We start from the raw sequence: 46,171 nt of genomic DNA, 5'->3' as shown, positions 1-46,171 counted from the left end.
TGCTGCCGCCCACGATGCAGGCGCAGGCGCAATTGCGCGGCGCGGGCTTCGCCCTCGCGGCGACGCTGGTGGACGGCGGCGACGATCTGTTCGCCAGTGCCTTGCCGCAGCGCCTGGTCTACGTGATGGGCGCCGAGAGCGACGGGATGGACCGCGACTTCGCGCAGGCCTGCGATCTGCGCCTGTCCATCCCCGGCAGCGGCGCGGTGGAAAGCCTCAACGTCGCCGCCGCCACCGCGGTGTTGCTGGGCACCTGGCGCAGCCGGCATCCGCACGGGCGTGCGGCGCGCTGAGCACGGTGTCACGCGCTGAGATGCGGCTGCATTTGGCTACGCAATAGTGTGCGCGCCGGCCGGTTTCGGGTTTGCGAGGGGCCTGCCGGCGGCGTAGCGTGCAGGCGCGCCTCGCCGATGCGATCGCGCCACGCGCGCTGGCGTCGGCGAAACCGCGCAGTCCCCCGCCCGAAAGGGCCATCGTCACTCCTGCGGAGATGTCGCTCATGAAGCTGCTGTTCTCCATCAAGCACCTGCTGTCGTCGAAGAAGCCGCTGAAGTCGTACGCCTGGTACATCTGGTACTGAGCGCCGTGTGCGATGCCGCGCGGCATGCCGTGCGGCCGGTGCCCGGCGGACGCACTGCGCCGGGCGTCGTTCCTCCAGGAGACTGGCGATGTCCGCCACCATGGTCGACCGCGATGCGCGCGCCACGGTCTTCGCGCCGCGTCTGCAGGCGTTGCTGCGCGCGCATGTGGGGCAGGACGCGTTCCGCCTGGATGCCGACACGGTCGGTGTCGCCGGCGCCGCGCTGAGCGACCGCCTGCTCGCGGCCCGGCCCGCCACCGAACACGAACGGCCGACCTTCAAGCCGTTGCACGGCCGCTCGATCGCGCGCAGCGAAGCGGCGAAACTGATGCAGGCGATCGGCCGCGACGTGCGCGAGGCGCTGAAGCGTCCGCCGCCGCCCACGCTCGACCTGTCCGGCCCATGGCCGCACATCGGCCATGTCTATCTGCGCGACCTGCTGCTCGGCGGCGACCCGTGGCGGCTGCGCCTGCTGATGGACCGCACCCTGGAACTGACGCCGCGCCTGACCTGGGCGGTGATCGCCGCCGGCGCGCTCGCACCGCTGGCGCCGGACGCGGAGGCCTCGGCGTTGGCCACGCTGCTGTCCGCGGCCGATGGCTACCGCGCGCGCCGCGATGCGATGGGCCTGTACCGGCGCACCGCCGCGCCGGTGTGCTTCACCATTTCCACGCTGGTCGCCAACGCGCTGTGGCTGGGGTCGCCGTTCGACGCGCGCGTCTGCAACCGCAACATCCTCTACGAAACCCTGCGCCTGCTGCCGCTGTCCTGGAACATCCTGCGCAATGCCTCGCCCGAGTACGGTGCGCTGGATCCGCGTATCGGCGCCGCCGACGACGTGCTGGTGCTGCCCTTGCTCAGCCATCGCGATCCGGCGCTGTGGGAGGAGCCGGAGGCGTTCCGGCCAGAGCGCTGGGACGGCGTGGATCCCGATGCGTTGCCCGGCTACCTGCCGTTCGGCCATGCCTCCGAGCGCTGCTGGGGCCGGCACATGGTCATGCCGCTGGCGGAGCGGCTACTGGACCTGCTGCGCGGTCAGGACCTGGTCGCGGACCCGCAGCAGCGTCGCGCCACTGTGCCGTTGACCGGGCTGCTCGGTGTGGCCCAGGTCGACGTGATCCGGCACGCGCGCGCGGCGTTGCCTGCCGCACGCGGTGACGGCGCTCAGCGCGGGGCGGGCGGCGCGGTGGACCCGCGCGTGACCAGGGTGTAGTCCAGCACCTGATGGGTACCGCGGCTGGGCAGGCCGTCGCGGCGTTGGCGAATTTCGCCGAGCAGTAGCGTCACCGCGGCCCTGCCCATCGCCGCGACCGGCTGGTGGATGGTGGTCAGCTCCGGCCAGATCGTGGTGGCCACCGGCGTGTCGTCGAAACCGGCGATCGACAGATCCTCGGGCACGCGCAGGCGCAGTCCGTGCGCGATCGCCAGCGCTGCCGCGGCCATGTCGTCGTTGCTGCACAGGATCGCGCTGGGACGCGGGGCGACCTGCAGCAACGCAGTGGCCGCGAGCAGGCCGGAGCGGTAGGTGAACAGGCCTTCGGCCACGCGCTCCGGCGCCACCGTCAGCCCGGCCCCGGCCATGGTGTCGAAGAACGCGCGGCTGCGCAGCGCGCTGGGCGTGTGCCCGGGATCGCCGCTGACGAAGCCGATGTCGCGGTGGCCCAGGTCGAGCAGATGCCGGGTGAGCGCGCACGCCGCCTGGTAGTCGTCGATGCGCACCGAGCTGACCCCGGGCATCGGTGCGCCGGTGGCGACCGCGACCAGCGGAATGCCGCGCGCATCCAGTTCGGCGATGGTCTGCCGCGCATCGCACAGCGGCGGCGGCAGGATCAGGCCATCGGCACCGGCCTCAAGCAGGCGTTCGGTGGCGGCGCGCTGGCTGTCGCTGTCGTCGCTCTTTTCCACCAGCACCTGGCAGCCTTCCAGGCTGCTCTGCTCGAGCATGCCGAGCATGAACTGGTTGAGGTAGGCCGCGCTGGGATTGCTGTAGAGAACGCCGATGCGCGCCAGTCCTGCGGTGCGCAGCGAGCGGCCGGCGAGGTTGGGGCGGTAGCCGAGCGCCTTGATCGACGCTTCGACGCGCTCGCGCATGGTAGCGCTCACGCGCGGGTGGCGATTGATCACGCGCGAAGCAGTCATCGGCGACACGCCCGCATGGCGGGCTACATCCAGCAACGTCACCGCTGAGCCCGCGCGACGTTGCCGTATGCCCATCAAAGGTCCTGGCGCTGCTGCGGAGGGGAAGCCCCTGCGCGCGTCCTGCGCAGGTCCGGTTTACTTTACTCCCTGGGCGGTTCCACTGTCTTGGCCTGGCTGCCGAAACCGCCGTCGGCCTGCGCCGCCAGATATGCGAACACCGCATACGCGGCGACGTTCTGCGCCAGCGCCTTCGGGTCGATCTTGTCCAGGGTGTCGTTGGCGGTGTGATGCAGATCGAAGTAATCGCTGCCGTCCTGCGCCAGCCAGGCCCAGGCGCCGCCCTTGGCGGCGAGCGGCCCGACGTCCGGGCCGGGGCCGCCGGCGTCCGGCGCATAGGCGATGCCGAGCGGCGCCAGCGCCTCGGCGATCTGCCGGGTCGCCGCGCGCGAGCCGGCGGCATCGCCGGAGCCGGTGTTGAAGGCATAGATGCGGCCGGCGCCGAAATCGCTCTCGGCGGCGATCTGGTGCCGCGCCACGTCCTTGGCATGCGCCTGCGCATAGGCCTTGCCGCCGTACAGGCCCTGCTCCTCGTTGGCGAAGGCGACCACGCGGATGCTGCGCTTGGGTGCCTGCTTGAGCTGGCCGATCAGATGCCCGGCGGCCATGCTGATGGCGACGCCGGCGCCGTCGTCGATCGCGCCGGTGCCCAGGTCCCAGGAATCCAGGTGCCCGCCGATCAGCACCACCTCGTTGGGCAGCGTGCGCCCGGTGATCTGCCCGATCACGTTGTAGGACGTGGCGGTGCCGTCCCAGCCGCAGTCCAGCGCCAGGCGCAGGCGTACCGGGCCGCGCGCGAGCAGGCGCGCCAGCTGGTTGGCGTCGGGCACCGACAGCGCCGCCGCCGGCACCGGCGTCAGTCCTTCGTCGAAGCGGGTGATGCCGGTATGCGGCACGCGGTGCGAATCGGTGCCGGCCGAGCGCATCACGAAACCGATCGCGCCCTTGCGGATCGCTTCCGACGGCCCCTTGCTGCGCACCGCGCCGCCGTTGCCGTAGTCCTTGCCATCGCGGGTGCGCAGCATCTGGTAATCGACGAAGGCGATCTTGCCGCGCAGCGCATCGGCCGGCGCCGCCTGCAACGCGGCCAGGTCGGCGAAGCGCACCACCTCGGCCTCGACCGTGCCGCCTGGGCTGCCGCCCAGCGCGGTGACAGTGAGCGGTTGCGCATGCGCGCCGAGCACCTGCGCGTGTTCGCTGCGACGCTCCCATTTCGGGAACGTCACCGGCTCGGTCCACACCTTGTCGAAGCCCAGTGCCTTGAATTTCGCCGTGGCCCAGGCCACCGCGCGTGCATCGGCCTCGCTGCCGGCCATCCGGGGGCCGATGTCGGTGGTCAGCGACTCGACCACCTTCCAGCCGGTGTCGTCGGCCAGTGCCCGCTCGCGCAAGGCCGCCGCGTCGCGGAGTGCCGCCTCCGGGATGCGCGTGGCCTCGGCGGCAACCGCAGGAGAGGACAGACTCAGCACAGCAGCGATGACGACGGCAAGACGACGCATGGAAAACTCCGCGGACACAGGAACCGCGAGCTTAGCAGTGCCTCACCGCCGTGCACGACGCGGCCTCCATGGCGGAAGCTGCGTGTGCCGTCGCGCTTACTCCGGGCGCGGCTCGTGCTTGAGCGAATCGCGGATCTCGCGCAGCAGCAGCACTTCCTCGGTCGGGGCCTTCGGCGCCGGCGGTTCCTTGCGGGCGATGCGGTTGATCGCCTTGACCAGCATGAAGATGGCGAAGGCCACGATCACGAACTGGATGATGGTGTTGAGGAAATCGCCGATGCCGATCACCACCGCCGGTACCGGCTTGCCGGCGGCGTCCACCGTCGCCGCCTTCAGCGTCCATGCCCAGCGCGAAAAATCCACGCCGCCGACGAGCAGCCCGATCGGCGGCATGATGATCTTCTCGACCAGCGCGGTGACGATCTTGCCGAACGCGGCGCCGAGCACCACGCCGACCGCCAGGTCCAGCACGTTGCCGCGCATGGCGAATTCCTTGAATTCGCGGATCATGCTCATCGGGACTCCTCTCTTGTCAGTGCGGGCCTGTCGCCGCGGCGCTAGCCTAGCGCAGTCGCCGTGGTGGTCGAATCACAGGCGCGCGTATGTCGCGCGACAGGCGCGTCCTCAGCCGACGATGCGGCCGTGCCGCTCGGCCACGTTCTCCAGGCGCGCGCTGAAGCGATCGCCCGGGCGCAGCGCGGCCACGCCGGCCGGCGTGCCCATGAACACCAGATCGCCGGCGCGCAACGCGAACAGCTTGGACAGCTCGTGCAGGATCTCCGGCACGTTCCAGATCATCTGCTCCAGCAGCGACTGCTGGCGCACCTCGCCGTTGACTTCCAGCGAGAGGTTCAAGGCCTCCAGCGCCCCGACCTCGCCGGCCGGGATCAGCTCGCTGATCGGCGCGGAGGCGTCGAAGCCCTTGGCGATGTCCCACGGCAGGCCCTTGGCCTTGGCCGCGGCCTGCAGGTCGCGACGGGTCAGGTCCAGGCCCACGCCGTAGGCCAGGATCAGGGCCTCGGCGCCGTCCACCGGCAGCACGCCGGCGGGCGCGTCCTGGCCCAGTGCCACCACCAGTTCCACTTCGTGGTGCAGATCCTGGGTCGCGGACGGGTAGGGGATGGCGTCGTCGCCGATCACCAGCGCATCGGCCGGTTTCATGAAGAAGGTCGGCTGGCCGCGCTCGGCCTTCGACGCCGGCGCACTGGCGCCCATCTCCCGCGCATGGTCGGCGAAGTTGCGGCCCACGCAGTAGATGCGATGCACCGGAAACAGGCCTTGCCCACGCACGGGAACGCGCGGAGCCTCGGCAGCGGCGAACAGATCTTTCATGAGCATGCATCCAACGAGAGGGGATGCCGCAGTTTAGCGGGTTGGGTTCAACCCGATTCCAACAGGGAAGCGGATGTCGCTCTCACGATTCCCCAATCCCGATTCCCCATTCCCAGCTCTAAAGCGGCAAGGCCGGCTTGCGCACCACCCGATACTCGCCATCGACCACATGCCGGCGCGCGGTGGCCGGGCGCTTGCCGCGCTGGCTCAGCAGCTTCATCGCGATGCCACCCAGGATCATCGCCGCGCCCACGAACACGCTGACGAACACCAGCCCGGCCAGGATCGCCAGACCGAGCAGGCCCACGGCCAGCTTGACCAGCGGATGGCGCGGCTTGCGCGGCGCGAAGACGTGCCGGAATTGGTCGAAATTGAAGAGGCGAGCGCGCATGGCAGAACTCTGTTTCAGTTTGAACCGAAGGCGCGCAGTATCGGCGCTGTTTTATGTGACGGAGTGAAAACTTCGTTAAGCGAAAAATTAACACTTTGCGGTCAGGGGCTTGCATGTGCTCGCCGGGTGAAGGGCGTGCGGCGTCACGGCTGCCGATCGCCCATGCCAGAATGACCACCCCTTGCTGCCCGCGCTGCGTTCCATGACCGAATCATCTGCCGTGCTGGCGTCGCTGCACGCCCTGGTTTCCGGCGAACTGGCCGAGGCCGAGGCGCTGATCGGCGGCGAATCCGAGTCGCTGCTGCTGTACCGGGAGGGCGACACCGTGCGCGCGTGGTTGAACGTGTGCCCGCATGCTGGACGCCGCCTGGACTGGGCGCCGGGCCAGTTCCTGAAGAGCCGCGAGGGCCACGTGGTGTGCGCCGCGCATGGCGCCGCGTTCGAACTGCAGGGCGGCGAGTGCGTGTCCGGCCCCTGCCGCGGCCAGAGCCTGCATGCGGTGCAGGTGGACGTGCGCGACGGGCAGGTGGTGCTGGTTTAGCGCGCAGCGCAGGTGCTTGCGACGAGCCGCGCTACAGCGCGTGCCACCAGCCCATCGACATCAGGTTGACCATCAGCACCACCACCAGGGTGTAGACCAGCGACAGCGGGCCGCCGACGCGCCACAGTTCGCGCGGCTGGTAGTTGGCCGGGCCGGTGATCATCGAGATCACCGGATTGGACGCGGTCATCAGGTTGTTGGACGCCGACAGCGCCACGATCAGCGCGAACGCGGTGGGATTGCCGCCGGCCGCCAGCGCCAGGTTGACCGCGATCGGCACCATCACGATGGTCGCGCCGACATGGCTGATCACCAGCGAGAACGCGGTGGTCAGCAGGCCCAGGGCGATCTCCAGCGCCCACACCGGCATGCCCTCCGGTAGCCGCGCAATGGTATGCCCGGCGACCCAGGCCGCCGCGCCGCTGCTGTCCATCGCCCAGCCCAGCGGGATCAGCCCGGCCATCAGGAATACGGTCTTCCAGTTGATCGCCGCGTAGGCCTCGTCCATGCGCAGCACGCCGGTCAGCAGCATGCCGGCCACACCGGTCATCAGGGTCAGCGCCACCGGCAGCCTGGAGGTCAGCGCGATCAGGATGGTCAGGGCGAAGATCGTCATCGCGATCTTGAACTTGTGCGGGCGGTGCTCGCCCTTGGGGTAGTCGGTGACCACCACGAAGTCGCGGCTTTCCGAGGCCTGCGCCAGATCCTGCCAGATGCTGTGGAACACCAGCATGTCGCCGGCGCGCAGCGGCACCTTGCGCACGTCCTCGCGGATCACCTGCTTGTCGCGGTTGATCGCCAGCAAGCTGATCCCGGCCTGCTTGCGCAGGCGCAGTTCTGCCGCGCTCTTGCCGATGAAGCGCGAGGTCGGCGGGATCACCGCCTCGGAGATGCCGGCGCGGCTGGGGTTGAACAGGTCGCCGAGGTTGCGCAGGCGCGAGGACAGGCGCAGGAACTGGTTCTGCGCGAAATCGGCGACCTGCTGGCGCGCGCCCATCACCCCGAGCACGCTGCCGACCCAGATGCGCATGTCCGCCGGCGGCGCCAGGCGGGTGTCGTTGCCGGTCTTCAGGGCGAGCAGCAGCGGTGCGTTGTGCACGGTTTCGGCCTCGCCCAGGGTCATGCCGACCAGCGGGCTGTCGGCGCTGACGATCAGCTCGAACACGTCGCCTTCGATGCCGTAGGTGCGGGCGAAATAGCTCTCGGTGCGCGCCGGGGTGACGCCGTCGTTGATCAGCCGCTCTTCTTCGGCCAGCGCCTTGTCGCCGCGCACGCGGAAATAGATCAGCGACGCCGCCAGCAGCGCCACGCCGATCGGCAGCGGCGCGAACATGCGCAGCGGCTCGATGGTGGCCATGCCCGAGGGCAGGTTGTTGTTGGCCGACTGCAGCAGGTCGTTGAGCAGGATCAGCGGCGAGTTGCCGACCATGGTCAGCGCGCCGCCCATCACGATGGCCGCGGCGATCGGCAGCAGCAGCCGCTGCAGGGTCAGCCCGGTGCGCCCGGCCAGGCGCGAGGCCACCGGCAGGTACAGCGCCATCACCGAGGGGTTCTGCATGAACGAGGAATTGAGCCCGGCGATGGCGGTGGTCAGCAGCATCAGCCGCTCCTCCACCCCGCGTGCGCGGCGCAGTAGCCACGACGCCAGCCGGTTCAGCGCGCCGGTGCGCTCCAGCCCGGCGCCGAGGATGGTGGTGGCGATGATGCTCATCACCGCGTTACCGGAGAAGCCGCTGAACAGCTCCTCCGGCGCGATCAGGCCGGTCACCCCGAGCACCACCAGCACCACCAGCGCCACCACGTCGGCACGGATCCGCTCGAACACGAACATCGCCATGGTGAAGCCGACCAGCCCGAGCACGAGCTTCATATCGGTGGTCAGCGTCAGCGCGGTATCCATGCGAGGCCGGGAATGGGGAATCGGGAATGGAGAATGGCAGAAGCGGCCGGTCGTCGCAGGTCGTCGCTATCGGGGAGCGGCAGGCGAACCCGCTTCCGATTTCCGATTCCCCGTTCCCGATTCCCGGTCATACAGCAAATCCCACACCCCATGCCCCAGGTTCTGGCCGCGGGTCTCGAAGTGGGTCTGCGGGCGCCAGTCCGGGCGCGGGACGTGGCCGCGCGGGCCGGCGCGGTTGACTAGGCCGGGGGTGGCGTCGAGTACGTCCCACATCTGTTCGGCGTAGTCGGCCCAGTCGGTGGCGCAGTGCAGGCGGCCGCCGGCGCGCAGCTTGCGCACCAGCAGCGCGGCGAAGGCCGGCTGCAGCAGGCGCCGCTTGTTGTGGCGCTTCTTGTGCCAGGGGTCGGGGAAGTAGATGCGCACTTCGTCCAGGCTGCCGTCGGCGATCTCGTGCTGCAGCACCTCCACCGCATCGTGGTGGTACAGGCGCACGTGATCGGCGCCGTCCTCGGCCAGGGCGTTGAGCAGGCGGCCGACGCCGGGCGCATGCACCTCGATGCCGATGTAGTCGCGGCTGCGGTCGTGCTGTGCGGCATGGCGCAGCGCGGCGCCGTTGCCGAAGCCGATCTCCAGCACCTTGGGCGCGCTGCGGCCGAAGGTGGCGTCCAGATCGCGCGGCTGGCCGCTGTAGTCCAGGCCGAAGCGCGGCCACAGCGCATCGAACGCGCGCTGCTGCGCCGGCGTGAAGCGCCCCTGGCGCAGCACGAAGCTGCGCACCTGGCGATGGCCTTCCTCGACGGTGAAGGGTTTCGGCGGGGTCTTGGCGCCGGCGCTGGAGAACGGATCGGTCATGCCTGCGGCCTCACCCGATCAATCCGTCGACCGGCGAGGAGGCGCTGGCGTAGCGCTTGCGCGGGATGCGCCCGGCCAGGAACGCCTCGCGGCCGGCTTCCACCGCCTTGCGCATGGCGCTGGCCATCAGCACGGGGTTGCGCGCGCCAGCGATGGCGGTGTTCATCAGCACGCCGTCGCAGCCGAGCTCCATCGCGATCGCCGCGTCCGAGGCGGTGCCGACGCCGGCGTCGACGATGATCGGCACCTTGGCGTTGTCGATGATCTCCAGCAGGTTGTAGCGGTTCTGGATGCCCAGGCCGGAGCCGATCGGCGCGGCCAGCGGCATCACCGCCACGCAGCCGATCTCTTCCAGGCGCTTGGCCAGGATCGGGTCGTCGCTGGTATAGACCATCACCTCGAAGCCGTCGGCGACCAGGATTTCCGCGGCCTTGAGGGTCTGCACCACGTCCGGGAACAGGGTGCGCTGGTCGCCCAGCACTTCCAGCTTGGTCAGGTTGTGGCCGTCGAGCAGTTCGCGCGCCAGCCGGCAGGTGCGCACCGCGTCCTCGGCGGTGTAGCAGCCGGCGGTGTTGGGCAGGATGGTGTACTGCTCCGGCGGCAGCACGTCGAGCAGGTTGGGCTCGCCCGGATTCTGGCCGATGTTGCTGCGGCGGATCGCCACGGTGACGATCTGCGCAGCGGCGGCCTCGGTGGCCAGGCGGGTCTGTTCGAGATCGGCGAACTTGCCGGTGCCGGTGAGCAGGCGCGAACGGTAGGGTTTGCCGGCGATCACCAGCGCATCGTGGGGGGCGGGAGCGTTCATCGGCGGATTATCGCCCATCGCACCGGCCCTGCCGAGCCCGCGCACCTGCGCGCGGCGGTGAGATTCAGCCGCCGCCCAGCGCGTGCACGATCTCGACCCGGTCGCCGGCGTGCAGTTCGTGCTCGGCATGCGCGCCGCGCGGCACGATCTCGCCGTTGACCTCGACCGCCACGCGCCGCTGGCCCAGCCCTTCGGCCTGCAGCAGCGCGGCCACGGTGGTGGCCGGCGCCAGCGCGCATTGTCTGCCGTTCAATTCGATGTTCATGCCATCATTGTGCAATGCGCGCCGTGGGCGTGCGAGTCGCAATCTTGCGGCAGTGCAACGTGAGCGTGTCCGGCAGAGGTGGAATGATGTCGGCCATGCGGCTACGTATGGTGCGGCCGCTCCCCCGTTTCGCTGCATTTCTCGTGTTCCATTTCTGCCCGGGAGGGCTTCCATGACTTCGTCCATCCGTCCGCTCCGCTCGCTGCTCGCCGCCGCGATCGTGCTCGCCGCCGCGCCTGCGTTCGCGCAGTCCACCTATAGCCGCACCGTGTTCTTCGGCGACAGCCTGACCGACGCGGGCTACTACCGTCCGCTGCTGCCGGCCTCGGTGCGTGCGGTGACCGGCCAGTTCACCACCAACCCCGACTTCGTCTGGGCGCAGTACGTGGCCGAGTACTACGGCACCAACGCCGCCGCCAACGGCAACGGCCAGATCGGCGACGACTATGCCGCCGGCAATGCCCGTGTCGGCGTGGCCAACCCGAGCGCGCTGGGCGTGGCGCCGTCGCTTGCGACCCAGGCCAGCAACTACCTGGCCGCCAACGGCGGCAAGGCCGACCCGAACGCGCTGTATTCGGTGTGGGGCGGTGCCAACGATCTGTTCGCCATCGCCGGCGGTGCGCCGGTGCAGGCCACCATCGGCAATGCCGTGACCGCCGAAGTGGGCATCGTCGCCAGCCTGCAGAACGCCGGTGCGCGCTACGTCATGGTCAACAACCTGCCCGACGTCGGCATCACCCCGCGCTTCCGCGCCGGCGGCGCCGCGGCGATGGCGCAGGGCACCGCGCTCGCCACCGCCTACAACACCGCGCTGTTCTCCGGCCTCAAGAGCGCCGGGCTGCGGGTGATTCCGGTCGATACCTTCCACCTGCTGCAGGAAGTAGTGGCCAACCCGGGCGCCTACGGCTTCACCAACGTCACCGGCACCGCCTGCCAGCCGCAGATCACCGCGCAGTCGCTGACCTGCAACCCGACCAGCTACGTCAGCGCCGATGCCGCCGACACCTACGTGTTCGCCGACGGCGTGCACCCGACCGGCCGCACCCACGAACTGCTGGCGCAGTACGCGCTGTCGATCCTGGAAGGCCCGCGCACCCAGCAGATCCTGACGCACTCGGCGCAGATGGTCGGCCGCTCGCGCGCCGACCAGGTCGCCTGGCACGTCGACGGTCGCCCGGAAGCGGATGGCGTGCGCTGGTGGGGCAACCTGCGCGGCGACATGCAGCGCTACCAGCACGGCGACCTGTACGACGGCATGGCCCCGGCCGGTCTGTTCGGCGTGGACTGGTCGCGTGGCGAGTGGGTGTTCGGCGGCTTCGGCGGCTTCGGTCGCACCGATGCTGACTTCGGCAACCGCGGCGGCGACTACACCCAGGACGACAGCACCCTCGGCGGCTTCGCCGGCTGGTACGGCGAGCATGCCTGGGTCAACGCCCAGGTCAGCTACACCTGGCTGAGCTACGACGTCACCCGCAAGGTCAACCTCGGCCCGGCCACCATCGAGCACAAGGGCTCGCCGGACGGCAGCAACCTGACCGCGGCGCTGCAGGGCGGCTACGAGTTCGGCGAAGGCAGCTTCAAGCACGGCCCGGTGGCCGCGGCGATCTGGCAGAAAGTCAAGCTCGACGGCTACACCGAGAGCAACCCGAACTCCAGCGCGCTGGGCTACAGCGACCGCGACGTTGAGTCGATGGTCGGCCGCATCGGCTGGAAGGCCAGCATCGATGCCGGCACGGTGAAGCCGTACCTGCAGGCCACCTACGACCACGAGTTCAAGAAGAACCAGGAAGCCACCGCGTGGCTGCAGACCATGTCCGACCTGGGCGAGTACGCGGTGCCGGGCATCAACTTCGACCGCAACTACGCGTCGGTGGTGCTGGGCGCGCGGACCAAGCTGTGGGGCTTCGAGAGCAACGTAGGCCTCGCCACCACCACCGGCCAGTCGCGCGCGCACGACACCTCGCTGTTCGTGAACTTCGGCGGCAGCTTCTAAGCACTGCCCGACGTTGCCTGCCTTGCCCGGCTGTGTGCCGGGCAGGGTGGGGCAGATGGGGTGACGTAAACCAACGGCATTGGATGCCAGTTGTGGGAGGGGCTTCAGCCCCGACGCCTCTGATCTCGAGCCGTCGGGACTGAAGCCCTTCTGCATTTCCAGGGCACGCTGCTGGGAGTGCCGGGATCGCCCGCGCGCTGCAGCCGCATTGCGCCGATTTCTTGCGCAACCCCCGGCCCAGCGCATAGACTGCACCGGCAACGCGGGCGTAGCTCAATGGTAGAGCTGTAGCTTCCCAAGCTACTGACGTGGGTTCGATTCCCATCGCCCGCTCCAGTCTCGCAAATGCTAGCGCTAAGTTGTTGACCGCGCTGACTATTCCTCCCGACTGAAGACCGCCTCGAACGACATCCCAAGGTATCGTTTCAGGTATCGTTTTTGCCAAAACCCCTCTTGCTGCATTGGCCGTCAGGTCGCTATGTGCGCTTCTTGGTTCCCGTTGATTTGCGGGCATGGAGGTGGTGGCGCTTGCCCAAGCCAATCAAGTTCCCGAGCCTGCCGCCTGGACGGTTGCCAAGCACCGTCAGCGCTTGTCTGTGTTCTTCGTGTAGTCCGTGTCGGCGGGGCTTCTCACGACCAGTCCCTTGGCGGGTATCCGGGCGATTGCCATGCCTGACGCCGACGACACGGGCGAGCCCTTCACCGACGACCAGTTGAGGGCGATCTTCGATCCGATAGCTTTCCCGGCGTGCGCATCTGACATTTGCTTTGCCTGAGCCCTCGTGCCGTTGACCAAGCTCGGTGACCTTGGCACTGATCTGTTCGGGCAGAGTGTGATCAAGGTGTTCGAGTTTTTCTAGTTGACGGGGCTTTTCAAGTTTACCCGCGTCCAGCACGAGATAGTGCGTGGTTTCTATGTCTGAGGCAGCAAGATTAAAATAAAGAGAGTAAGAAAAAATGCTCCTTTTTCCCGGAGCACTTTTTTGATCCGCGCAAACGGCGCTGAATGATTCAATGCACTCTGATGAGTGGCTTTTACTTTCTAAGCCGACTAAACGTTGTCGAAATCTTAAATGTAAAGCCCCGCGCATGGGGCAAGTGGGCATCACTGCTCACAACGTCAATCGGTGTTTTGTTGCCGATGCATTCAGCCTGAAGCGTAAAAGAGCTTTGTCAAGTGCTTTGGCATAAAAAAATTTGAGAAAATATGTGGGATCCGTTCGTGGCGATCTTTTGGTTTGGAGGCCGGATAAATATGGCTTGAAAGATGCGCCTCATTGCTTGAATATATTGGAGTGCTAACCTGGCTATCAGTCAGTAGCCATGACTGCACGATCAACTCATTAGTCTGAGCCGCGTTCTGCCGTTTTTTAATGATCTGCCACTGGATCTCTGGCAGGCAGAAGGAAGTGATCAATGAAGATTGCACTATTCCAATTGTGCGCATGGGAAGTTGAAAGTATGACACAAGCAAGGAAGGCTATTCCCGAAGAAGTGGGGAAGCTGTTAGGTGTCCTGGATCTTGCTGCCAAAGTCGATCTTGCTGTATTTCCAGAGCACTACCCCTTCGCAGGAAGGGCAGTCGATCTTACGATTGAAGAAGCAAAGGCTCTTCTTGAGCAGGTGAATTCCAGAGTCTCCTTTGTGGCCGGTGGCTATGTTAGCGAAGGCGAAATTCGCCGCAACAGCATTTTTCTGACTAAAGGCAGGCTCAGTCTCGATTTCTATTTCAAGCGCGTTCCTTGGCGGAAAGAAGGCATTGTTGGTGAGCGCGCGAAGATGTGGAGCTTGGGGCGCCGCCGCCTTTTCCCAATGATTTGCTCAGACGTCTGTGAGCCTTGGAATAAGGCCAAGGGTCAAACAGCCAAGATGATGGCTGAGGCACTGAACCTAGGGGTGAGTAAAGGCTGCCCGATCATCGTGCCTACCTTCGGCGCGGATTTGCGGGAGCCTTATTGGACTGAACCCCTATCAGCATGGGCCAAAGCCTTAGGCACGCCTATTGTCGTGGTGGCCGTTGCTGGGGTAAGTGAGGGTAGCTTCAAGGAGCTTGGTGAAGAACGGCGCTACGGGGGTGGGGGAAGCGGGGTGTATTGGCCAGATGGCACGGTTTGGCCTCCCAAAGCAGAGTCCGTGAAACGGGGGGTCTACCTCGTGGATCTTACAGATCCTCAGAGCGGACGATTCATCGAATTGCCGAAAAGAGCTAGATTCAGATCCGAACGCTCAGAGCGGTAAGTGTCTCGGTGGTCATTGTTCCGGTCGCGGAGAGGCCGTGATCTCGTTGAAACGAGCGCAAAGCGGCTTGTGTTTGACCGTTCATGACGCCGTCGATGGCACCTGGATCATAACTACGGGCAAACAATGCCGCTTGCACGCGCATGATCAAAAGTTTGAGATCGTTCTCGCTCCGTTTCGGCGTCTGTGTAAGCGTGGAGGGCAAAGGTCGGACAGTATTGAGAGAACCTGAACTGTTCGGCGTGGTGTCACGACTTGGCGAAAGTGTTGCAGGTGCGCTGTAAGTCGAGGGGGCGGTGTAAGTCGGCGCAGGCGTGTAAGAGCGATACGAGCTACCCGACCCGGAAGAGTGGGAGCTATGGGAGCTATGTGAACTGTGGGAACTATGAGATCGATGTCCCGCATACAGGTTGTGCCGCCCCTCATTCAGGGGCGAACTCAACACCGTTGCATATTTGCCGTCCATCTCCACCAGATCGTTCAGGCCCACGGGTGTTTGGGGCGGCTCTGTGCTGAAAGCACCAAGCGTTGAGCCTGCGAGGACTAATGCATTAGACATTGGACTTCCTTGATGGGATTAACGGCGCGACTGGTCCATTGGGGCGTCACCCAAGAGAAGAAGCCGCCACACTGATCTTTGACAAAGCAAGCGGAGCAACTTTCCAAGTAGTCATTCTTCCAGTTAGAGATGCTGCGCTTGGCAAACGGCCAAAGATCTTTTGGAATGGCGCAGAGTGGAAGGTTGTAAAGCGAAACGGCCATGCCTGCCTGACTCAGCGCTTGGGTGGACGCGGTGAGCGTATCAGCATAGTCAAACGGATCAGCCCACAGCGCTTCGTAATGAGCCTTGGCAAATCCGACGGGCTCAATACCCATCAAAGCGACATGCTCAACGAACGAGAGATTGCGCAAGATGAAGCGCGTGATTTGCCGCAAACGCTCAAAAGAAGGCTTGACTAAGACCACTCTGACTTCCACACGCTGCTTTGCTGCTTCCAAAGCGTAGAGACCTCGAACGGTCTGGGCGAACGCGCCCTCACTTTGAACCACATAGTCATGAAGCGCGTAGTGATCGCCATAGAGCGGTACGCCCCAGCTCAGACGCGGTGTCAGGCCTTCAAATGAGGAGGTCAAGGCCTGATTGCTCAGTAAGCGGCCATTTGAAAGAACATGGAGCTGGGTTTCAGGAAGAGAATCCTTGCATTTTTCAATCACTCGTCGAAGGCCTGCGCCAAGCAGCGTCGGCTCTCCACCACTGATGGCAAGCGATGACTCAGAACGGTCAATCAACTCAATGAGTTCGCAAAGATGTTCAACCCGCCAGTCATCTTGAACCTGTCGAGGAGGTTGAGAGCACATCAGACAAAAGCTGTTGCACCGCTCAGTCGTGAAAAGCACATTTCCTTTGGCACCTCGACGATAGCGAATAGCGACCTTTTGTCGTAAAGGATCAAGCTCGATGACATCACCTGGACGCACAATGGCCGGGTCCCCATGCATTGCAATCGAAACTCGCCCGGATACTATCGGCTTGCCCGCCTCAGTCACAAAGCCTGCCCAAGGCAGATCGATCAGGTTTGAAGATAGTGCATGCGGCGGGATCATGCGAAGATCCAGCGCCATCCTCTCGATGGGGTGGTTCGCATTGGCAATCTCTTCTAAGCCCGCTACTTTGAGCAGATGTGGTTGAGCGTGACCCGAGATGGTTGCCTTTGTGTCAAGCGGCAGCATGAAGCCCACCCTTGGCATCTTCCGAAGGCGTTGATTGGATTGCCCATTGTTCCAGCACCGCGCGTTCTTCCTGGCTTGCTTGCTCATATCGTTTCAAGAGCAGATCAAACAGGCCGATTTGACGCTGACAGAAGTCGCTTGTCGGGCGGTGGCCAATCGTATCGCCTTGGCGCGCGAAGTGATCGACAGGGTCGGCGCCGCAAAGCGGCACATAGGCACAGTCGCTACAAGTTGGAAGTGCTTCTGCAACGCCGCCTGCCATAAGTTGCATCATGGCAGGCGACTTCAACCAATCTGTAACGCTCTGGTCGACTCGGCCAAGCGAAAAGCGTGGGTTACCCATGGAAGCAAGCATTCGTGCTTCATCGGATGGGTAGGCTTGTCCATCGTAGTCGTAAATCACTGCTCCGAACCCCGCCCCGGTGGGTGAACGAAGATCCACATAGCCATGGGCAAATGAGCCTAGAAGCTGGGATAGCAGCAAGCTGGCATAGGTTTCCTCCATCTGAAAACCGCCGCAATTGATGTCGATCAGGTAGTCCAAGGCTTGAGCGTAGAAGTCTAAGAAAGCGCTCATCGAATAGCCGTTGCGATGGCGCGTTTTGACCGCAAAGCCGTATGGGCTCAATGGCCGGAGAGAGATCGAGTGAAAGCCAAGCTTGCGGTATTCATCGATGATTGCCCTTGGCACTTCGAGACTGCGCTTAGTCAGGGTCGTCAGTGCAGAAACCGCATCGTCACCTAGCGCAGCGCGCCCCCGCTCAATCCCGTCGACCGTTCGGCGATAGCTATCGCGCTCCGGGCGAGGACGATTGGCATTGTGCAGCCACTCCGGCCCATCCAACGATGTCGAAAGTTTGAAGCGATGCTCCTTGAAGAAGCTAAGTTGACTATCGGTGAGATCATGCAGTGTTGAGGCAAGGACAAAACGCAATGCCCTTTTTTCTTGCACATTTCGAGCAACTATTTGTTCAGTGAGCGAGCGGACTTGATCGAAGTGAAGCAGAGGCTCGCCACCTTGGAACTCGATGGTCAATTCGGGGCTTGGCCACTCGAAGAGTCGGTCGACTGCTAAAGCAGCCGCTTGCCCGCTCATGTCAAACTGAGTTGCGCTCGTTTGCTGGCGAGACACTTGGCAATAGTTGCAGGTGTGGTGGCAGCGCAAAGAGACGACGAAGATGTGGAGGGCTGGTCCATCAAAGAGATAAGACTTGCGAGTGCGAAACTGGCTGATGACCGGCGCGAGAGAGCTTCGATCTTGGTCAAGCACAACCATGTGCCTGGCTTGCAGGTCGGGTAGGGCCGGATGGTCAAGCGGGAGATCGTGCTCAACAAGGCGCCTGAAAAGGGAATGCTCCATCGTCATCCAATCTCCTGCCAAGGAAGATACGAAGACGCGCTTTGGATCCCAGGGCAAGCGACGGAAGCGAAGAGGCAAAAGGCGGTAGGGTGCGGCTTTGCCTGTAAATGCGTGAGGAGGCCGAAACTTCATAGGGATAGCAGCGGCTTTAGAGGCTGTGCCTCGCGAAGAGCAGCCTGGATGAGGTCTCGCTGGAGTTGAGCAGTCTCGATACGGACAGATTCACGAAGACGCTCATCGAGCGCATCGTTCATGAATCGGGCCTTCAAATCTGGTGGCAACTCATTTCCGTCAAGCGGTGTAAGAACCACACCCAACGCGGTATCAGTGCTGAGGATTTCAACACCCAAAAGAGCGGTGTAGCGATGAACAGTTCGAACGACCACGTCGTCGCTGAATAAGCGCCGATCAAGCGCAACCCTGAGGCTGTTCATGTTCTCTGCGGTTCCCGCCGCAGCCCCCCTGCGGTTCGACAAAGACTTTGCTCTACTGAGCCGGTAGCTTGCAAAGCAAGAAGCAGAGCGCTGGCAAATTGTCTACCTCAGTAGACCCAATCGGGTGACGGCTTACCTTGTGGTGCCGTGCGGCGTTGGTTCGTCGTAAGAAAGTCCCCGTATGGGCCTGTGTTCCACCTAAGGCAGCAATTAATCGGTAAACCTGCTCGCTTGAGGGGCTGCTTGCGCCCTTGTAGAGTCAGGTAGCGTTTGAGGTGTCCTTTTGGGTCCCTTGGCTGCCTAAAAATTAAGCGAATCAATGGGTTGGGGTGAGTTGGATTCGGTTCCCATCGTCTGCTCTATCTGTTGCAAGCGCTTTCGCGCTTGCTGAGCGCTGCAATACCGAGTTCGCTCCGCAATTTCTACTCCTTTCCTGGCCGCGCTTCCACACGTTGTCGATGTGGTCGCGTCGTGCTGCGCAGTCCTGTTCGAAGACCCTGAGCCGGACTACGCCTGTCGCAGCGAGGAAGTCGCTGTCAAACCCTCTTCATCGATCAGCCTTAGGCTGGCCGACGCCTGAGCGTTCGCTCGTTGCCGGTGTTGCTTCTCGTGGTCGATCACAGCCGTCGTCGTTTTCTTACCCGCACGTCCATGGTCCTCGGGGCTGGCGCGACCATGCCGCTGTTGCCGGGCGTCATCCGCAGCGCGCTGGCGGTGCCGCCGGCGCGGGTCACCGGCACGCTGCAGGACGTGCAGCATGTGGTGATCCTGATGCAGGAGAACCGCTCCTTCGATCATTACTTCGGCTGCCTGCGCGGGGTGCGCGGCTATGGCGATCCGCGGCCGCTGCGGCTGCCCAGCGGCAAGTCGGTCTGGTACCAGCCCGAGCGCAAGGGCAGCGACCGCTATGTATTGCCGTTCCGGCTCAACAGCCAGACCAGCAGCGCGCAGTGGATGAAGGATCTCAACCACGACTGGAAGGGCTCGCACGAGACCTGGAAGCACCACGATGCCTGGATCGCGCAGAAGAGCGCGATGAGCATGGGCCACTTCCAGCGCGAGGACCTGCCGTTCTACTACGCGCTGGCCGACGCCTTCACCCTTTGCGACGGCTACCACGCCTCGCTGTTCGGACCGACCAATCCCAATCGCATGTACATGTTCACCGGCACCAGCGGCCTGAGCGTCGGCAACGACGGCGAGCAGGCGGTGAACAACCGCGACGACGGCAACTGGACCGGGGACATGGCGCGCGACAATCCGCGCTTTCCCGGCTACACCTGGAGCACCTACTCCGAGCGCCTGCAGCAGGCCGGCATCAGTTGGCAGGTCTATCAGGAGTTCGACAACTACGGCGACAACAGCCATCCGTACTTCGCCAACTTTCGCAAGCTGGACCGCGCGTCGCCGTTGTACCGCCGCGGCCGCGCCATCGTGCCTGGCTCCACCGCCGACAACGCCAAGGCCTCGCGCGGCGAACACCTGGTGGCCGCGTTCGAGCGCGACGTGCGCGCCGGCACGCTGCCGCAGGTGTCGTGGATCGTCGCGCCGTACCTGCTCAGCGAGCATCCCGAGGCCACCCCGGCCTATGGCGAATCCTTGAGCGCGCGGCTGCTGGAGGTGCTGGCCGCTTCGCCGGAGGTCTGGTCGAAGACGGTGTTCCTGATCAACTACGACGAGAACGACGGCTTCTTCGACCACGTGCCGCCGGCGTTGCCGGCGATCCGGCCGGAGCTGGGCGCCAGCAACGTGGACCTGCATGGCGAGGACTATCACGGCGTGCCGGTCGGGCTGGGGCCGCGGGTGCCGATGCTGGTGGTGTCGCCGTGGAGCCGCGGCGGCTGGGTGAACTCGCAGGTGTTCGACCACACCTCGGTGCTGCGCTTCCTGGAGCAGCGTTTCGGCGTGATGGAGCCGAACATCAATCCCTGGCGCCGCGCGGTTGCCGGCGATCTGACCTCCACGCTGGACTTCGTCGGCCACGATTCGGCGCCGGTTGCCTTGCCGGATACCCGCGACTACATCGCCCGCATCGATGCCACCGCGACGCTGCCGCCGCCACAGCGCCCTGCCCAGCAGGCGCTGCCGGTGCAGGAGCCCGGGCAGCGCCCGGCACGCGCGTTGCCGTACGATTTCGATGTGCGGCTAGAGGTGCAGGCGGACGCGCGCGTGTTGCGCATGCGCAACCGCGGCACGGCCGGCGTTGCGCTCAATACCTATGCCGACGAGGGTGTGGCCGGGCCCTGGTTCTACACACTGGCCGCCGGCAGCGAGCTGCAGGATGCGCGCCCCTGGCGCGGCGCTGCCGCCGATGCCGGCTACGCGTTGCGCGTGCACGGGCCCAATGGGTTCCTGCGCGAGTTCCATGGCGACGGGATCGGCGATGCCGGTCTGCAGGCCGAGGCCGACTACGATGCCGTCGCGCAATGCTTGCTGCTGACGCTGGTCAATGCCGGTGAGCAGCCCTGCGCGTTGCGCGTGCGCGACGGGTATCGCGGCGATGGTGGCGAGCAGGCGATCACGCTCGCTGCCGGTGATCGCACCGTCCTGCGTCTGCCGCTGCAGGCACAGCACCACTGGTATGACCTGACCATCGACAGCGCGACTTTGCCGCAGTGGCGGCGGCGCCTGGCCGGGCACATCGAGACCGGCCGGCCGAGCATGAGCGATCCGGCGATCGGCCGCGCGGTCGACGCGTAGTGGCTGCACTGGCGCTCTGATGCGTGGCCAGTTTCTGGCTGAGCACGGATGTTGCCGGAGCAGGACCTATAGGTAATGTGGCCGCTGTAGAAGTCACTGTGATCCGGGTTCACTAAGCGAGGCCATTGGCGCTTTGACCCTGTTGCAGTCGGGACTGAAGTCCCTCCCACAAGGATGGGGACGGCCTTCGACGTCGCTGACAGCGGGTGCGCATGACGCCCGGCGATGCGCCGGCGCTGGCGGCAGATTCAGTCGCGATCCTTTCGAGCGCATGCGATTCTGAAACGACGGCCAATGCTGCATGGCGATCCCCGTGCCCTGCAAGTTCGCCTCGCTCCCAAAACGCAAACGCCGCCGCTGCAAGAGCAGCGGCGGCGCGTGATGCCTTCCCTGACAGTGTCGCGTCGGCTCAGAACTTGCCGCTGAAGGTGACGAAGAACTGGCGCGGCGCACCGGCCATCAGCGTCTGGTTGTAGCCGTTGGGGTCGGAGACGACGTAGCCGTTGGTGCCGACGGTGGCGAAGTAGCGCTTGTCGAACAGGTTGGTGACGTTCGCGCTCAGGCCCAGGTTCTGGAACATGCCGACCTGGCCGAAGTCGTAGCCGGCGCTGAGGTCGAAGCGCCAGTAGCTGGGCACCGACGAGTCGTTGAGGTAGCTGATGTAGCGGCGGCCGGTGTACTTGCCGTCCAGCGAGGCGTGCCAGCCGGCGTTTTCGTAGGCCAGGCTGCTGGAGAACATCCACTCGGGGATGCCGACCACGCGCTTGCCGGAGGTCGCCACCACGCCGCCGTTGAGGTAGTCGTCCTGGTAGGTCGAGTCGTCATAGGACAGCGAGTTCAGCCAGCGCAGCTGTTCGATCGGACGCCAGATCACCGCCAGGTCGGCACCCTGGCTACGCACCGAACCGACGTTGTTGAGCGTGGCCGAGCAGGTCTGGATCGCGCTGCACGGCGAGGTCACCAGCAGGCGGTCGTCGAAGGTGGTGTGGTACAGGGCCAGCGACGCTTCCACGCCGGCGCCGCGCACGCGGTAACCCAGTTCGTAGGTCTGCGCGGTCTCCGGCTCCAGCGAGCCCTTGATCGCATTGAACGCGGCCTGCGATTCCTGGAACGGGGTGAAGCCGAAGCCGGCCATGTTCTTGTTGTAGGAGGCGTAGACCTCCTGGTGATCGTCGATCTTGTAGTTGATGCCGACCTGCGGCAGCAGGTCCGAGTCGGCCTTGATCTCGCCGGCGGCATTGGACGCGGACGGCACCTGCGACTGCGCGGTGGTGTCGACGATCAGCTTCTTGGCGCCGAAGTTCAGGGTCAGGCGCTCGTCCATCAGGCGCAGCGTGTCCTGCGCGTAGACCATGGTCGTGTCGGTATCGTAGTGCTGGGCGAAGCCGCGCGCGAACAGGGTGCCGTTCTTGTTGAAGTAGTACAGGTCGGTGAACGGGCCGTCGAGCAGGAAGTAGTTGCGCTCCTGCACGGTCTTGGCGTTCTGGTACCAGCCGCCGATCTCGATCTCGTTGCCTGCCACGGTGAAGTTCAGCGAGCCGGTGACGCCATGGCGGTTGAGGCGGTAGTCGGTGGTGCGCATCGACAGCGGCACGCTGGGCGAGGACGCGACGTACGGCGTGGTCCACTGGCCTTCGCCGTTGTTGTCGTGGTAGTAGCCGGTCAGGTTCAGCGTGGCGCTGCCGCCGAGGTTGAACGTGCCGCTGAGCGCGGCCAGGTTGTCGCGGCGCAGGCCGGCGCCGGAGTAGTAGGACGCGTCGGCCTTGTCGTAGTCGGCCGGCAGGCCGTTGAGGCTGGCCGGGTAGCTGCCCTTGCCGTTGAGCGCGTTGGCGATCTGCACCGCGCTGTTCCAGTCCGGCATCAGGTAGTCCCAGTCCCAGCCGAGGACCCGCTGCGAGGTCAGCGACAGGTCCATGATGTCGTATTCCTTGCGGTGCGAGCTGTCCAGGTACAGGCTGACCCGGTTGCCGTCGCCCCACTGGTACAGCGCCTTGGCGTTGGCCTGGTTGTACTCGTTGTTGCCGTAGCCCTTCCACTTGTCCATTTCGCCGTGCACCAGCGAGGTGTACAGCGAGAAGCCGTGGATGTCGCCGGTGTCGCCGCGCAGGTAGGTGCGGCGGGTGCTGTCGGAGCCGAGGGTCTGGCTGAAGCGGAAGCCGGCGTCGGCATCCGGATCGGCGGAGTAGTAGCGCACGGTGCCGCCGAGGTTGCTGCTCGACGGCGTGCCCAGGCCGCCGGCGCCCTGCGCCAGCTCCACCGATGCCACGTTCTCGGAAATGATCGCGCGGGTCACCTGCAGGCCATCGGTGACGCCGTAGCTCATGTTGCCCAGCGGCACGCCGTCCAGGGTGAAGCCGAGGCGGCTCTGGTCGAACCCGTGCAGGCTGATCGCGGTGGACCATTCGTAGGCGCCGAACGGGTCGGCCGACTGGAACTGCACGCCGGGCAGCTTGTCCAGCACCTTCAGAGCGCTGGTGCCGGGGGCGGCGATTCCGATGTCCTCACGGGTGATGCGCTGCACCTGGCGGGTGGTGCCGCTGGACACGACGGTGATCGCGTCGAGCATGGTGGCATCGTTGCCGCTCGCGCTGGCCGCCGCATCGGCGATTGCGGTGGCGGCGGCCGGCGCGGTCTCGGCCAGCGCGGCGAAGGCCGGCAGGGCGGACGCGACGGCGAGCACCAGCGCGTGCGGGCGCAAGGATCTGGAAGTGGGGGTCATCGAAAGTCACCAATCAAGAGGGGGAGACGTTCCGGTCCTGCCGCGCGGGGCGCGGGCAGCCGGCACCGGGCCGGTACGCGGCCCGCCCGCCACGATGCAACGGTTTTGTGAACGTTTCGGGGCGGTCCGATGTCGGCTGTGGGACAGCACGCGGAACGTGGGTGATGGCGGTCACCGCCGATCCCGGCCTTGCCGCGCGGGCGGCGGCGACGCGCGGCATCGCGGCGCCGGTCGCGCGACGTATGATGCCGGGCCAGCCACCGCCGCCGCCTTCGATGAAGCTTGCCATCCTGTCCCGCAATACCAAGCTGTACTCGACCCGGCGCCTGGTCGAGGCCGGCCGCGAACGCGGGCACACGGTGCGCGTGCTGGACCCGCTGCGCTGCTACATGCGCATCGCCGCCGGCGCTTTCACCATGCATTACAAGGGCAAGCCGATCACCGGCTACGACGCAGTGATCCCGCGCATCGGCAATTCGGTGACCCGCTACGGCACCGCGGTGCTGCGGCAACTGGAGATGATGGGCGTCTGCACGCCCAACCCGTCCGACGCGATCCTGCGCGCCCGCGACAAGCTGCGCGCGCATCAACTGCTGGCGGCCAAGGGCATCGACATGCCGATGACCGTGTTCGGCGACAACCCGGACGACACCGGCGATCTGCTGTCCATGCTCGGCCCGCCGCCGCACGTGGTGAAGTTGAACGAGGGCACCCAGGGCACCGGGGTGATCCTGACCGAGAAGGCCAGCGCCTCGCGCGGCGTGGTCGAGGCGCTGCGCGGGCTGTATGCCAATTTCCTGGTGCAGGAGTTCATCGGCGAGGCCGAGGGCGCCGACCTGCGCTGCTTCGTGGTCGGCAACCAGGTGGTGGCGGCGATGCGCCGCACCGCGCCGGAGGGCGACTTCCGCTCCAACCTTCATCTGGGCGGCACCGCCGAGAAGACCGCGGCCAGCCGTGGCGAGCAGGAGGTCGCGGTACGCTCGGCCAAGGCGCTGGGCCTGGGTGTGGCCGGCGTCGATCTGATTCGCTCCAAGCGCGGGCCGCTGGTGCTGGAGGTCAACTCCACCCCGGGCCTGGAAGGCATCGAGACGGTCTGTGGGCTGGATATCGCCGGCAAGGTCATCGAGCACCTCGAAGCTTGCCTGAAACGAAAGAAATCAGGGGCTTAGTCGCATTACTGGCCGTTCGTTCTGGCTTAACACCGGTTTAATTCCGCCCTGCGTAAGCTTCCCCGGACCGCAGCTCTGCCCTCCTCAGCAGGAACGGTAATCGGGATAGAAAAACTTTCGGCCCAGGCAGCCCCGCTGCCTGGGTCTTTTTCTTGGGCAATCGCCCACCAGGCTTCTCTCGCGGCCCGCTTGCCGCGGTGTTTCAGCGGGGGCTACATTGCGGGGTGGGTCCAATCTGCGAGGGGAAGGGGATGAAACGATCGATGGCCTTGGTGCTGGGCATGCTCCTGGCGTGCACGGCGATGGCGGCGCCCAAAGGTGAGGCGCCCATGAACGTGAAGAAAGCGTTCGCGCAGCAACTCAGTACAATCCGGCAGCAATTGAACGACGGCAAGACCTATTCCGAAATCAATGCTGACGATCGCAGCAAGGTCGAAGCCGCATTGGCGCGAATGGCTGCGATACTCGACGCCCACCAGGACGTGGGCACCTTGAAAGAGGAGCAGAAGGTCGCGTTGTTCAACGATCAGGAAACGGTGAATACGCTGCTGACCAAGGCGGCGGCGGACAGCCGGATGGTATGCAGGCGCGAGGCCGTCACCGGTTCGCTGCGCACCACCACGCAATGCAAGACCGTGGCGGAACGCCGCCGCGACAACGAGGATGCGCAGGAACTGATGCGGCGCAATCCAACTGGCAAGTACGACTGACGGGGTAAATGTTGGTGCGAATTCTAGTGATCGAAGACAACAGCGACATCGCTGCCAATCTCGGCGACTACCTCGAGGATCGCGGTCATACCGTCGATTTCGCCGCCGATGGCGTCACCGGTCTGCACCTGGCGGTGGTGCACGAGTTCGATGCGATCGTGCTCGATCTCAATCTGCCCGGCATGGACGGCATCGAGGTCTGCCGCAAGCTGCGCAACGAAGCGCGCAAGCAGACGCCGGTACTGATGCTTACGGCGCGCGATTCGTTGGACAACAAGCTCGCCGGCTTCGATTCCGGCGCCGACGACTACCTGATCAAGCCGTTCGCGCTGCAGGAAGTGGAAGTGCGGCTCAACGCGCTGTCGCGCCGTGGCAAGGGCGTGCACACCCGGGTGCTGGAGACCGGCGATCTGGAATACAACCTGGATACGCTGGAAGTGCGTCGCCAGGGCAAGCTGCTGCAGCTCAATCCCACCGCGCTGAAGATCCTGCAGGCGCTGATGGAAGCCGCGCCGGCGGTGGTGACCCGGCAGGAACTGGAAACCCGCGTCTGGGGCGAGGAACTGCCCGATTCCGATTCCCTGCGCGTGCATATCCATGGTCTGCGCGCGGTGGTGGACAAGCCGTTCGACGTGCCGATGATCCAGACCCGCCACGGCATCGGCTACCGCATCGCCGCACCCGATGCCTGAAGCGCCTGCGTTGCCGCGTGTGGTGCGGCGGCGCGGACGCTACCGCCGCCGCCTCCGCAGCCGCATCATCCTCTCGTTCGTGCTGTTGGGCTTCGGCCTGACGGCGCTGTTCGCGTTCGCCACCAACTGGGCGCGGGCACGCGTGGAGAACCAGCTGGTCGAGGTGGTGCTGAACCGCAACATCGACGAATACTCGCACCGGTTCTTCTCCGATCCGTCGAAGAACCCGGATCTGCCGGTGCAGCAGATGGTCGGCCGGGTGGTCAAGAGCGACCGCTTCGAGGCGCTGCGGCGCGAGCAGCCGGAGTGGTACAACTTCTCCGACGGCATCCACAACGTGTCCGGTCGCGACGAAACCGGCAAGCCGTTCTCCTACAAGGTGGCGGTGCGCAAGACCCCGAACTTCTGGTTCTTCCTCGCCTATGACATGACCCAGACCATGCAGGGCGAGGTGCAGCTCAAGCGCACCCTGATCCTGTCGGTGCTGGTGTTCAGCGCATTGTCGCTGGTGATCGGCTGGTGGTCGGCGTCGCGGGTGATGCGGCCGGTGTCGGACCTGGCCGCACGCCTGCGCGCCTATCGCGGCAGCAGCGATCCCAAGCCGCTGGCGCCGCACTTTCCCGACGACGAGGTCGGCCAGCTGGCCGAGGCGCTGGACGACTATTCGGCGCGCCTGACCGAAGTGGTGCAGCGCGACCGCGAGTTCAATGCCGACGTCAGCCATGAACTGCGCACGCCGCTGGCGGTGATCCGCGGCGCCACCGAGCTGCTGCTGACCCGGCCCAATCTCGACGAGAAAGTGCTGCAGCGCCTGCAGCGCATCCAGCGCGCCGAACAGCAGTGCAGCGACCTGATCGGATCGCTGCTGCTGCTGTCGCGCAACGAGCGCGGGCAGGGCCACAGCAACGTCGCCAAGGTGGCCGAGCAGTTGATCGAGTCGCATCGCGCGCAACTGGGCGGCAAGCCGCTGCAGTTGCTGCTGGAAGGCGAGCGCAACCTCACCATCGATGCACCGGAAGCGGCGCTGTCGGTGGCGCTGGGCAATCTGATCGGCAATGCCGTCAAGTACACCCAGGAAGGCCAGGTGGTGGTGCGCGTGCTGAGCGACGCGGTGCAGGTGATCGATTCCGGCCCGGGTCTGAGCGAGGAGGACGCGGCCAAGCTGTTCCAGCGCGGCTACCGCGGCACCCACGCGGGCCATTCGCAGGGCGGCGGCATCGGCCTATCGATCGTCAGTCGCCTCTGCGATCTCTATGGTTGGCAGGTCAACGTGCGTCCGGGCGCCACCAAGGGCGTGGTGGCGACACTGTGGTTCAAGCCGGCCTGAGGCTGACGAGGACGCTTCCTCCATCGCTTAGGAGCGGCTTCAGCCGCGACCGGGCATTCCCCCGGTGAAGATGATCGCGGCTGATCCCAGCGGGAACAAGGGCGCCTACCTACAAGGACGCTGACGCCTTGGTCGCAGCCAGCGCACGGTACTGCTCGTCCAGCTTTTCCACCGCTTCCTGCAATGCCGTCGCGGCGCCGTCGTTGACCACCACATTGTCGGCGATGGCCAGGCGCGCGACGCGGGTGGCCTGGGCCGCCAGCATGCGCTGCGCCAGGTCGGCGGTGATGCCGTCGCGTTGCATCAGGCGGGCGTGTTGCAGCGCCTCGGGGGCGTCGATCACCAGGATCCGGTCGAGCCAGGGATAGCGGGTGCGCGCACCGACCTCGGTCAACAACGGGATGGCGGCGATCGCGTATGGTCCGGCAGCCGCGCGGCACTGTTCCTGCAGCAACCGGCGAATGGCCGGATGGGTGATCGCTTCCAGGTCGCGGCGTGCCGTTGCGTCCTCGAAGATCCGCTGGCGCAAGGCGGCGCGGTCGAGTTGCCCATCGTCCTGCAGGATCTGCGGCCCGAACCGCGCCACGATCTGTGCCAGGGCGGGGTGGCCGGGCGCGACCACCGCACGCGCGGCGAGGTCGGCATCGGCGACGACGATGCCCTTGGCCTCGAAGCGGCGGCTCAGTTCGCTCTTGCCGGAGGCCACGCCTCCGGTCAGGCCGACGACGAAATCAGTCAAGCCTTGGGCTCCGTCAGCGCAGTCCCGACCAGCGCATGTAGGTCTCCACGATCTCCGTGCCCCAGAAGAAGGTGATCCAGCCGGCGATCGCCAGATAGGGGCCGAACGGGATCGGCGTGGCGCGGTCGCGGCCCTTGGCCGCCAGCCACAGCGAACCCAGGATCGCACCGACCAGGGAGGAGATCAGGATGGTCGGCAGGATGCCCTTCAGGCCGCACCAGGCGCCGATCGCGGCCAGCAGCTTGAAATCGCCATGGCCCATGCCTTCCTTGCCGGTGATCTGCTTGAACAGCCACCACACCGACCACAGCGAGAAGTAGCCGACCGCGGCGCCGAGCAGAGCGGGTTTGGCCGGCATGTACAGGTTGTCCATGCTGCCGATCAGGCCGAGCCACATCAGCGGCAGGGTCAACTGGTCCGGCAGCAGGCGCGTGCGCAGGTCGATGCCGGACAATGCCACCAGGAAACAACTGAACACGATCGCGCCGAAGCCCTGCCAGCCGAAACCGAAGCGCCACACGCTGGCGACCACCAGCAGGCTGGTGAGCAGCTCCACCAGCGGGTACTGCGGCGAGATCGGCGCATGGCAGTAGCGGCACTTGCCGCGCAGCGCCAGCCAGCTGAACAGCGGGATGTTCTCGAACCAGGCCAGCTTGTGCTTGCAGTGCGGGCAGTGCGACGGCTCCACCACGATGCCGGGCGGCGGCGGATCGTAGATGTCCGGCAGCTCCAGGATCTCGCGCGAATCGCGCTTCCACTGCCATTCCATGCGCCTGGGCATGCGCAGGATGACCACGTTGAGGAAGCTGCCCACCAGCAGGCCGAGCCCGGCCGCGGCCGGGAAGCCGAGGCCGGGGTGTTGATCGAGAAATGCCATTAATGCTTATCCAACGACGGAGGCCAGCTTGAAGATCGGCAGGTACATGCCGATGACCATGCCGCCGACGATGGTGCCGATGAACACCATGATCAACGGCTCGATCAGGCTGCTCAAGGCATCGACCGCATTGTTCACTTCCTGCTCGAAGTACTCGGCGACCTTGAACAGCATGGCATCCAGCGCGCCGGCCTCTTCGCCGATCGCGGTCATCTGGATGACCATGTGCGGAAACAGATTGGTCTGCTTCATCGCCACATTGACCGGGTAGCCGACCGCCACGTCGTCACGCATGCGCAGTACAGCCGTCTCGTAGACGCTATTTCCGGTGGCGCCTGCGACGATATCCAGCGCTTCCACCAGCGGTACACCGGCGCGGAAGGTCACCGCCAAGGTGCGCGAGAAGCGCGCGACCGAGCTGTTGTGCATGATCTCGCCGATGATCGGCACCTTGAGCACCAGTCGGTCCATTCCGTGCTGCATCGCAGGCGAGCGTTTGTAGGCGAAGATGAAGCCGCCGACGGTGCCGATCAGTAAGAGCAACAGCATCCACCAGTACGACACCATGAAGCGCGATGCCGCGACGATCATCTGGGTGAAAGCCGGCAGTTCCGCACCGAAGCCTTTGAATACATCTTCGAACTGCGGTACGACCCAGACCAGCAGGATCGAGGTAACGATCAGGGCAACCGCCATCACCATCGCCGGGTAGAACAAGGCCTTCTTGATCTTGCCCTTCAGGGCCTCGATGTTCTCCTTGTAGGTGGCTACCGTCTCCAGCACCGTCTCGAGTACGCCGGCACCTTCGCCGGCCTTGACCAGGTTGCGGTACAGCTCATCGAATTGAACTGGATGCTTGCTGACCGCTTCATAGAGTGAGGAGCCGCCCTCGATATCGGTGCGGATCTGATCGACCATCTTCTTCATCCGCGGGTTCTTGTGCCCGCTGGCGATGATTTCCAGTGCGCCCACGATCGGGACGCCCGACTTCATCATCGTTGCCATCTGACGGCTGAAGAAGGCGATGTCCTTCGGGGTGATCTTTTTACCCGCTGCGCCAAACAGAGGCTTGGGTTTGGGTTTGACCACAGATGGCGTGATGCCCTGGCGGCGCAGTTCTGCGCGCAACAAGTTGGCATTCTTGGCGATCTGCTCGCCCTTCATCTTGATGCCGCGCTTGTCGGTACCCTCCCAGACGAAGGGCACCTGTTGACTGGTATTGCGCGCGACTGGCTCTTTCTTGACTGCGCTGCGAGTTGCGGACATCAGGTCGTCTCCCCCGTCCGGCCATCCCCGGGCGGACATGCCAAGCATGGTATCGGTTTCCTGGGCGTCTGACACCCGTAGGTGCCGCGTCGACACGGCCCCCTGTCCACTGATGTGACCCTAAGCGTCACTTTTTGCCGAAATTTGGCAGATGGCTCATTCTGTCGCAGATTGTCGATTTATCTGCCTCTCGCCCTACGCGCTAGGGCATGATGCGCCACGAGGCATGGGGCCGGATGGCGTGAGAAGTTGGCACGCCGTCTGCTTCCATCACCTCGCACGTGGCGCTTCGCCGCGGCGCTCGGGGAGTCGGATCCGCGGGCGAGTGCCTACCACCCACCTCATTCCATCTCTAGGGGTTCACAATGAAGAAGCAGCAGGGCTTTACCCTGATCGAACTGATGATCGTGGTCGCGATCATCGCCATCCTGGCCGCCATCGCGCTGCCGATGTATCAGGACTACGTCGCCAAGTCGCAGGCCACCGCTGGTCTCGCGGAAATCACCCCGGGCAAGACCCAGTTCGAGGTGAAGAAGAACGAGGGTAGCACCCTCAGCACGCCGGCCCAGATCGGTTTGGCCTCGAGCACGACCCGTTGCAGCATCGCCGTGACCGACACCACGATTGCCTGCACCCTGAAGGGCAATGCGGCCAAGATCGCTGGCAAGAACGTTACGCTGACCCGTACGGCCAGCACCGGTACCTGGGCTTGCAGCTCGTCGGTCGACGCCAAGTACAAGCCGACCGGCTGCAGCTGATTCGCGTCTGATGTACAAAAAAAGCCCCGGACATCGGGGCTTTTTTTTTCTCTGCGATTCTAGGATGACTGGTGACGGCTACCTATGAGTGCGCATTGGGGGGGGTATGAAGCAACGTGCGGTGCATGGTTTTACGTTGATCGAGTTGATGATCGTTGTGGCCATCATCGCGGTCCTGTCCGCCATCGCCTTGCCTATTTACATGGACTATCTGGCAAAAGCGCAGGCGGTTGCTGCTTTGCGCGAAATTACAATCGGGAAGGCTGCGTACGAATCGCTGGTCGCGAGGGGCGCTGGAGTAGATGAATATAGCGCCCAGGGGGTGAGCCTTCAGGTGAGCAGTGTCCGTTGCAATGCGATCATGGTCGCCGCGCCAGCGGAGGGCGTGACGCATGCTATCGTGTGCAGGATGAATGGCGGAGCTGATATTCAGGATAAGGAGATGCGCTGGGACCGTGCGGCAGAAGGTGGATGGGTATGCAGTAGTTCGGCCCGGCAGAAATATATTCCGATGGAATGCAGGGCTGATTGAGTGGGTTCTCTATTTTGATTCGGGCTACATGATGAAGCGCCTGCATTTTTTCTGCTTGCTGAGCTTGGTCGCCGTCTTGGGGTGCGGTGTGTTCGTGCCAGGGCTGTCGGGGGGGTTCTTGTTCGACGATTACCAGGCGGTCGTCGAAAACGGCTCCATCATGCTCAAGGCCATCACGCTCCATGGGTTGTGGGAGGCTGCGCACGCCTATGGAGGTCCAATTGGACGACCTATCGCGACCTTGAGTCTGGCGCTCGGCTATTGGATGCACGGTATGGATCCCGGCGCCTACAAGGAAGGAAATCTTTTGCTGCACGCTTTCAACATCGTGCTGGTGGGGATACTTCTGCGGCGTCTCTTCGCGCTTGCGTGGCCGGCCGAGTCCGATCGAAATCAAGCGATAGCCAGTATTCTGGTGTCATTGGCTTGGGGCGTGCACCCTTTGCAAGTCTCCTCCGTTCTTTATGTGGTCCAAAGAATGGAGTTGCTGGGGAACTTCTTTCTTCTTTTGTCGCTGATTGCATATGTTTCGGCGCGCACCCGGCAGATGGCTGGAGTCCGCGGCGGCGCTATGCTCGCGCTGTCTTTCGTATTCCTTGTGCTGGGAGTTTTATCCAAGGAAAACGCTGCTCAGATGCCGGTCTATGCCTTTGTCATCGAGTTGGCGTTGATGCGGTTTAGTGCGCAAAATCGCCGTCTGCAGAAGGTCATAAAGGTGGCCTACGGTTCGATCTTTGCTGTGGGGGCTGTGGTTTTCTTTGGCTTCTTGCTGCCACATATTTCCGGGCAGTTCGCGATGCGCGATTTCACTATGTGGGAACGGGTGATGACGCAGTTTCGTGTTCTTCCCGAATACATGTACTGGATGGTCTGGCCTTCTCCGGGAAACTTGACGTTCTATCACGACGATGTCGCGCCTTCGCACGGCATGTTTCAGCCTATTACGACGTTTCTAGGGTTGGTGTTCTTGGGGGGATTTGTCTCGATCGGCATCCTGGCACGTCGAAAGGCGCCTTTGGTGAGCCTGGGCGTAGGATTTTTTTTCGCGTCACATCTCATCACCAGTGCGCCCTTGGCCCTGGAGCTCGTATTCGAGCATCGAAACTATCTTGCGTTGCTTGGCCCATTGTTGATAGCGGCGGAGTTGGTGCGGTGGCTGGTCAGCATCCGTATGCATGCGGTTGCATTCGTTCTGGTTGGCGCCTGTATCGCGGGGCTTGCTTTTGCGACCTTCTTGCGGAGTTCGGTGTGGGGAAACCCCGCGCTTTTTGCGAACTCTGCAGTGATCGACAATAAGAACTCCTCGCGAGCGTCCTATGAGTTGGCCAGTATCTATATGGAGCGCTCTGGCGGTGAGGTCGATTCCATCAACTACACGTTGGCCATGGCAGAACTGGCGAGGGCATCGATCCTGCCTCGTTCTTCGCCATTGCCCGAGCAGGCCATGATATTGATCAACGCGAAAGCCGGCAGGCCAGTCAATCCAGAATGGCAAGCCAGGATTGTCCGGAAGTTCGAGGCCAGGCCGCTAGGTCCGCAGGAATTCAGTGCGTTCTATGCGTTGCATAGTGAGCGCATGGATGGTACGCCGGTATCGGATCAGCTTTTGAAAACGATAAGCGAGATCTATGTGCGCCGGCAACCAGAACTGCTGGACGCGCATTTGCTGTATGCCGATTATGCCGGCCGGATACTGCGCGATCCCGACCTAGCGGCAAGGGAGTACTGCGCCGCGATCCAGATAAAGCATGATTCCGCTTATGATGAGCGTCTCGTCGCGTCGTTGGTTGAACAAGGGCGGATTGAAGAGGCGAGGCTCGTCGCCCCGTGTATTGCTAGGAAAAATGACGCCCTGGTCAGGCGCTAGGGAGCCGAGGAGATGGGCTAATCCCGAGCATGCGTTTGATGGCGCCGCTAGAGGGCTAGCTTGTCGCTACAGGTTGGTGTGCGTTCAATATCTCATTAGATGCAGCCAGCGCCTGACAATTTGCGATGGTCCGAGATGTTTTTGGTAGTAGATTGGCCCCGCGTCCGCCAGCGAGGAACGCAGCTCCCCATCGGCGATCAGCGTTTTCAGGCCTGTGGCAATCTCTTCCGGTATGGCAGACGTGAAAAAAGCCGGGATCGGGGGAGCAGAATCGGGTAGGCCATGATCCCGTTGCGTAATGATAGGCTTGCCGGCGGCCAGCGCGATGTAGATTTTGAAGGGGAGCACGCGCCCGGATTTCCCTGGGCCGCCAAAGACGCCGAGACATATGTCGGAATCCTCGATTTGACGCGCCAGTTCTTCGGTTGGCAGCCATCGGCGTATCCAAGTGACGTTTGGGTGTTGGGCCAGATAGGGTTCCGCCTCCGGCGCGGCCTGTCCATCCCCGATCAATACGAATTCCAAGTCGCTCCGGTCGTGCAGGAGTGCGATTGCCTGTGCGATCTTGGTCGTGCCCTGCAACGGGACGAACGTCCCGAAGAAGAGGATCCTGGTAGCGCGGGGCGCTTGCATCCCGGTGACCGAAGGGCGAGGCGGGATTCTCTCTTCCATGGCAAGCGGAATCGCATGGATGTGGTGCCGTGCCACGCCGAACGTCGCTGCTATATGATCGGCGTTCTTGTTGGTATCAACGATCAGTCCGTTGGCGCATCTCAAGGCGCGTGATTCGAATCGCAGCACCAGGTGCGATAGCCATCCTTCCGCTTTGCCACCTAGTCCGCGATCCTGGTAGAGCGTGTCCCACATGGTGATGTAGGCGTCGCATAGGCATGGCGCCCGTAGGCGCTGCGGGATCCAAGAGAGTATCCATAGCAGCAAGGCTCCAGGATAGGGAATGTAGATCAGGTCATTGCGCCGCGTAACCAGCAGGATCTTGATGGCCGACGCCATGTTCTGAAGCGCGAGCTTGCCAAGGGCGATCGCCGCCTTTGGGAGTGGAAGTCGTGTCAGTTTCCACAAATGGAAGTCTTCCGGGAGCCAGTTGCACAAGTCGACGATGTCTATGCCGGCTCCTCGAAGAATACGCAGCGTGTTCCATGCGTTGGGATACCCGCTGCCCCGGAGCGCAACACCGCCGACGACAAGTCTCCGATGCATGTTGTTGGTGTCGACTGATGTGGCGCCTTCGCTTTGGGGGCCTGGAGATGTCACTGGATGCGGTTCTCGGCGCCTAAAGGGCGATTCGTCGCTAGGGAAAGCAGGAAGACAAGAATATCTCCCAGGATGCTGGCGGCTCTAGTCAGGAGTACAAGCAGCACGATCTTTTCCTGATTGTGTTGGTTCTCCAGGATCAGCAGCATGATGCCTTCGCGTGCGCCTAACCCTGCGGGTGCACCAGGTGCAAGGAATCCAAGTGTCCAGGAAAGCGCGAAGGCCGCGGTTGCCATGGCAAGGTCAACATCTGCTCCTAGACTCTGGGACAGCAGCCATATTCCTGCTCCGACGGCGAGAAAGTTGGCGGCGTAGGCTGATAGGGCTGTCAGCGCGGTCGTCGGTCCTGGTAAGCCTCCGGCCCTCCCAAGCATTCTGAGTATCCATCGATTGCTTTGCTCAAGCGATCTCGCCCGCAGATCCAGGCAGAGCAGGGCTGTACCTACAAAGGCTGCGCACGTAAGAGCGTAGAGCGTTCGGGTGTGGCCGTGCGAGGCAAGTGCCTGCACGCCGCTTGGCGATAGCGCTAATGCGGCAGTACCCACGCATAGGCTCGCGGCTACCGTGAGGAGCGCTTCTTGGCCGGCGCTTGCAACATAGTTCTTGGTGGTGACGCCTTCCCTCATGGCCAGTGCGGCGCGCGATATATGTTGGAAGATATTGCCGGGTACATATTTGGCCAGCTGGGTCAAGCCGATGATTCTGATGAGCAGGACTGTTGGATATGTTTGGTTTTGTCTTGCCAGCAATTGCTTCCACGCAAAGCCCGTCAGTGGATAGATCAGGCAATAGCAGGTGGTGGCGGCAAGGATGCCAATGACAATCTCCCGGTTTGCCAGTGCGTCGCCGATTTGCTTAATGCCAAGAGCGGTGGCAGCAAACCACAACACATAGAGGCCCAACGCTGCCGTTAGTAGTCTGGATGCCCAGCGCCAGAAGGATTTCATCGCTTCCTAGCAGCGATCAGGTAGCCGCTGCCCCAGTCCGTGTTGCGCGCAAGCGACTGTATCACCATCGCTGCGTGCAAACCGATGCGTCCCGGTAATGATGTGATCAGCGTGGCCAAGCGGGAATAATCGCGTCGGTCGATGCCGCTGGCGTGTGTCGCTGCTAGTTTTGACAGCTCGCCACGCTCCTCGATCATTCTCCGATAGCTGAATTCCCCCACCCATTCGGTCAGGTTTGCGGCAGGGAAGCCGTAGCATTCGAAATGTACACAGTCCAGTTGCTGCGATTCGAGTAGGCGCTTAAGGCCAGCGCGATCGTACCGGCGCCAATGGCCGGCCCATTCATCGCCGGCGCCCCAGCGTTGGGGATGCGCTGGTACAGATAGGACCATAGTGCCACCCGGGGCTAGCCATTGATTCCATTCCTCCAGGGCGGCACTATCGTGCTCGATGTGCTCAAGTACGTCGAAAGCGCAGACGACCGTGAATCTTTCGGACCAGCTCTCGTCGGCCTTTTCTTCTATCGTATGTCGTTCTTGATCGAGTGTCGCAATCGTTCTTGCTATCGCAAGAGCTGATTCTGAACTCTCCAGTCCAGTCGTCTGAAACCCGAGCCGGTCGAAGTCACATAGCAGGGCGCCAGCGCCGCACCCCACTTCCAACAGATTTCCTCGCGGCAAGCCCTTTACGATATCGAGAACTCTCGCTCTCCGAAGCAAATAGCGGATGGGTGGGGTCCATCCTGCTTCGGGGGCAAAAATGCCCAGCGATGTCGAATAAATCATGGCTTCTGCTTTGTAGAGAGCGTCAATGGTCGCGGCGGTAGGTCAAATTGGTGATTTGCTCTGAGATCAGTCCGATCAGAAAAACGATTACTGCTGCGCTGAATAATAGCGTGCTCATGTTGGTGAAGCGGTGCATCGTTGCGAACGTATAGCCGTAGTAAGCCAGTCCAGTGACGAAGAAGGCGACGGAGACCGGAACGAACAACTTCAGTGGTGAGTACAGCGTGGCGATCTTGAAGATAATGAGCAGGAACCGGATGCCGTCTTTCAATGGCCGGATATGGCTTCCCGTCCCGACGCGCTTTGCTACCGGAATAGGGACATATGCAACGGGATAGGCGCTTCGGAAGAAGGCCATGGTGCTTGTGGTGGGGTAGCTGAAGCCGTTGGGAAGTAGATGCAGGAACTCGCGAAATCGTTCTGCGCGGACGGCACGGAAGCCCGACGTGAGATCCTTGACCTGGAAACCTGTCATGCGGCTCGCCAGCCAGTTGTAGAAACGGTTGGCGAAGCCGCGATGAACGCTGGCCTGCCCGCTACGGTCACGTGCCCCAACGACCATGTCGTAACCCGCATCGAGCATCGCCAGGAGCTTGGGGATGTCTTGGGGGTCGTGTTGTCCATCCGCATCCATGAATACCAGGATGTCGCCGTTAGCCGCGCGCGCGCCTCGCTTGACCGCGGCGCCATTGCCCATGGAGTAAGGACTGCCAAGCACGCGTGCCCCATGCTCGCGCGCGACTTGGGCCGTCGCATCGGTAGAGCCGTCGTCGACGACGATGACCTCCGCTTCCGGCAGGCAGTCGCGCAGCTTTGGCAACGTGCGCGCCAGTCCCGCGACCTCGTTCTTGGCCGGGAGAATAATGCTGATTCTGTCCACTGATCGTTCCCCTTTCCCCGCTCGATATGTTAGCCCTAGTCGCCGCAGGATTCATGACGGTGAAGAGGTGGCATCAGATGCATCTTGCCGGATATGCAGTATCTTTGCCGCTGGCATGGAGAACTCGGACATGAACGTAGCTGTATCGGCCAACCTTGTCGGCATCACCGGGATCGCCCGCCGCCTCGTGCAGGACGGTGCGCTGGAGGAAGCTGCGGCGCGGACCGCCATGGCCCAGGCGGCCGAGGCCAAGGTGCCGCTGCCGCAGTGGTTCTCCGAGAAGAAGCTGGTCACCGCCGCGCAGCTGGCTGCCGCCAATGCGGTGGAGTTCGGCATGCCGTTGATGGATGTCTCTGTCTTCGATGCCAGCCAGAACGCGATGAAGCTGGTCAGCGAGGAGTTGCTGCAGAAGTACCAGGTGCTGCCGCTGTTCAAGCGCGGCGGCCGCCTGTTCGTCGGCATCAGCAACCCGACCCAGACCCGGGCGCTGGACGACATCAAGTTCCACACCAATCTGACGGTGGAGCCGATCCTGGTCGACGAGGACCAGATCCGCCGCACCCTGGAGCAGTGGCAGGCCAGCAACGATTCCCTCGGCAGCGCGCTGGGCGACGACGAGGGCATGGACAACCTCGATGTCGGCGGCGGCGACGAGGACATGGGCGGCGGTGGCGACACTGGCATCGACGCCAAGGGGGAGGACACCCCGGTCGTCAAGTTCGTGAACAAGGTGCTGGTGGATGCGATCCGCCGCGGCGCGTCCGACATCCACTTCGAGCCCTACGAGGACGACTACCGGGTTCGCCTGCGCATCGACGGCCTGCTCAAGAGCGTGGCCAAGGCGCCGGTCAAGCTCAATCAGCGCATCGCCGCGCGCCTGAAGGTGATGGCGCAGCTGGACATCGCCGAGAAGCGGGTCCCGCAGGACGGCCGTATCAAGCTCAATCTGTCCAAGAACAAGCAGATCGATTTCCGCGTCAGCACCCTGCCCACGCTGTTCGGCGAGAAGATCGTGCTGCGTATCCTCGATGGCAGCGCGGCCAAGCTGGGCATCGACAAGCTCGGCTACGAGCCGGAGCAGCAGAAGCTGTTCCTGGAGGCGATCCACAAGCCGTACGGCATGGTCCTGGTCACCGGCCCCACCGGCTCGGGCAAGACGGTGTCGCTGTACACCGCGCTGGGCATCCTCAACGACGACACCCGCAACATCTCCACCGCCGAGGATCCGGTCGAAATCCGCCTGCCCGGGGTCAACCAGGTGCAGCAGAACAACAAGCGCGGCATGACCTTCGCGGCGGCGCTGCGCTCGTTCCTGCGCCAGGATCCGGACATCATCATGGTCGGCGAAATCCGCGACCTGGAGACCGCCGAGATCGCGATCAAGGCCGCGCAGACCGGCCACATGGTGCTGTCCACCCTGCACACCAACGACGCGCCGCAGACCATCGCGCGCCTGATGAACATGGGCATCGCGCCCTACAACATCACCAGTTCGGTGACCCTGGTCATCGCCCAGCGCCTGGCGCGGCGCCTGTGCAACAACTGCAAGCGTCCGGTCCAATTGCCGGAGAAGGCCTTGCTGGCCGAAGGCTTCACCGAGGCGGAGATCGCCGCCGGCGTCCAACTGTACGAAGCGGTGGGCTGCGACGAGTGCACCGAGGGCTACAAGGGCCGCACCGGCATCTACCAGGTGATGCCGATGAACGACGAGATCGCGGCGATCGTGCTGCAGGGCGGCAACGCCATGGACATCGCCAGCGCCGCGCAGAAGATCGGCGTCAAGGACCTGCGCCAGTCGGCCCTGCTCAAGGCCCGCAACGGCATCACCAGCCTGGCCGAGATCAATCGGGTGACGAAGGATTGAAGGCTGGGAATGGGGAATCGGGATTGGGGAATGGGAAAAGCGGCTTTCCCATCCCTGGTGGCCTGCTGGTATTCCAGGTCTTAGTCCCAGGCCTCTTGTAGCGCAGGACGCACGATGCTGGCTGCGCCCAATCGCATTGTTACCCGCCTGGTCGGATCACTCCCTCGGGCAAAGGGCCGGGGTAGCCGGAAGAGCGGCTTTGCCCATTCCCCAATCCCGATTCCCCATTCCCGGCTTCACTACTCCATCCCCAGCTTCTTCAGCTTGTAGCGCAACGCCCGAAAGGTGATGCCCAATTGCGCGGCGGTGCGGGTCTTGTTCCAGCGGTTCTCTTCCAGCGCCTTCTGGATCGCGGCGCGTTCGAGTTGCTCGATGTAGGACGGCAGGGCGGAGGAGCTGGGGTCGATGTCGACCACGCCGCGCGGCAGGGCCGGGGCGGCTTCGGCGGCGCTGCGGGCGTGGTTGCCGGGTTGCGGCAGGCGCAGGTCGGCAGCGCTGATCTGGTCGTCCTCGGCCATTGCCAGGGCGCGCTCGAGGATGTTTTCCAGTTCGCGCACGTTGCCGGGGAAGGCGTAGCTGCTCAGGGCGTCCAGGGCGGAGGGCGACAGCAGCGGCGTGGGCCGGCCGTGGCTCTTGGCCAGCCGCGCTAGGATCGCTGCGGCCAGTTGCGGCAGGTCGCCGCCGCGCTCGCGCAGCGGCGGCACGCGCAGTTCGATCACGTTGATGCGGTAGTACAGGTCGTGGCGGAAGCGGCCCTCGGCGACCAGGTCGGCCAGGTCCTTGTGGGTGGCCGAGAGGATGCGCACGTCCACCGGCACCTCGGTGGCGGCGCCGACCGGGCGCACCGATTTTTCCTGGATCGCGCGCAGCAGCTTGACCTGCATCGGCAGCGGCAGTTCGGCGACCTCGTCGAGGAACAGGGTGCCGCCGTGCGCGGCCTGGAACAGGCCGGCCTGGTCGGCGTGGGCGCCGGTGAAGCTGCCCTTCTTGTGGCCGAAGAACTCGCTTTCCATCAGTTCGGCCGGGATCGCGCCGCAGTTCACCGGAACGAAGGGGCCGGCGGAGCGGGCGCCCTGTTCGTGGATGGTGCGCGCGACCAGTTCCTTGCCCACGCCGGATTCGCCGAGGATGTAGACCGGCGCCTGGTTGCGCGCGACCTTGGCGATGGTGCTGCGCAGGGCGTCCATCGCCGCCGAGGCGCCGAGCAGGCGGCTGGCCTGTTCCGGGGCCGGCTGTGGCGGCGCGGCGCGGCTCTCGCTGTTGAGTTCCAGTGCATGCTTGACCAGGCCGCGCAGCACCTGGATGTCCACCGGCTTGCTGACGAAGTCGAAGGCGCCGGCCTTCAGCGCCTCCACCGCCAGGTCCATGCTGCCGAAGGCGGTGATCATCGCCACCGGCGTGCGCGGGTAGTGTTTGGCGATCTCGCTGACCAGCTCGATGCCGTTGCCGTCGGGCAGGCGCATGTCGGTGATGCACAGATCGTAGGGATTGCTCGCCAGCAGTTCGCGCGCTTCGGCGAGGTTGGCGGCGGTGCTGATGCGCAGCCCCATCCGGCCCAGGGTCAGGACCAGCAACTCTCGGATGTCGCGCTCGTCGTCGACGACCAGGGCGCTTCGGGTTTCGTTCATGTGCGGGGAAGATAGCGTAGGAACCGGGGCATGCGCCAATTTACCGGCGCCGGTCGCGCGCTGGCGGAGCGATTCTCACCTGTCAGCCGCTGAGCATGGCGTGCGGGCCGGGCAGGGCGACGCGGAAGCAGGCGCCGCCGGCCGGCACCGGCACGTACTCCAACCGCGCCTGGTTGGCCCGGCACAGCTCGCGGGCGATGTACAGGCCCAGCCCGGTGCCGTGCTCGGAGGTGGTGAAGAACGGCCGGAACAGCTGTGCTGCCACCGCCTCGGGGATGCCGGGGCCGCGGTCCATGACGTCGACGACGGCGTTGCGCTCCTGCAGCGCCACGCGCAGGCGCACCCGCGCCGGCTCCTCCATCACCCGCCCGTACTTGAGCGCGTTGTGCACCAGCGCGCTGAGGATCTGGTGCAGGTGTTTGGGGTCGACCAGCGCGTGCACCGGCTGCGGGGCGAGGATCGCTTCGAGGCTGTCGGTCTCGATCGACAGGGTCTGCCGGTATTCCAAGACGAAGCGGCGCACGAACGCGCCCAGGTCCAGGTTCTCCGGATTGGAGCGCTCGCGCCGGGCCAGGCCGAGCACGCTCTCGACGATGCCGTTGGTGCGCTGGCACTGCTGGTGGATGATCTGCAGCAGGCGGCGGTCGGCATCGCCGATCGCCGGCGATTCCTCCAGCAGCTGCGAGGCGTAGTTGATCGCGGCCAGCGGGTTGCGGATTTCGTGGGCCAGGCTGGCCGAGAAGCGGCCCAGCGCCGACAGCGTCAGCGATTCGGCGCGCCGCGACACCACCGTGGCGTCGTCGAGGAACACCAGGGTCAGGTCGCCTTCGGCCAGCAGCCGGGCGAAGCGCGGCTGCACCTCCGGCTGGTCCGGCGACAGCTGCAGCGGGCTTTCGTCCTGGTTCCAGCCGTTGCGCCAGCGCTGCAGGCGTCGGGCCAGTTCCGGCGCGGCGCTGGCCAGATCCAGCCGGCCGCTGCCGCTGTTGCCGTCGGTATCGCCGAGCAGGGCCGACGCGGCCTCGTTGGCCAGCGTCACCCGGTTCTGCGCGTCCACCACCAGCACCCCGGTGCGCATGCGGCGGATGATCAGTTCGTTGATTTCGTAGAGATTGGCCACCTCGGCGCCACGGCGCTCGGCCAGGTGCTGGCTGGTGCGCGCACGCTGGCCGATCCGGTTGCAGATGTAGGCCACCGCCAGGTAGCTGGTGGCGAACATCGCCAGTTCGGCCAGGCTGCGGGTGTTGTCGGCGCCGTCCAGCACGCTCCAGACGTATTCGGCCAGCATCGCCGCCGAGGCTGTCAGGGCGATGGCGATGCCGCCGCGCAGGCGCAGCAGCATCGCCGCGGCGGCGACGTTGAACAGCAGCATCATCGCGATGCCGGCGCTGGCCGCGGGCAGGGCATGCGCGGCCAGGGTCGCGGCGACGATGTCGGCCAAGGCGCTGAAACCGACGATCGGCGCCAGGTGCGCCTCGTTGCGCCCCCACATCAGCAGCGCCAGCGCCACCGCCAGGTAGGCGGTGGACAAGGTGGCGGCCAGTTGCGGGTAGCGCGGTTCGCCCACCAGCACGCTGAGCGGGCTGAACACCAGGGCGGCGATCAGCCCGGCCACCAGCACCCGGTACAGCGCGAAGAAGTACAGCTCGCGGCGCGGAATGGACTCGATGCGATCGATGAGCGAGGCGCTGGTGGGCAAGCCGGACTCCGGGCGGACAGCGGACGGCGCGAGTATAGGGGCGGCGCCGTCTACGCGGAGGGCGACCGGGGCGGTGGCGACCTGCCTGGGCCGTCACCGCCTTCGACGGGGAAACCGCGATTGCCGTCGCCGGCGGCCCGGCGCCGGATCGGGGCAAGGGCCAAGGACAACGTCGCGGGGTGAGGGCAGCAAGGCGTGGGCGCCCGAGTGCCTGCTCCACCCGGCGGTGCCACCGCGGACCCCGCCGGAGGCCTCGGTCGGGCCAGGCCGCCGGCGCTTTTGCGCCGCCGCCCTCGGTCGGCGACAATAGGCGTCCCGTCCGTACCGCTCCCGGCCGCCACTCAGGGCCCGGATCGCTGCGGGACGGCCGTTCCTTTTCCCACGGTGACGCATGAATTTCCACGAATATCAGGCAAAACAACTGCTTGCCGAGTACGGCATCCCGGTCCCGGCCGGCAAGGTCGCGGCGACTCCGGAAGAAGCGGTTGAAGCCGCCAAGTCGCTTGGCGCTGGCCCTTGGATGGTCAAGGCGCAGATCCACGCAGGTGGCCGCGGCAAGGCCGGCGGCGTCAAGTTCTGCAAGACCACCGACGATGTGAAGGCCGTTGCCGAGAAGCTGCTCGGCACCAAGATGGCCACCTACCAGACCGCCGGCGTCGAGCTGCCGATCAACCTGGTGCTGGTGACCACCGCTGGTGAGATCGTCAAGGAGCTGTACCTGTCGGTGCTGGTCGACCGCGGCACCCGCACCATCAGCTACATCGCATCGAGCGAAGGCGGCATGGAGATCGAACAGGTCGCGGCCGAGACCCCGGACAAGATCCACACGCTCAACGTGGACTTCGTCGAGGGCGTGCAGGGATACCACGGCCGCGACATCGGCTTCAAGATGGGCCTGACCGCCAAGCAGGCCGGCCAGTTCGCCAGCATCATGGTCAACCTGTACCGCATCTTCAACGAGAAGGACCTGGCGCTGGTGGAGATCAATCCGCTGGCCATCCTCGACGACGGCAACCTCTACGCGCTGGACGGCAAGTTCAACAGCGACGACAACGCCAACTTCCGTCACAAGGAACTGGTCGCCATGCGCGACAAGTCCCAGGAAGACGAGACCGAAGTGACCGCTTCGGAGCTGGACATCAACTACGTCACCATGGACGGCAACATCGGCTGCATGGTCAATGGCGCCGGTCTGGCCATGGCCACGATGGACGTGATCAAGCTCAACGGCGGCGAGCCGGCGAACTTCCTGGACGTGGGCGGCGGCGCCAACAAGCAGCGCGTGATCGAGGCGTTCAAGCTGATCCTGTCCTCGGACAAGGTCGAAGGCATCTTCGTCAACATCTTCGGCGGCATCGTCCGCTGCGACATGATCGCCGAGGGCATCATCGCGGCGGTCAAGGAAGTGGGCGTCAAGGTTCCGGTCGTGGTGCGCCTGGAAGGCACCAACGTGGAAGAAGGCAAGCAGCTGCTGCGCGACAGCGGCATGGCCATCATCCCGGCCGACAACATCAACGACGGCGCCAAGAAGGTCGTTGAAGCTGTCAAGAACGCTGCCTGATCCACGACACCAAGGAACTCCAATGTCTGTTTTGATCAACAAGAACACCAAGGTGATCGTGCAGGGCTTCACCGGCCAGCAGGGCACCTTCCACGCCACTCAGATGATCGAGTACGGCACCCAGGTCGTCGGCGGCGTCACGCCGGGCAAGGGCGGCACCACCCACATCGACCTGCCGGTGTTCAACACCGTGGCCGATGCCGTGCAGAGCACGGGCGCCGACGCCTCGGTGATCTACGTGCCGCCGCCGTTCGCGGCCGACGCGATCCTGGAAGCGGCTGCGGCCGGCATCAAGGTCATCGTCTGCATCACCGAAGGCATCCCGGTGCTGGACATGCTGCGCGTCAAGAACGTGCTGACCCGCTCCTTCCCGGAGACCGTGCTGATCGGGCCGAACTGCCCCGGCGTGATCACCCCGGGCGAGTGCAAGATCGGCATCATGCCGGGCCACATCCACAAGCCGGGCAAGATCGGCATCGTCTCGCGTTCGGGCACGCTGACCTATGAAGCGGTCAAGCAGACCACCGAGGTCGGCCTGGGCCAGTCCACCTGCATCGGCATCGGCGGCGACCCGATCAACGGCCTGAACTTCGTCGACTGCCTCAAGCTGTTCAACGAAGATCCGCAGACCGAAGGCATCATCATGGTCGGCGAAATCGGCGGCGACGCCGAGGAAGCCGGTGCCGAGTACATCGCCAAGCACGTCAAGAAGCCGGTCGTCGGCTTCATTGCCGGTGCTTCGGCCCCGGCCGGCAAGCGCATGGGCCACGCCGGTGCGATCGCCTCGGGCGGCAAGGGCACGGCCGAAGGCAAGTTCGCGGCGATGGAAGCCGCAGGCGTCAAGACCGTCCGCTCGCCGGGCGACCTGGGTGCGGCGATCGCCTCGCTGGTGAAGTAAGCCGTCAGCGCTGCGGCAGCGACCCGCCTTCGGGTGCGTCGTTGTCGCCGCCGCTGTCCGCAAGGGCCTCGCGCGAGCGAGGCCTTTTGCGTTTAGAGGATCCGGTACGCGGCACTGCCGCAGTGTCCCTGGCGCGACGAGGCGGATGGGGCGGGCACGCACTGCTGCCCCGCCAACGTCTGCGCAATCAAGCAGTTGCGCCATCCCCTTGGTCGCCATTCGTCCCTGAGGCCCCGCCATTGGTCCCCTGGCCGGGTGGTGCCGTCCCTGCGTTGCCGACACGGTCCGGCACTGTGCCGACACTGCCGCCACTTTCTTCGGCAGCGACAGGAGCGGATGCGTGATCAGGCGATGGCGGGCAGCGGTATGCGGGGCGGGCATGGCGATGGGTATCGGTGGTATCTGCGCGGCGGCGCCAGGCGACTGGGCCAGTTATGCCGGCGCGCCCGGCGGCGGGCAGTACTCGCCGCTGACCCAGATCACCCCGGACAACGTCGGCCGGCTGCGTATCGCCTGGTCGTTCCGCACCGGCGAACTCGGCGCGGGCCTGCCCGATCCGGAACGGCGCCGCTTCGAGGCCAATCCGCTGGTGCTGGGTGGGCGTATGTACCTCACCACCGGGACCGGCATCGCCTTCGCCCTGGATGCGACCAGCGGCCGCGAACTGTGGTCGTTCGATGCCAAGGTGCCGCGCAACAAGCACTACAGCGATCCGGCCTCGCGCGGTGTGAGTTTCTGGCGCGACACCCAGGCGACGGCGGGCGCGTGCCGCGAGCGCATCGTGTACGGCACTCTGGATGCGCGGCTGATCGCGCTGGATGCCGCCGACGGCAAGCCCTGCGCCGGGTTCGGCAAGGACGGCATGATCGACCTGCATGCCGGCATCGATGTGCACGACAACGCCAGCGATGCCTGGGCCAACTATGCGGTGACCTCGCCGCCGGTGGTGGCCGGCGACGTGCTGGTGGTCGGCAGCTCGATCGGCGACAACCGCGGGCATGCGCTGGAGCAGGGCCTGGTGCGTGGCTACGACGCGCGCAGCGGCCGCGAACTGTGGCGGTGGGATCCGGTGCCGCGCGATCCGGTCAAGGCCACCGCCGCCGGCTGGCAGCCGGAGCAGGCGGCCACGGTCGGCGGCGGCAATGCCTGGGCGCCGCTGTCGGTGGA

General features: G+C 64.7%; 41 protein-coding genes, 1 tRNA gene and 1 pseudogene. 20 read left to right on the top strand and 23 right to left on the bottom strand.

The window, feature by feature from the left end:
- The 3 genes from D183_RS0119135 to D183_RS0119125 form a co-directional block, all read left to right on the top strand.
- The coding region (locus D183_RS0119135) for a TrmH family RNA methyltransferase (RefSeq protein ID WP_017910420.1) at positions 1 to 293 on the top strand (293 nt) is incomplete at its 5' end.
- A gap of 197 nt (positions 294 to 490) precedes the next feature.
- Entirely contained in the window at positions 491 to 580 is a 90-nt protein-coding gene (locus D183_RS28070; RefSeq protein WP_017911958.1) for a tryptorubin family RiPP precursor, read from the top strand.
- An 88-nt stretch (positions 581 to 668) separates the two neighbouring features.
- Positions 669 to 1,793 carry a cytochrome P450 gene (locus tag D183_RS0119125; RefSeq protein ID WP_017910418.1) on the top strand — a complete coding sequence of 375 codons (1,125 nt, stop codon included), beginning with the start codon at positions 669 to 671 and terminating at the stop codon, positions 1,791 to 1,793.
- Here the strand turns inward: D183_RS0119125 and D183_RS0119120 are convergent.
- From D183_RS0119120 to D183_RS0119100, 5 genes are all read right to left on the bottom strand, one after another.
- Complete coding sequence (locus tag D183_RS0119120; RefSeq protein WP_081613398.1) at positions 1,745 to 2,794, bottom strand: LacI family DNA-binding transcriptional regulator; 1,050 nt, start codon at positions 2,792 to 2,794, stop codon at positions 1,745 to 1,747. The two genes, D183_RS0119125 and D183_RS0119120, sit on opposite strands and share 49 nt — an antisense overlap.
- A gap of 65 nt (positions 2,795 to 2,859) precedes the next feature.
- On the bottom strand, positions 2,860 to 4,275 hold the full coding sequence (locus tag D183_RS0119115) for a M28 family peptidase (RefSeq protein WP_026144661.1): 1,416 nt from the start codon (positions 4,273 to 4,275) through the stop codon (positions 2,860 to 2,862).
- A gap of 96 nt (positions 4,276 to 4,371) precedes the next feature.
- Positions 4,372 to 4,791, bottom strand: coding sequence for a large-conductance mechanosensitive channel protein MscL (gene mscL / locus D183_RS0119110; protein ID WP_017910415.1), 420 nt, complete (start codon positions 4,789 to 4,791; stop codon positions 4,372 to 4,374).
- A gap of 108 nt (positions 4,792 to 4,899) precedes the next feature.
- Complete coding sequence (locus tag D183_RS0119105; protein ID WP_017910414.1) at positions 4,900 to 5,607, bottom strand: fumarylacetoacetate hydrolase family protein; 708 nt, start codon at positions 5,605 to 5,607, stop codon at positions 4,900 to 4,902.
- Positions 5,608 to 5,725: 118 nt separating this feature from the next.
- A complete protein-coding gene (locus D183_RS0119100; protein ID WP_017910413.1) occupies positions 5,726 to 5,998 on the bottom strand; it encodes a hypothetical protein in 273 nt (90 codons plus the stop codon).
- Between the two features lie 202 nt (positions 5,999 to 6,200).
- On the opposite strand from D183_RS0119100, the gene D183_RS0119095 reads away from it, so the two are divergent.
- Positions 6,201 to 6,539, top strand: coding sequence for a Rieske (2Fe-2S) protein (locus D183_RS0119095; RefSeq protein WP_026144660.1), 339 nt, complete (start codon positions 6,201 to 6,203; stop codon positions 6,537 to 6,539).
- Positions 6,540 to 6,570: 31 nt separating this feature from the next.
- Here the strand turns inward: D183_RS0119095 and D183_RS0119090 are convergent, their stop codons facing one another.
- The 4 genes from D183_RS0119090 to thiS form a co-directional block, all read right to left on the bottom strand.
- On the bottom strand, positions 6,571 to 8,439 hold the full coding sequence (locus tag D183_RS0119090; RefSeq protein WP_010341810.1) for an SLC13 family permease: 1,869 nt from the start codon (positions 8,437 to 8,439) through the stop codon (positions 6,571 to 6,573).
- A gap of 66 nt (positions 8,440 to 8,505) precedes the next feature.
- Positions 8,506 to 9,291: a tRNA (guanosine(46)-N7)-methyltransferase TrmB gene (gene trmB, locus D183_RS0119085; RefSeq protein WP_017910411.1), complete on the bottom strand. Its 786-nt coding sequence runs from the start codon at positions 9,289 to 9,291 to the stop codon at positions 8,506 to 8,508.
- Between the two features lie 10 nt (positions 9,292 to 9,301).
- Entirely contained in the window at positions 9,302 to 10,096 is a 795-nt protein-coding gene (locus tag D183_RS0119080; RefSeq protein WP_017910410.1) for a thiazole synthase, read from the bottom strand.
- A 64-nt stretch (positions 10,097 to 10,160) separates the two neighbouring features.
- Positions 10,161 to 10,361 carry a sulfur carrier protein ThiS gene (gene thiS, locus D183_RS0119075; protein ID WP_017910409.1) on the bottom strand — a complete coding sequence of 67 codons (201 nt, stop codon included), beginning with the start codon at positions 10,359 to 10,361 and terminating at the stop codon, positions 10,161 to 10,163.
- 172 nt (positions 10,362 to 10,533) lie between these two features.
- On the opposite strand from thiS, the gene D183_RS0119070 reads away from it, so the two are divergent.
- The 4 genes and pseudogenes from D183_RS0119070 to D183_RS27580 all read left to right on the top strand — a co-directional run bounded on the left by D183_RS0119070 (position 10,534) and on the right by D183_RS27580 (position 14,592).
- Positions 10,534 to 12,354: an autotransporter domain-containing esterase gene (locus tag D183_RS0119070; RefSeq protein WP_017910408.1), complete on the top strand. Its 1,821-nt coding sequence runs from the start codon at positions 10,534 to 10,536 to the stop codon at positions 12,352 to 12,354.
- Positions 12,355 to 12,616: 262 nt separating this feature from the next.
- Positions 12,617 to 12,690, top strand: a tRNA-Gly gene (locus tag D183_RS0119065).
- Between the two features lie 179 nt (positions 12,691 to 12,869).
- A pseudogene (locus D183_RS28270) lies at positions 12,870 to 13,112 on the top strand (site-specific integrase); the annotation flags it as partial.
- 658 nt (positions 13,113 to 13,770) lie between these two features.
- Complete coding sequence (locus D183_RS27580; protein ID WP_157835226.1) at positions 13,771 to 14,592, top strand: hypothetical protein; 822 nt, start codon at positions 13,771 to 13,773, stop codon at positions 14,590 to 14,592.
- Here the strand turns inward: D183_RS27580 and hxsA are convergent.
- The 4 genes from hxsA to D183_RS26030 all read right to left on the bottom strand — a co-directional run bounded on the left by hxsA (position 14,567) and on the right by D183_RS26030 (position 18,117).
- Positions 14,567 to 15,058 carry a His-Xaa-Ser repeat protein HxsA gene (gene hxsA, locus D183_RS28265; RefSeq protein WP_430542517.1) on the bottom strand — a complete coding sequence of 164 codons (492 nt, stop codon included), beginning with the start codon at positions 15,056 to 15,058 and terminating at the stop codon, positions 14,567 to 14,569. The genes D183_RS27580 and hxsA overlap by 26 nt on opposite strands.
- Before the next feature lie 77 nt (positions 15,059 to 15,135).
- The gene (hxsC, locus tag D183_RS25275; RefSeq protein WP_039728716.1) at positions 15,136 to 16,323 is read right to left on the bottom strand and encodes a His-Xaa-Ser system radical SAM maturase HxsC; all 1,188 of its coding nucleotides are present in this window, start codon (positions 16,321 to 16,323) and stop codon (positions 15,136 to 15,138) included.
- Complete coding sequence (gene hxsB, locus D183_RS25270; RefSeq protein ID WP_039728714.1) at positions 16,310 to 17,815, bottom strand: His-Xaa-Ser system radical SAM maturase HxsB; 1,506 nt, start codon at positions 17,813 to 17,815, stop codon at positions 16,310 to 16,312. Before hxsB ends, hxsC begins: the two co-directional genes overlap by 14 nt.
- Positions 17,812 to 18,117 carry a hypothetical protein gene (locus D183_RS26030; RefSeq protein WP_051067653.1) on the bottom strand — a complete coding sequence of 102 codons (306 nt, stop codon included), beginning with the start codon at positions 18,115 to 18,117 and terminating at the stop codon, positions 17,812 to 17,814. Before D183_RS26030 ends, hxsB begins: the two co-directional genes overlap by 4 nt.
- Positions 18,118 to 18,768: 651 nt before the next feature.
- Between D183_RS26030 and D183_RS0119045 the strand changes: the two genes are divergently transcribed.
- A complete protein-coding gene (locus tag D183_RS0119045; RefSeq protein ID WP_081613396.1) occupies positions 18,769 to 20,817 on the top strand; it encodes a phosphocholine-specific phospholipase C in 2,049 nt (682 codons plus the stop codon).
- Between the two features lie 409 nt (positions 20,818 to 21,226).
- On the opposite strand, the gene D183_RS0119040 is transcribed toward D183_RS0119045, so the two are convergent.
- Positions 21,227 to 23,536, bottom strand: a complete 2,310-nt coding sequence (locus D183_RS0119040; protein WP_026144658.1) for a TonB-dependent receptor family protein — start codon at positions 23,534 to 23,536, stop codon at positions 21,227 to 21,229.
- Between the two features lie 275 nt (positions 23,537 to 23,811).
- Between D183_RS0119040 and rimK the strand changes: the two genes are divergently transcribed.
- The 4 genes from rimK to D183_RS0119020 all read left to right on the top strand — a co-directional run bounded on the left by rimK (position 23,812) and on the right by D183_RS0119020 (position 27,434).
- Positions 23,812 to 24,705, top strand: coding sequence for a 30S ribosomal protein S6--L-glutamate ligase (rimK, locus tag D183_RS0119035; RefSeq protein WP_026143298.1), 894 nt, complete (start codon positions 23,812 to 23,814; stop codon positions 24,703 to 24,705).
- 251 nt (positions 24,706 to 24,956) lie between these two features.
- Positions 24,957 to 25,415 carry a hypothetical protein gene (locus tag D183_RS0119030; RefSeq protein WP_039728712.1) on the top strand — a complete coding sequence of 153 codons (459 nt, stop codon included), beginning with the start codon at positions 24,957 to 24,959 and terminating at the stop codon, positions 25,413 to 25,415.
- A gap of 14 nt (positions 25,416 to 25,429) precedes the next feature.
- Positions 25,430 to 26,107, top strand: coding sequence for a response regulator transcription factor (locus tag D183_RS0119025; RefSeq protein WP_010340533.1), 678 nt, complete (start codon positions 25,430 to 25,432; stop codon positions 26,105 to 26,107).
- Positions 26,100 to 27,434, top strand: coding sequence for a sensor histidine kinase (locus D183_RS0119020; protein WP_026144657.1), 1,335 nt, complete (start codon positions 26,100 to 26,102; stop codon positions 27,432 to 27,434). Before D183_RS0119025 ends, D183_RS0119020 begins: the two co-directional genes overlap by 8 nt.
- A 109-nt stretch (positions 27,435 to 27,543) precedes the next feature.
- On the opposite strand, the gene coaE is transcribed toward D183_RS0119020, so the two are convergent.
- From coaE to D183_RS0119005, 3 genes are read right to left on the bottom strand one after another with little or no spacing between them, the layout of a single operon-like run.
- A complete protein-coding gene (gene coaE, locus D183_RS0119015) occupies positions 27,544 to 28,173 on the bottom strand; it encodes a dephospho-CoA kinase (protein WP_017910398.1) in 630 nt (209 codons plus the stop codon).
- A gap of 13 nt (positions 28,174 to 28,186) precedes the next feature.
- Complete coding sequence (locus D183_RS0119010) at positions 28,187 to 29,050, bottom strand: prepilin peptidase (RefSeq protein WP_017910397.1); 864 nt, start codon at positions 29,048 to 29,050, stop codon at positions 28,187 to 28,189.
- 6 nt (positions 29,051 to 29,056) lie between these two features.
- Positions 29,057 to 30,316: a type II secretion system F family protein gene (locus D183_RS0119005; RefSeq protein ID WP_026144656.1), complete on the bottom strand. Its 1,260-nt coding sequence runs from the start codon at positions 30,314 to 30,316 to the stop codon at positions 29,057 to 29,059.
- Positions 30,317 to 30,681: 365 nt separating this feature from the next.
- On the opposite strand from D183_RS0119005, the gene D183_RS0119000 reads away from it, so the two are divergent.
- The 3 genes from D183_RS0119000 to D183_RS0118990 all read left to right on the top strand — a co-directional run bounded on the left by D183_RS0119000 (position 30,682) and on the right by D183_RS0118990 (position 33,473).
- On the top strand, positions 30,682 to 31,074 hold the full coding sequence (locus D183_RS0119000) for a pilin (RefSeq protein WP_017910395.1): 393 nt from the start codon (positions 30,682 to 30,684) through the stop codon (positions 31,072 to 31,074).
- A 106-nt stretch (positions 31,075 to 31,180) separates the two neighbouring features.
- Positions 31,181 to 31,606 (top strand): pilin, encoded by a 426-nt coding sequence (locus D183_RS0118995; protein WP_017910394.1) that lies wholly within the window; start codon positions 31,181 to 31,183, stop codon positions 31,604 to 31,606.
- 31 nt (positions 31,607 to 31,637) lie between these two features.
- A complete protein-coding gene (locus D183_RS0118990; RefSeq protein WP_232757314.1) occupies positions 31,638 to 33,473 on the top strand; it encodes a hypothetical protein in 1,836 nt (611 codons plus the stop codon).
- 84 nt (positions 33,474 to 33,557) lie between these two features.
- Here the strand turns inward: D183_RS0118990 and D183_RS0118985 are convergent, their stop codons facing one another.
- From D183_RS0118985 to D183_RS0118980, 4 genes are read right to left on the bottom strand one after another with little or no spacing between them, the layout of a single operon-like run.
- Positions 33,558 to 34,745, bottom strand: coding sequence for a glycosyltransferase (locus tag D183_RS0118985; RefSeq protein WP_157835224.1), 1,188 nt, complete (start codon positions 34,743 to 34,745; stop codon positions 33,558 to 33,560).
- Positions 34,742 to 35,692, bottom strand: coding sequence for a lysylphosphatidylglycerol synthase transmembrane domain-containing protein (locus D183_RS26595; RefSeq protein ID WP_081613394.1), 951 nt, complete (start codon positions 35,690 to 35,692; stop codon positions 34,742 to 34,744). The genes D183_RS0118985 and D183_RS26595 overlap by 4 nt, the downstream gene beginning before the upstream one ends.
- The gene (locus D183_RS26590) at positions 35,689 to 36,477 is read right to left on the bottom strand and encodes a class I SAM-dependent methyltransferase (protein WP_081613393.1); all 789 of its coding nucleotides are present in this window, start codon (positions 36,475 to 36,477) and stop codon (positions 35,689 to 35,691) included. The genes D183_RS26595 and D183_RS26590 overlap by 4 nt, the downstream gene beginning before the upstream one ends.
- 22 nt (positions 36,478 to 36,499) lie before the next feature.
- On the bottom strand, positions 36,500 to 37,357 hold the full coding sequence (locus D183_RS0118980; protein ID WP_017910391.1) for a glycosyltransferase family 2 protein: 858 nt from the start codon (positions 37,355 to 37,357) through the stop codon (positions 36,500 to 36,502).
- A 130-nt stretch (positions 37,358 to 37,487) separates the two neighbouring features.
- Between D183_RS0118980 and pilB the strand changes: the two genes are divergently transcribed.
- A complete protein-coding gene (gene pilB, locus D183_RS0118975) occupies positions 37,488 to 39,221 on the top strand; it encodes a type IV-A pilus assembly ATPase PilB (RefSeq protein ID WP_026144655.1) in 1,734 nt (577 codons plus the stop codon).
- 239 nt (positions 39,222 to 39,460) lie between these two features.
- On the opposite strand, the gene D183_RS0118970 is transcribed toward pilB, so the two are convergent.
- Both D183_RS0118970 and D183_RS0118965 read right to left on the bottom strand, forming a co-directional pair.
- Positions 39,461 to 40,849 (bottom strand): sigma-54-dependent transcriptional regulator, encoded by a 1,389-nt coding sequence (locus D183_RS0118970; protein ID WP_017910389.1) that lies wholly within the window; start codon positions 40,847 to 40,849, stop codon positions 39,461 to 39,463.
- Between the two features lie 82 nt (positions 40,850 to 40,931).
- Positions 40,932 to 42,545, bottom strand: a complete 1,614-nt coding sequence (locus D183_RS0118965; RefSeq protein WP_017910388.1) for a sensor histidine kinase — start codon at positions 42,543 to 42,545, stop codon at positions 40,932 to 40,934.
- A gap of 391 nt (positions 42,546 to 42,936) precedes the next feature.
- Between D183_RS0118965 and sucC the strand changes: the two genes are divergently transcribed.
- The 3 genes from sucC to D183_RS0118950 form a co-directional block, all read left to right on the top strand.
- Positions 42,937 to 44,106, top strand: coding sequence for an ADP-forming succinate--CoA ligase subunit beta (sucC, locus tag D183_RS0118960; RefSeq protein ID WP_010342227.1), 1,170 nt, complete (start codon positions 42,937 to 42,939; stop codon positions 44,104 to 44,106).
- Positions 44,107 to 44,128: 22 nt separating this feature from the next.
- Positions 44,129 to 45,004 (top strand): succinate--CoA ligase subunit alpha, encoded by an 876-nt coding sequence (gene sucD / locus D183_RS0118955; RefSeq protein ID WP_026144653.1) that lies wholly within the window; start codon positions 44,129 to 44,131, stop codon positions 45,002 to 45,004.
- Positions 45,005 to 45,383: 379 nt separating this feature from the next.
- Positions 45,384 to 46,171 (top strand): outer membrane protein assembly factor BamB family protein (locus tag D183_RS0118950; protein ID WP_017910386.1); only part of this gene is annotated, 788 nt, incomplete at its 3' end.

The organism is Xanthomonas sp. SHU 199, assembly GCF_000364665.1.
Lineage (GTDB): Bacteria > Pseudomonadota > Gammaproteobacteria > Xanthomonadales > Xanthomonadaceae > Xanthomonas_A > Xanthomonas_A sontii.
Note: the sequence above shows the minus strand (reverse complement) of the source record. Positions and strands in the feature narration are given on the sequence as shown.

Coding starts and splice junctions, on each gene's coding strand:
- D183_RS28070 (WP_017911958.1), top strand. CDS start 491: ATGTCGCTCATGAAGCTGCTGTTCTCCATCAAGCACCTGCTGTCGTCG.
- D183_RS0119125 (WP_017910418.1), top strand. CDS start 669: ATGTCCGCCACCATGGTCGACCGCGATGCGCGCGCCACGGTCTTCGCG.
- D183_RS0119120 (WP_081613398.1), bottom strand. CDS start 2,794: ATGGGCATACGGCAACGTCGCGCGGGCTCAGCGGTGACGTTGCTGGAT.
- D183_RS0119115 (WP_026144661.1), bottom strand. CDS start 4,275: ATGCGTCGTCTTGCCGTCGTCATCGCTGCTGTGCTGAGTCTGTCCTCT.
- mscL (WP_017910415.1), bottom strand. CDS start 4,791: ATGAGCATGATCCGCGAATTCAAGGAATTCGCCATGCGCGGCAACGTG.
- D183_RS0119105 (WP_017910414.1), bottom strand. CDS start 5,607: ATGAAAGATCTGTTCGCCGCTGCCGAGGCTCCGCGCGTTCCCGTGCGT.
- D183_RS0119100 (WP_017910413.1), bottom strand. CDS start 5,998: ATGCGCGCTCGCCTCTTCAATTTCGACCAATTCCGGCACGTCTTCGCG.
- D183_RS0119095 (WP_026144660.1), top strand. CDS start 6,201: ATGACCGAATCATCTGCCGTGCTGGCGTCGCTGCACGCCCTGGTTTCC.
- D183_RS0119090 (WP_010341810.1), bottom strand. CDS start 8,439: ATGGATACCGCGCTGACGCTGACCACCGATATGAAGCTCGTGCTCGGG.
- trmB (WP_017910411.1), bottom strand. CDS start 9,291: ATGACCGATCCGTTCTCCAGCGCCGGCGCCAAGACCCCGCCGAAACCC.
- D183_RS0119080 (WP_017910410.1), bottom strand. CDS start 10,096: ATGAACGCTCCCGCCCCCCACGATGCGCTGGTGATCGCCGGCAAACCC.
- thiS (WP_017910409.1), bottom strand. CDS start 10,361: ATGAACATCGAATTGAACGGCAGACAATGCGCGCTGGCGCCGGCCACC.
- D183_RS0119070 (WP_017910408.1), top strand. CDS start 10,534: ATGACTTCGTCCATCCGTCCGCTCCGCTCGCTGCTCGCCGCCGCGATC.
- D183_RS27580 (WP_157835226.1), top strand. CDS start 13,771: ATGAAGATTGCACTATTCCAATTGTGCGCATGGGAAGTTGAAAGTATG.
- hxsA (WP_430542517.1), bottom strand. CDS start 15,058: ATGGACGGCAAATATGCAACGGTGTTGAGTTCGCCCCTGAATGAGGGG.
- hxsC (WP_039728716.1), bottom strand. CDS start 16,323: ATGCTGCCGCTTGACACAAAGGCAACCATCTCGGGTCACGCTCAACCA.
- hxsB (WP_039728714.1), bottom strand. CDS start 17,815: ATGAAGTTTCGGCCTCCTCACGCATTTACAGGCAAAGCCGCACCCTAC.
- D183_RS26030 (WP_051067653.1), bottom strand. CDS start 18,117: ATGAACAGCCTCAGGGTTGCGCTTGATCGGCGCTTATTCAGCGACGAC.
- D183_RS0119045 (WP_081613396.1), top strand. CDS start 18,769: ATGGTCCTCGGGGCTGGCGCGACCATGCCGCTGTTGCCGGGCGTCATC.
- D183_RS0119040 (WP_026144658.1), bottom strand. CDS start 23,536: ATGACCCCCACTTCCAGATCCTTGCGCCCGCACGCGCTGGTGCTCGCC.
- rimK (WP_026143298.1), top strand. CDS start 23,812: ATGAAGCTTGCCATCCTGTCCCGCAATACCAAGCTGTACTCGACCCGG.
- D183_RS0119030 (WP_039728712.1), top strand. CDS start 24,957: ATGAAACGATCGATGGCCTTGGTGCTGGGCATGCTCCTGGCGTGCACG.
- D183_RS0119020 (WP_026144657.1), top strand. CDS start 26,100: ATGCCTGAAGCGCCTGCGTTGCCGCGTGTGGTGCGGCGGCGCGGACGC.
- D183_RS0119010 (WP_017910397.1), bottom strand. CDS start 29,050: ATGGCATTTCTCGATCAACACCCCGGCCTCGGCTTCCCGGCCGCGGCC.
- D183_RS0119005 (WP_026144656.1), bottom strand. CDS start 30,316: ATGTCCGCAACTCGCAGCGCAGTCAAGAAAGAGCCAGTCGCGCGCAAT.
- D183_RS0119000 (WP_017910395.1), top strand. CDS start 30,682: ATGAAGAAGCAGCAGGGCTTTACCCTGATCGAACTGATGATCGTGGTC.
- D183_RS0118995 (WP_017910394.1), top strand. CDS start 31,181: ATGAAGCAACGTGCGGTGCATGGTTTTACGTTGATCGAGTTGATGATC.
- D183_RS0118990 (WP_232757314.1), top strand. CDS start 31,638: ATGAAGCGCCTGCATTTTTTCTGCTTGCTGAGCTTGGTCGCCGTCTTG.
- D183_RS26595 (WP_081613394.1), bottom strand. CDS start 35,692: ATGAAATCCTTCTGGCGCTGGGCATCCAGACTACTAACGGCAGCGTTG.
- D183_RS26590 (WP_081613393.1), bottom strand. CDS start 36,477: ATGATTTATTCGACATCGCTGGGCATTTTTGCCCCCGAAGCAGGATGG.
- pilB (WP_026144655.1), top strand. CDS start 37,488: ATGAACGTAGCTGTATCGGCCAACCTTGTCGGCATCACCGGGATCGCC.
- D183_RS0118970 (WP_017910389.1), bottom strand. CDS start 40,849: ATGAACGAAACCCGAAGCGCCCTGGTCGTCGACGACGAGCGCGACATC.
- sucC (WP_010342227.1), top strand. CDS start 42,937: ATGAATTTCCACGAATATCAGGCAAAACAACTGCTTGCCGAGTACGGC.
- sucD (WP_026144653.1), top strand. CDS start 44,129: ATGTCTGTTTTGATCAACAAGAACACCAAGGTGATCGTGCAGGGCTTC.